Source organism: Polyangium jinanense, from assembly GCF_028435365.1.
Window position 1 is genome coordinate 1 of record NZ_JAGTJJ010000062.1, and the last position, 57,671, is coordinate 57,671.

The 57,671-nt window shown below is 68.8% G+C and carries 43 protein-coding genes (1 of these 43 running past the window's edge); 22 read left to right on the forward strand and 21 right to left on the reverse strand.

All coding sequences use genetic code 11. The annotated features are described in order from the left end of the window. Nucleotides 1-319 precede the first annotated feature (319 nt). Complete coding sequence (locus KEG57_RS46315; RefSeq protein WP_272459698.1) at nt 320-769, forward strand: VOC family protein; 450 nt, start codon at nt 320-322, stop codon at nt 767-769. Nucleotides 770-811: 42 nt separating this feature from the next. On the opposite strand, the gene KEG57_RS46320 is transcribed toward KEG57_RS46315, so the two are convergent. Beyond that, nucleotides 812-2,035 (reverse strand): WD40/YVTN/BNR-like repeat-containing protein, encoded by a 1,224-nt coding sequence (locus tag KEG57_RS46320; RefSeq protein ID WP_272459699.1) that lies wholly within the window; start codon nt 2,033-2,035, stop codon nt 812-814. A 365-nt stretch (nt 2,036-2,400) separates the two neighbouring features. Between KEG57_RS46320 and KEG57_RS46325 the strand changes: the two genes are divergently transcribed. Further along, entirely contained in the window at nt 2,401-3,882 is a 1,482-nt protein-coding gene (locus KEG57_RS46325; RefSeq protein ID WP_272423631.1) for a C39 family peptidase, read from the forward strand. 45 nt (nt 3,883-3,927) lie between these two features. Here the strand turns inward: KEG57_RS46325 and KEG57_RS46330 are convergent, their stop codons facing one another. From KEG57_RS46330 to KEG57_RS46360, 7 genes are all read right to left on the reverse strand, one after another. After that, nucleotides 3,928-7,029 (reverse strand): efflux RND transporter permease subunit, encoded by a 3,102-nt coding sequence (locus KEG57_RS46330; protein WP_272423632.1) that lies wholly within the window; start codon nt 7,027-7,029, stop codon nt 3,928-3,930. Further along, nucleotides 7,026-8,183 carry an efflux RND transporter periplasmic adaptor subunit gene (locus tag KEG57_RS46335; RefSeq protein ID WP_272423633.1) on the reverse strand — a complete coding sequence of 386 codons (1,158 nt, stop codon included), beginning with the start codon at nt 8,181-8,183 and terminating at the stop codon, nt 7,026-7,028. Before KEG57_RS46335 ends, KEG57_RS46330 begins: the two co-directional genes overlap by 4 nt. Before the next feature lie 117 nt (nt 8,184-8,300). Then, the gene (locus tag KEG57_RS46340) at nt 8,301-9,155 is read right to left on the reverse strand and encodes a hypothetical protein (protein ID WP_272423634.1); all 855 of its coding nucleotides are present in this window, start codon (nt 9,153-9,155) and stop codon (nt 8,301-8,303) included. A gap of 57 nt (nt 9,156-9,212) precedes the next feature. Then, on the reverse strand, nt 9,213-9,845 hold the full coding sequence (locus KEG57_RS46345; protein WP_272423635.1) for a hypothetical protein: 633 nt from the start codon (nt 9,843-9,845) through the stop codon (nt 9,213-9,215). Next, complete coding sequence (locus KEG57_RS46350; protein WP_272423636.1) at nt 9,846-12,929, reverse strand: tetratricopeptide repeat protein; 3,084 nt, start codon at nt 12,927-12,929, stop codon at nt 9,846-9,848. It lies immediately after the preceding gene. Between the two features lie 15 nt (nt 12,930-12,944). Beyond that, nucleotides 12,945-14,114, reverse strand: coding sequence for a hypothetical protein (locus KEG57_RS46355; RefSeq protein WP_272423637.1), 1,170 nt, complete (start codon nt 14,112-14,114; stop codon nt 12,945-12,947). 91 nt (nt 14,115-14,205) lie between these two features. Next, entirely contained in the window at nt 14,206-14,772 is a 567-nt protein-coding gene (locus tag KEG57_RS46360; protein WP_272423638.1) for a hypothetical protein, read from the reverse strand. Between the two features lie 235 nt (nt 14,773-15,007). On the opposite strand from KEG57_RS46360, the gene KEG57_RS46365 reads away from it, so the two are divergent. Beyond that, entirely contained in the window at nt 15,008-16,297 is a 1,290-nt protein-coding gene (locus KEG57_RS46365; protein ID WP_272423639.1) for an S-layer homology domain-containing protein, read from the forward strand. Here KEG57_RS46365 and KEG57_RS46370 read toward each other — a convergent pair. Further along, nucleotides 16,200-17,396 carry a DNA alkylation repair protein gene (locus KEG57_RS46370; RefSeq protein WP_272459700.1) on the reverse strand — a complete coding sequence of 399 codons (1,197 nt, stop codon included), beginning with the start codon at nt 17,394-17,396 and terminating at the stop codon, nt 16,200-16,202. The two genes, KEG57_RS46365 and KEG57_RS46370, sit on opposite strands and share 98 nt — an antisense overlap. A 149-nt stretch (nt 17,397-17,545) precedes the next feature. Between KEG57_RS46370 and KEG57_RS46375 the strand changes: the two genes are divergently transcribed. Continuing rightward, nucleotides 17,546-21,454, forward strand: a complete 3,909-nt coding sequence (locus KEG57_RS46375; RefSeq protein WP_272423641.1) for a serine/threonine-protein kinase — start codon at nt 17,546-17,548, stop codon at nt 21,452-21,454. A gap of 126 nt (nt 21,455-21,580) precedes the next feature. Beyond that, nucleotides 21,581-22,246 carry an OmpH/Skp family outer membrane protein gene (locus KEG57_RS46380; RefSeq protein ID WP_272423642.1) on the forward strand — a complete coding sequence of 222 codons (666 nt, stop codon included), beginning with the start codon at nt 21,581-21,583 and terminating at the stop codon, nt 22,244-22,246. Nucleotides 22,247-22,337: 91 nt separating this feature from the next. Here KEG57_RS46380 and KEG57_RS46385 read toward each other — a convergent pair whose 3' ends face one another. From KEG57_RS46385 to KEG57_RS46395, 3 genes are all read right to left on the reverse strand, one after another. Further along, nucleotides 22,338-23,546, reverse strand: a complete 1,209-nt coding sequence (locus tag KEG57_RS46385) for a hypothetical protein (protein ID WP_272423643.1) — start codon at nt 23,544-23,546, stop codon at nt 22,338-22,340. Beyond that, nucleotides 23,546-24,598 carry a hypothetical protein gene (locus KEG57_RS46390; protein ID WP_272423644.1) on the reverse strand — a complete coding sequence of 351 codons (1,053 nt, stop codon included), beginning with the start codon at nt 24,596-24,598 and terminating at the stop codon, nt 23,546-23,548. Before KEG57_RS46390 ends, KEG57_RS46385 begins: the two co-directional genes overlap by 1 nt. A 121-nt stretch (nt 24,599-24,719) precedes the next feature. Continuing rightward, nucleotides 24,720-25,442: a hypothetical protein gene (locus KEG57_RS46395; protein ID WP_272423645.1), complete on the reverse strand. Its 723-nt coding sequence runs from the start codon at nt 25,440-25,442 to the stop codon at nt 24,720-24,722. Between the two features lie 115 nt (nt 25,443-25,557). Here KEG57_RS46395 and KEG57_RS46400 point away from each other — a divergent pair, with 115 nt between their 5' ends. From KEG57_RS46400 to clpA, 3 genes are all read left to right on the forward strand, one after another. Then, complete coding sequence (locus KEG57_RS46400) at nt 25,558-28,113, forward strand: glycogen/starch/alpha-glucan phosphorylase (RefSeq protein WP_272423646.1); 2,556 nt, start codon at nt 25,558-25,560, stop codon at nt 28,111-28,113. A gap of 102 nt (nt 28,114-28,215) precedes the next feature. Next, nucleotides 28,216-28,539 carry an ATP-dependent Clp protease adapter ClpS gene (gene clpS / locus KEG57_RS46405; protein WP_272423647.1) on the forward strand — a complete coding sequence of 108 codons (324 nt, stop codon included), beginning with the start codon at nt 28,216-28,218 and terminating at the stop codon, nt 28,537-28,539. Nucleotides 28,540-28,544: 5 nt separating this feature from the next. Continuing rightward, nucleotides 28,545-30,869, forward strand: coding sequence for an ATP-dependent Clp protease ATP-binding subunit ClpA (gene clpA, locus KEG57_RS46410; protein ID WP_272423648.1), 2,325 nt, complete (start codon nt 28,545-28,547; stop codon nt 30,867-30,869). A 65-nt stretch (nt 30,870-30,934) separates the two neighbouring features. Here clpA and apaG read toward each other — a convergent pair whose 3' ends face one another. Then, a complete protein-coding gene (gene apaG / locus KEG57_RS46415; protein ID WP_272423649.1) occupies nt 30,935-31,321 on the reverse strand; it encodes a Co2+/Mg2+ efflux facilitator ApaG/CorD in 387 nt (128 codons plus the stop codon). A gap of 108 nt (nt 31,322-31,429) precedes the next feature. On the opposite strand from apaG, the gene KEG57_RS46420 reads away from it, so the two are divergent. Beyond that, nucleotides 31,430-32,491: a rhomboid family intramembrane serine protease gene (locus KEG57_RS46420; RefSeq protein WP_272423650.1), complete on the forward strand. Its 1,062-nt coding sequence runs from the start codon at nt 31,430-31,432 to the stop codon at nt 32,489-32,491. A 6-nt stretch (nt 32,492-32,497) separates the two neighbouring features. Here the strand turns inward: KEG57_RS46420 and KEG57_RS46425 are convergent, their stop codons facing one another. Next, nucleotides 32,498-33,709, reverse strand: a complete 1,212-nt coding sequence (locus KEG57_RS46425) for a hypothetical protein (RefSeq protein ID WP_272423651.1) — start codon at nt 33,707-33,709, stop codon at nt 32,498-32,500. A gap of 426 nt (nt 33,710-34,135) precedes the next feature. Between KEG57_RS46425 and KEG57_RS46430 the strand changes: the two genes are divergently transcribed. The 3 genes from KEG57_RS46430 (at nt 34,136) to KEG57_RS46440 (ending at nt 37,617) form a co-directional block, all read left to right on the forward strand. Then, on the forward strand, nt 34,136-35,287 hold the full coding sequence (locus tag KEG57_RS46430; RefSeq protein ID WP_272423653.1) for an acyl-CoA dehydrogenase family protein: 1,152 nt from the start codon (nt 34,136-34,138) through the stop codon (nt 35,285-35,287). 5 nt (nt 35,288-35,292) lie between these two features. Beyond that, nucleotides 35,293-35,922 carry a hypothetical protein gene (locus KEG57_RS46435; protein WP_272423654.1) on the forward strand — a complete coding sequence of 210 codons (630 nt, stop codon included), beginning with the start codon at nt 35,293-35,295 and terminating at the stop codon, nt 35,920-35,922. Nucleotides 35,923-36,048: 126 nt separating this feature from the next. Further along, nucleotides 36,049-37,617, forward strand: a complete 1,569-nt coding sequence (locus tag KEG57_RS46440) for a hypothetical protein (protein ID WP_272423655.1) — start codon at nt 36,049-36,051, stop codon at nt 37,615-37,617. Between the two features lie 22 nt (nt 37,618-37,639). On the opposite strand, the gene KEG57_RS46445 is transcribed toward KEG57_RS46440, so the two are convergent. After that, nucleotides 37,640-38,755 (reverse strand): 1-aminocyclopropane-1-carboxylate deaminase/D-cysteine desulfhydrase, encoded by a 1,116-nt coding sequence (locus KEG57_RS46445; protein ID WP_272423656.1) that lies wholly within the window; start codon nt 38,753-38,755, stop codon nt 37,640-37,642. 117 nt (nt 38,756-38,872) lie between these two features. Between KEG57_RS46445 and serC the strand changes: the two genes are divergently transcribed. The 5 genes from serC (at nt 38,873) to KEG57_RS46470 (ending at nt 45,367) form a co-directional block, all read left to right on the forward strand. Beyond that, nucleotides 38,873-39,961 carry a 3-phosphoserine/phosphohydroxythreonine transaminase gene (gene serC / locus KEG57_RS46450; RefSeq protein WP_272423657.1) on the forward strand — a complete coding sequence of 363 codons (1,089 nt, stop codon included), beginning with the start codon at nt 38,873-38,875 and terminating at the stop codon, nt 39,959-39,961. Nucleotides 39,962-40,133: 172 nt separating this feature from the next. Beyond that, a complete protein-coding gene (locus tag KEG57_RS46455) occupies nt 40,134-41,570 on the forward strand; it encodes a serine/threonine-protein kinase (protein ID WP_272423658.1) in 1,437 nt (478 codons plus the stop codon). Between the two features lie 52 nt (nt 41,571-41,622). Next, complete coding sequence (locus KEG57_RS46460; RefSeq protein ID WP_272423659.1) at nt 41,623-42,675, forward strand: tetratricopeptide repeat protein; 1,053 nt, start codon at nt 41,623-41,625, stop codon at nt 42,673-42,675. Nucleotides 42,676-43,977: 1,302 nt separating this feature from the next. Beyond that, the gene (locus tag KEG57_RS56480; RefSeq protein ID WP_272423660.1) at nt 43,978-44,463 is read left to right on the forward strand and encodes a KGG domain-containing protein; all 486 of its coding nucleotides are present in this window, start codon (nt 43,978-43,980) and stop codon (nt 44,461-44,463) included. A 160-nt stretch (nt 44,464-44,623) separates the two neighbouring features. Further along, nucleotides 44,624-45,367 (forward strand): MBL fold metallo-hydrolase, encoded by a 744-nt coding sequence (locus KEG57_RS46470; RefSeq protein ID WP_272423661.1) that lies wholly within the window; start codon nt 44,624-44,626, stop codon nt 45,365-45,367. Here the strand turns inward: KEG57_RS46470 and KEG57_RS46475 are convergent, their stop codons facing one another. The 5 genes from KEG57_RS46475 to KEG57_RS46495 all read right to left on the reverse strand — a co-directional run bounded on the left by KEG57_RS46475 (nt 45,368) and on the right by KEG57_RS46495 (nt 50,881). Next, nucleotides 45,368-47,833, reverse strand: a complete 2,466-nt coding sequence (locus KEG57_RS46475; protein ID WP_272423662.1) for a M1 family metallopeptidase — start codon at nt 47,831-47,833, stop codon at nt 45,368-45,370. A gap of 31 nt (nt 47,834-47,864) precedes the next feature. After that, nucleotides 47,865-48,800 (reverse strand): fatty acid desaturase family protein, encoded by a 936-nt coding sequence (locus KEG57_RS46480; protein WP_272423663.1) that lies wholly within the window; start codon nt 48,798-48,800, stop codon nt 47,865-47,867. 158 nt (nt 48,801-48,958) lie between these two features. Beyond that, nucleotides 48,959-49,249, reverse strand: a complete 291-nt coding sequence (locus tag KEG57_RS46485; protein WP_272423664.1) for a type II toxin-antitoxin system RelE/ParE family toxin — start codon at nt 49,247-49,249, stop codon at nt 48,959-48,961. After that, entirely contained in the window at nt 49,246-49,476 is a 231-nt protein-coding gene (locus tag KEG57_RS46490) for an addiction module protein (protein WP_272423665.1), read from the reverse strand. The genes KEG57_RS46485 and KEG57_RS46490 overlap by 4 nt, the downstream gene beginning before the upstream one ends. 70 nt (nt 49,477-49,546) lie before the next feature. After that, a complete protein-coding gene (locus KEG57_RS46495) occupies nt 49,547-50,881 on the reverse strand; it encodes a M18 family aminopeptidase (protein ID WP_272423666.1) in 1,335 nt (444 codons plus the stop codon). 241 nt (nt 50,882-51,122) lie between these two features. Between KEG57_RS46495 and KEG57_RS46500 the strand changes: the two genes are divergently transcribed. Beyond that, complete coding sequence (locus KEG57_RS46500; RefSeq protein WP_272459701.1) at nt 51,123-53,060, forward strand: neutral/alkaline non-lysosomal ceramidase N-terminal domain-containing protein; 1,938 nt, start codon at nt 51,123-51,125, stop codon at nt 53,058-53,060. A 176-nt stretch (nt 53,061-53,236) separates the two neighbouring features. Here KEG57_RS46500 and KEG57_RS46505 read toward each other — a convergent pair whose 3' ends face one another. Beyond that, complete coding sequence (locus KEG57_RS46505; RefSeq protein WP_272459702.1) at nt 53,237-54,784, reverse strand: flavin monoamine oxidase family protein; 1,548 nt, start codon at nt 54,782-54,784, stop codon at nt 53,237-53,239. Nucleotides 54,785-54,952: 168 nt separating this feature from the next. Between KEG57_RS46505 and KEG57_RS46510 the strand changes: the two genes are divergently transcribed. The 4 genes from KEG57_RS46510 to KEG57_RS46525 all read left to right on the forward strand — a co-directional run. Further along, nucleotides 54,953-56,392, forward strand: coding sequence for a ferritin-like domain-containing protein (locus tag KEG57_RS46510; RefSeq protein ID WP_272459703.1), 1,440 nt, complete (start codon nt 54,953-54,955; stop codon nt 56,390-56,392). A gap of 103 nt (nt 56,393-56,495) precedes the next feature. Next, nucleotides 56,496-56,999: a ClpX C4-type zinc finger protein gene (locus tag KEG57_RS46515; RefSeq protein ID WP_272459704.1), complete on the forward strand. Its 504-nt coding sequence runs from the start codon at nt 56,496-56,498 to the stop codon at nt 56,997-56,999. A gap of 49 nt (nt 57,000-57,048) precedes the next feature. After that, on the forward strand, nt 57,049-57,366 hold the full coding sequence (locus KEG57_RS46520) for a hypothetical protein (RefSeq protein ID WP_272459705.1): 318 nt from the start codon (nt 57,049-57,051) through the stop codon (nt 57,364-57,366). Continuing rightward, nucleotides 57,363-57,671, forward strand: the 5' end (the start) of a protein-coding gene (locus tag KEG57_RS46525; protein WP_272459706.1) for a hypothetical protein. The gene runs 333 nt beyond the window's last position; 309 of the gene's 642 nt are visible here — the first part of the coding sequence; the start codon lies at nt 57,363-57,365; its stop codon lies beyond the right edge, outside the window. The genes KEG57_RS46520 and KEG57_RS46525 overlap by 4 nt, the downstream gene beginning before the upstream one ends.

Here is a 57,671-nt window from a genome sequence, read left to right on the forward strand (position 1 = left end):
GCGCAAGCGCTGGACCCGGGGTCGATGAACTGCGCGATGCGCAGTTCATCGAACAGGTCGAGGCAAGACCACGAACGGCGCTGCCAACCAAGACCGCCATGACTGGCAACGCTGTCCCTGGTCTTGCCACCGGCCCGTTGGAAGAACTGCGCATCGCGCAGTTCTTCCACCCTCGGTCCAGGCCGTGCCTGGTCCGGGTGCAGGGGCGGATAGCCCCTGCCGGGGTCCGGGGCGGCGCCCCGGCGCGGCGCCCCCATGGTGCGATTTGTCAACGTGCCCCTCATGAGGCACGATGCATCGGAACTGGGGGACAAAAACCGTGGCCATCCAATTCAACCACACCATCGTTCTCTCGCGCGACCGGGAGAAATCCGCTCATTTCCTGGCCGAGATCCTCGGCCTTTCGGTGAGCCCGCCGTTCGGGCCCTTCCTGCCCGTCGCCACCGCCAATGGCGTCACGCTGGATTTCCTGACCGTCGACATCGACATCGCGATACAGCACTACGCCTTCCTCGTCTCCGAGGAGGAGTTCGACCAGATCCTCGCCCGCCTCGTGCAGCGCCAGATTCCCATCTGGGCAGATCCGCACGGCCGGGAGCCGGGGCGGATCAACCGCAACGACGGCGGGCGGGGCGTGTACTTCTTCGATCCCTCGGGTCACGGCATGGAGGCCTTCACCCGCCCGTACGGCAGCGACCCGTCCTCCAAGCTGAACGGCGTCACGGAAGGGGTCCCAGGAGCCGCGGTTTCGAGCACATTCCCTCGCTGAACGCGCCCTGCCCGCGCTCGCCCTCGAACCCGGCGACTCGACTCACCGCCCCACGTTCTCGTAGAGCGTCGCCGCGAGCCCATCCACGGCGAGGTGCACGATGGTCCCGTCATCGCCCACCAGGAAGCCGTCAGCCCCTTCGAACACGACGCCGTGAAAATCGACGCGGAATGGCACCACGAGCCGCTCGACGGTCCGTTTGCCCTTCTCCATCGAGCTGCGCCATACCGCGCCGCCGCGACCGACCAAGAGGTTGTCGCCGGATTCGTTGTTTTCCCAGGCGGCTTCCATGGCATCGGCAGGCGGCGCGGAGCTGCCGTCGCGGAGCCACGTCTTCCAGACGGACAGCGGGTTCGCCCCATCCGTCGATATATCGCGGCTGATCACCACGTTGGGGTCCCTGTGAATGACATCGATGAAGTCCGCAGGCAGATCCCCGCCGGCGTAGGACGGCCTCGGGGTGCAGGAAACCTCCCCTTGGGGCTGGTCGCATTCGACGATCGCGCCTCCGGAGCCGAGCACGCACAACCGATGAGGATGGCAGGGATTGAACGCGTGGAGATCTGCCGTGCTGTTCGAAGGCACCGGCCGCCATGTGCCATTCCCGACGCGCTGCAGGATCACCCCGCCAGCGCCGAACGCCAGCGTGAGCGCCCGGTCGTGATACAGGCCCAGGAGATCCTTGTCCGTGCCCGTCTCCTCGATGCGCCAGGTTCCATCGGCCATGCGTGCGATCGCGGTGCCGTGCGCGCCGACCGCGACATGCAAGTCAATCTCGCCCATCGGCTGCGTCGGTGCGCCCACGATTGCGTAGAGGTCCTTGGTGGTGCCCGTCGCCTCGCGCAACCAGCCCTTCCCGGAATCACGCCGAAGTGCCACACCGCGGTCGCCAACGGCGAAGACCTGTTTCTGTCCCATGCTCACCGCGCGCAGCGGGACCGTCGTGTCCGACGATTCCCGCTCGAAGCGGTACACGATCGGCTTCGGCGCATCACACGCGTGCATGTCGCGTGGCGTTCGCGCCTCCAGCCGGAAGGGCGCCGGATCCTGGCTGAGCGAGGGCATCGGCGTGATCCGGACAAGACCGCCCTTCGTGCACGGCTCCGTCGACCGGTCCGCCGGCGTCATGGGCTGGGCGCAGGATGTGACTGCGAAAAGGAAAACGCCAAGCCATGGAGAGAGGCGAGCCGGATGTGTCATCGTTTGCACCATCTCCGGGGACCCAGTACACCGACTTCCTGTCAATAAAAAACGCCGGGGTTTCACCCCGGACCCGAGCAGGGGCTATCCGCCCCTGCACCCGGGGCCTGCGCAAGCGCTGGACCCAGGGTCGATGAACTGCGCGATGCGCAGTTCATCGAACAGGCCGAGGCAAGACTGGCGACACCCCTGCCAGCCAAGCCAGCAGCGCTGACCTTTCAATCGGCAACACGGCCCCTGGTCTTGCCACCGGCCCGTGGAAGAACTGCGCAGCGCGCAGTTCTTCCATCCCGAGTCCAGGGCTTGCCCTGGTTCGGGTCGAGGGGCGAACAGCCCCCGCGGGGCCCGGGGCAGCGCCCCGGCGAAGCGGCCCCAGGAAGGATCCAACTCTTGGGGAACTTTGCGCGTCCAAGCATGCTCGGAGTCCCTCGATGCCGCCTGCTCGCCTGCTCACCGTCCTCGCCTCGCTCCTCGTCGTCTCCTGCAGCCGCAGCTCCGCGCCCCCGCCGCCCGAACAAGTCGCCGCCCCTGCCCCGCTCGGGCTCGCTCGCCAGAACCTCGAGACCGTCCTGCTTGAAGGCATACCGCACGTCCGGCAAAAGCCTGATTTCTGCGGCGAGGCTTGCGTCTCCATGGCGCTCGCGCGGCTCGGCCGCCCGCTCGACCAGGATGAAATCTTCGCGCGGACTGGCCTCGATCCGGCGCTCGGCCGCGGCGCCTATACCGCCGAGCTCAAACAGGCCGTCGAGGCCGTCGGCTTTGATCCTGGACCTGTGTGGATCCGCATCGACGCCGCGAAGGCCGACGAAGCGCTCGGGGCCGAGCTCGCCGCGCTCCATGCCGATCTCCAGAAGGGCATCCCCTCGATTGTCTGCATGCATTACGACGAGACCCCCACGACCACGGAGCATTTCCGACTCGTCGTCGGTTATGACTCTTCGCGGGACGAAATCATCTACCACGAGCCCGCCGAGGACGCGGGCGCGTATCGTCGCATGTCGCGGTCGCGTTTCCTCTCGCTCTGGCCGCTCAAATACAACAAGGACGCGTGGACCGCGATCCGGCTGCGCCTCGCCCCGCGTGATCTCGAGCTCGCCAAGGCGACGCCGCGCAAACCTGGTTTTTCCCCGGCCGATTACGCGCAAAAGGTGATGGAGGTCAAGCAAAAGACCTCGCGCTTGCGCGGCACGTTCACCGTCTTCGTCGAGCCCCCGTTCGTCGTCGTCGGCGACGGCGCCGCGCCCCAGGTGCGCAGGGGCGCCGAGGGCACCGTCCGCTGGGCGACCGAGAAGCTCAAGAAAGACTATTTCGCCAAGGACCCGTCGCGCATCCTCGTCGTGTGGCTCTTCAAGGACGCGCCGAGCTACGAGCGCAATGCCATCACGCTCTTTGGCGAGAAGCCGACCACGCCGTACGGGTATTACACCTCGAAGCACGGCGCGCTCGTCATGAACATCGCGACGGGCGGCGGCACGCTCGTACACGAGATCGTGCACCCGTTCATCGAGGCGAACTTCCCCGACTGCCCGCCCTGGTTCAATGAGGGCCTCGGCTCGCTCTACGAGCAGAGCGGCGAGGTGGACGGCCGGATCTACGGCTACACGAACTGGCGCCTGCGCGGCCTGCAATCTGCGATCGCCGAGAACCGCGTCCCCTCGATCCGCGCGCTCACCGCGATGAACGACAGCGCGTTTTACGAGGGCGATTACGGCGTCCATTACGCCGCCTCGCGTTACCTGCTTCATTACCTCCAGGAAAAGGGACTGCTCGTCCGTTATTACCACGCGTTTCACGCGAACCGCGAAAAGGACCCCACGGGCTACGACACGCTCCGCCGCGTGCTCGGCGAGGAGGACATGGCGGCCTTCAAGAAGCGCTGGGAGACCTACGTGCTCGGGCTGTCGTTTCCGTGAGGATCAGACGAGCGGGGCGAATCTGCGCCCGTTACCATGGATCCATCACGCGAACCGCCGCGCCCGTCGCCGCGCGAGCGCCTCGCGCGCCCGCTTCTCGGCCGCGTCGAGATACGTGTAGATCACCGGCGTGATGTAGAGCGTGAGGAGCTGCGACACCACGAGACCGCCGACGACCGCAATGCCGAGCGGCCGCCGCGACTCGGCGCCCGCGCCGAACCCGAGCGCGATCGGCAAGCTGCCCGCGAGCGCCGCCATCGTGGTCATCATGATCGGCCGGAAACGAATCCGCGCCCCGAGCACGATCGCCTCCGCCGCCGGCTTTCCCTCCCGCCGCTCCGCCTCCAGCGCGAAATCGATCATCATGATGGCGTTTTTCTTGACGATCCCCACGAGCAGGAGGATCCCGACGAACGAATACACGTTGAGCTCCTGCCCGAGGACGAGCAGCGCGAGCAGCGCGCCGAACCCCGCCGAGGGCAAACCCGAGAGAATCGTGATCGGGTGGACGAAGCTCTCGTAGAGGATGCCGAGCACCACATAAATCACCAGGATCGCGAGCACGAGCAGAAACCCGAGGTTTTTGACCGATTCCCGGAACACCTCGGCGCTGCCGAGAAACTGCGTCCCGATGGTGTCGGGCAATCGCTCCCGCGCGAGCGCCGACACGTGAGCGACCGCCTCCCCGAGCGGCGCGCCCGAGGCCAGGTTGAAGGAGATCGTCACGGAGGGCAATTGCCTGAGGTGATTGACGCTGAGCGGCCCCGCGCCCTCCTCCGTCCGCGAGACCGCCGAGAGCGGCACGAGCTCGCCGCTCGCCGCCCGCACGTACAAGAGCCCGAGCGCGCTCGGATCCTGCGTGAAGCGCCGATCGAGCTCCAGGATCACCCGATACTGGTTCGTTGGCGCGTAAATCGTCGAGACCTGCCTCCCCGCGTACGCCGAGAACAGCGCCTCCTCGATGCTCTGCGCCGACACGCCGAGCGTCGCCGCGCGGTCCCGATCGATGACGAGCGTGGCCTCAGGTGTCCTCCGTTCGAGATCACTCGTCACGTCGATGAGCCCCGGGATCCCGCGAATTGCCTGCTCGAGCTCCGTCGCCGCGTCGTAGAGCTCGTCCACGTCCGCGCCCGTGAGCGTGAATTGATAAAGGGCGCGGGAGAGCTGACCGCCGAGGCGAATGGGAGGCGGGTTCTGCAGGTACACTTCGAGCCCCGGGATCCTCGCGAGCTCGGGCCGGAGCTCGGCGATGATCTGCTCGGGCTTCTTGCCGTCGCGCTCGTCTCGATCCTTCAATCGAATGAAGAACCGGCCCGTGTTGCCCGCTCCGCTCGGCCCGCCGGCGCCGTGGCTCGACATCACCGACGCCACGCCCGGGTGCGCGCGCACGATGTCCGCCGCGGCCGCTTGATACCGGCTCATCGCCTCGAACGATGTGCCCTGCGCGGCGCGCGTCAGGGCGAAGATCTGCCCCGTGTCCTCGCTCGGAAAGAGGCCCTTTGGCACGATGACGGCGAGCACGATCGTCCCCCCGAAAAGCACGAACGAGGCCATCAGCGTGGCGAAGCGGTGCCGGAGCACCCAGCCGAGGCTACGCGAATATGCGCGATCCATCCGCCCGGACGGCGCGTCGTGCGCCGCGTCTTTTTTCTCGTTTTCGTCCACCTTTTTCGGCCGCAAGAACCGGCTCGCCAGCATGGGCGTGAGGAAGAGCGAGACCACGCCCGAGACGAGGATCGCGATACTCATGGTCACGGCGAACTCGCGGAGCAGCCGCCCCACGATCCCGCCGAGGAAGAGCACCGGGACGAATACCGCGACGAGCGAGGTCGTCATCGATACGACCGTGAAGCCGATCTCCCCCGCGCCGTCGAGCGCGGCTTTCAGCGGAGGTTTTCCCATTTCGAGGTGTCGAAAAATGTTCTCCAGGACGACGATCGCGTCGTCCACGACGAACCCCACGCAGAGCGTGAGCGCGAGCAGCGAGAGGTTGTCGAGGCTATAGTCGAGCGCCCACATCCCCGCGAACGTGCCGATGAGCGAGACGGGCAACGCCACGCTCGCGACGATCGTGGAGCGTAGATCCCGCAGGAAGACGCCGATCACCAGCACGACGAGGCCGATCGTGACGAGGAGCGTGTGCTCCACGTCGGCCACCGATTCGCGGATCGAGATCGACCGATCGTAGAGCGTCGCGACCTCGACCGAAGCGGGAATCTCGGCGCGGAGCTGGGGCATGAGCGCCCGCACGGCGTCGACCACGGCGACCGTGTTCGTCCCCGGCTGCCGCTGGATCGCGAGGACGATCGCCCGCTTGCCATCGTAATGGCTCTCGACGCGATCGTTCTCCACGCTGTCGAGCACCGTGCCGAGCTCCTCCAGCCGGATGGGCGCACCGTCGCGATACGCCACGATGATCGGCCGGAACGCGCTCGCCCGATAAAGCTCGCCGCTCGCCTGCACGACGTACGTGCGCGCGGGTCCTTCGAGCACGCCCGTCGGCAAATTCACGTTCTCGCGGGCGACGGCCGTGGCGACCTCGTCGATGCCGATCTCGCGCGAGGCGAGCGCCTGCGGATCGAGGCGAATGCGCACGGCATATTTCTGCGAGCCGAAGACGAGGACCTGCGCGACGCCGCGGATCATCGAGACGCGCTGCGCGATCGTGGTCTCGGCATATTCGGAGACCTCCGACATGGGCAGCGTATCGGCGTGCAGCGCGAGGTACATGATGGGCTGCTCGGCCGGGTTCACCTTCTGAAAGCTCGGCGGCGCGGGCATGTTCGGCGGCAGATCCCGCGCCGCCCGGGAGATCATCGATTGCACGTCGAGCGCCGCCGCGTCGATGTCGCGCGAGAGATCGAACTGGAGCACGATCTGCGTGTTGCCGAGGCCCGACGTCGAGGTCATCGAGTCGATGCCCGCGATGGTCGAGAACTGCCGCTCGAGCGGGGTCGCCACCGCTGCGGCCATCGTTTCCGGGCTCGCGCCCGGGAGCGACGCGCTCACTTGAATGGTCGGAAAATCGACATTCGGCAGATCACTCACGGGGAGCGCGCGAAAGCCCGCGATGCCGAAGATCACGATGGCCAGCATGGAGAGCGTGGTCATCACGGGCCGCGTGACGAAAGGCCGGGAGACGTTCATCGCGCCTCCTGCCCCGGCGTCGCCGCGCCCGCGCGGATTCCTGGGCCTTCGCCCACGATGGTGACCTTCGCGCCCGGCCGAATGCGCAATTGCCCATCCGTGACCACGCGCTCGCCGCCGGAGAGCCCCGATTGCACGATGATCCGCCCGCCGGCGACACGTTCGCGCGCCTGCACGGGACGCATCTCTGCGGTCTCGTCCGCGCCGACCACGAAGACGAACGTGCCCGAAGGCCCGGTTTGCAATGCCTCCGACGGGATGACCACCGCGCCCTCCTGCACACCGAGGCGCACGGTCGCCTGCACGAATTGCCCCGGCCAGAGGGTTCGCGACGTGTTCTCGAACGTCGCCCGCAGGCGCAAGGTCCCGGTCGCGCGATCGATGGTGCTGTCGATGAACGAGAGCGTCCCGTGCTCGCCATTGCTCGGGGCCCCCGCGTCACCCGACGGCGCCGCCGCCGCGGAGACGGGGAGCGGCCCGGACGAACTCGCCATCGCTTGCTGCAAGGTCGGCACGCTCGCCTCGGGAATAGCGAACGAGACGAACGCAGGCGCGAGCCGGACGATCTCCACGAGCACCGTCTCGTTGGCCCGGACGAGATTGCCCTCCCGCATGAGGATAGAGCCCGTTCGCCCGGTGATCGGCGCGCGAATCGTCGTGTATTCGAGGTCGAGCCGCCGCGTGACCGTGGCCGCGCGAAATGCATCGACCTCCGCGGCCGCGGCTCGCGCCTCGGCGCGCCTCTGCTCGGCGTCCTGCCGGGTCGCCACGCCCGCCCTCGCGAGCTCCTCGTATCGCTCGGCCTCCGCAGCCGCGTTCGCCGCCTGCGTGCGGCTGCGCTCCAGGTTCGACTCGGCCTCGCGCAAGGCGACCTCGAAGGGCCGCTTATCGAGGAGGAAGAGCACGTCCCCCTCGGCCACATCCGCGCCCTCCTGGAATTTCACGGCCGTGACGAGCCCGGTCACCCGCGGCCGCAGCGCGACGCTCGCCGAAGGCTCGACCGTGCCAATGGCGGAGAGCTCGATGGGCACGGTCGCCACCTCCGAAAAGGCCACGCGAACAGGCGCTCTCGGCGGTTCGGAAGGGCCCTTTCGCTCGCGCGAGCAGGCAGGCCCGAGGAGGACGATGACGAGGACGAGCAGGAACGCTCGCATTCGCGCGGCGTATGGGTGGAGGTGAAGGGAGATCACGGGCTCGCACGGAGTCCGATGCCGCGCGGGACGGTATGGATGCGCGGCCGGGCGAGCGGAGCGATTCCCCCGCGCGCCGGATCAGCGAACCATCGCGAGATACCTCGCCGCACGCCTGTCCCCTGCGTCGGCGCAGGAAAGGAACAGGCGGCGCGCATCGATCTTGCGGCCTGCGAAATGGGAGACGAGCGCGCGCGCGAAGAGGGCGTTCGGATCGGATGTTTCGGCCGCGTCCCCGAGCCAATCGTGCCAGGCGAGCGCCAGATCCCAGAACCCTTCGGCGTACACCTCGGGCTCGTCCTCGCACACGAGCAGGCCCTCGAGATCGTGCTCCACCGCGTGGCAAAGGACCGAGAGGCCCATGAACGGGAGATACTCGATCTTGCCGCGCAGCGACGACCATTGCGGCCCGAGCGCCCCCGGCCCCTTGCCCGTCGCCTCCCGCAACATGCCGAGGTCGAGCCGCTTCGTGCGCGGCAGCGACTCGTTGACGAACACCAGCATCTTGGGCCAGTCGGCCCGCGGCAGACGGTAGCCGGACTTTCCCGCGAGCGTGAGCTCGACGAGCGGGCGCTCGGCCTCGGCGTCGATGCGCTCCACGATCGCGACCACGTTCTCCGCCATCGCATCCTGCACGAATTCGAGCGGGACGTGGTGCGGATCGTCGACGCGGAGGAAGTCGCCGTCGAGCTTGCGCAGGAGCGCGCCGAGCTCGCCTTGCCGGCTCGCCTTCCCGCGCTCGACGAGCGCGCGCCCGAGCGCGAGACAGCTCCACGCGACGGGAGTCTCGTCCCCGGAGACGAGCCCCACCATCTCGGGCACGACGAGCGACATCCCCGCGCCGGAGACGGCCGCGAGGTAGAGCAGGTTCACGGGCTGCTCGTCCTTGACGTACGTGTAGGAAAAACCCTTTTGTCCTCGAATGGTTCGTCCCATCGCTCGCTCGCTCGGGAAGCAGCGTCGGGCGAAGAGGGCCCCCTCGTCAAGCCAAAGTCACGATCGCTCGGCGCGCTTCGCCCATTTCTTGCGGAAATGGACCCACGCCGCGATGGCCACGGTGACGATCGTCAAGGGCAAGGCGTGCTCGACGACCTGCTCCCGGAGCGCCGCGATCCAGTGGAGGAGCGCCTCGCCGAAGAAGCGGCAGAAGCCGACCCAGAGGGTCTGCGACACGACGATCGCGGGCACGAGCAGGCGCGCCGGGGCGGCGAACGCGCCCGCGAGGGTGCTCGCGATGGGGCCCGGAATGGCGAGCACGAGCAGGGGCGCGCTCATCCGCACCGGCTTCATGAGACGCTCGACGCGCCCTTCGGAGGCGACGCCCCGCGCGACGAGCCAGCGCAGGGCGCGCGTTCCCTCGGAGCGGCCGAACAGGTACGCGAGCAAGCATTGCCCGGCGCAAATGGGCCATGCGACGGCCCAGTACGCGATCGGCGAGGAAACCCCCGCGACGAGCACGAGGTGGGCGGGCACCGGGGAGAGCGCGAGGAGCGCGAGCGGCGCATGCGCGAACAGGACCGGCGACAGGGCAGCCCCGACGATGCGGCTGCCCATGATCAACACGAAAGCCGTGGCCAGGTACGGCCGGCGTGTTGCAAGTACGTCGTTCCCCGGGCCCTCGCTCATTCAATCGTCCTCGTCGTCCCCCTCGTCCTCGTCGTCGTACCCGTCTTCGTCGCCGTACCCGTCCTCGTCGCTCTCGTCCTCTTCGCCCTCGCCGGAATCGTCGTCCTCGGAATCGTCGTCCTCGTCGCCGTAACCGAGACGCCGATTCATCTCGCTGTCAAGGTACGGATTGCCGAACGGATCGCGCTCCCAGGGCGGTGGCTCGTCGCTCTTCGCCTTCGAGGGCTTACCCTGCTCGTTCTGCGGCCCTTTGTTCTCGACGGAAGCGGCGACGGAGGCGAGAGCGAGCTCTTGCAGGTCGTGCAGCGTCTCGTCGAGCGTGCGCCCGCCGGCCTCGGCCGTTTGCAGCGCCATGAGCGTGACCACGATGTTGGTGCCCTGGGTCGTGGCGATTTCCTGGACGAACCCCGAGAGCGCTTCGGTCGCACCCGCGACGCGCGCAACCGCGGGCGGAGGCGGCTCGCCCCGCAACGCGTCCTTGAGGCGCGCCAGGATGAAGTCGTCGCCGAAGCCGGCCTCACGCAGCGCTTGCAGCCCGGCACGAATGCGCGACCAGCGGGCCCGCGATTCGAGGACCTCCGTCGGCTCCTTGGGCAGGACCGCGTCGGCCAGGGCTGCGAGGGTATCGAGCGCCCCTGCCACCCCTTGTTCCGCGAGCGATTGCAGGGTTTGCGCGATGGAGTTGCGGAGATTCGGGTTGATACGCGTGCCCAGATGAACGGCCTCGGCGACCGCGCCCCGTGCCGCTTCGATCGCGGGCTCGTGCTCGCCACCCCGCGCGTGCGTGAGGAGCAGGTTCCCGTACACCGTGAGCAGATCCGCGCGGGCCTCGACCAGCGTATCGTCGTCCGCCGCGCGTCCCTCGGCCAGGAAACCCGCGATCACCTTTTCGAGGATGGATCGCGCCCTCTCGAGCCGCTCGATTCCCTCGTCCCTCCGGCCCGCGCCGAGCGAGAGGCCGGCCATGTCGCCCCAGCTCTTCGCCGCCATCGCGCTCTCGACGCCGTCGTGTTTCTCGCGGAGCGCGAGCGCCTTTCCATAATAAAGCTCGGCCCCCGCGCCGTCCCCCGTCATCCCGAGGGCGCTTCCGAGGTGGTGATAGGCCTCCCCGGCCTCACGCGATTCGGCGTCGATTCGCTCGCGCATGGCGACCGCGCGGCGGAGCGCCGTCGCGCCCTCCTTTGCATCGCCGCCCCAGGTCGCGGCAAACCCGAGGTTTTCGAGGCATGTCGCAATGCCCGGATCCTCGGGCGGGAGCGCCTTCTCGGCCTTGCGCAAGGCCTCACGCCCGGCCGCGATCGCCTCCTCGTACCGCCCCACGAACGAGAGCCCCTTGGCGCGGTCGGCGAGCGTCTTCCAATCGAACGGCGAGCTCTCCGGCGGCAGCTCGTACGTCCCCGTGAGGATCCCCTCGAAGCGCGCATCGTCACGGACCGAATCGAAATAATCGTCGGCCCGCGCCTTCTCGATCCATTCCTTGTCTTTTGCGACGGCGGTGGCGAGATCTCTGAGCGCGTTCTCGTGATCGCCGGTGATCGCGCGCTCGCAGGCCCGGTTGAACCAGAGGACGTCGTAGCTGCCGCCGAGAAGCACCTTGCCGTCCTTGTCGACGCGCGCGATCGCCTCGGTGTACGCCGCGATCGCGTCCGCGTGGCGCTTCATCGACGTGAGGATGAAGCCCTTGTCCATCCACGCGAGGGCCGAATCCTCCGCGGCGATTGCGCGCTCGGCGGCGTGAAGCGCGCCCTCGTTGTCGCCGCGCTTCTGCAGGATCCGGATGTGCCCGCGGATGAGATCCTTCGGCTTTCGCGCCTGGTACGCGAGAATCCCCTCGGCCCACGCGTCGAACGAGGCGTTCTCCGGCGAAGGCGGATCGGCCTTTCCTTTGGCCGCGAGCTCGCGCTGGGCCATGGCCGCCGCGAGCGCCTCGGCGTCCGCGAGCGCCTCGTCGTCGACGTCGTCGAATCCATGGAGATACGAGAGGAGCGCGAGCGGCGTGATCGCGCCGGGCAAGAGGTCCCGGAGCTTCTTCGCGAGGGGCCGTCCTTCGGGCCCGTTGCGCAGCGAGATCGCTCGGAAAAGGAGCCGCTCGACCTCGAGGTTTTTCACGTGCGCATCCATCGCGTCGAGCGCGCGATCGCAGGCCGCCGTGTAATCGTCGTTCAATCGGTCCCGCACGATCCAGAGGATCGGGTGCAGGTCCTCCCGGGTCGGCAGATCCTCGCGCGTGGCCAGCGTCGGCTCGATCTCGGCGCGTACGACGGCCGCGAGTCCCTCCTCCCCTCGCGAGCGCTCGATCTCCGAGACGAGCAGCGCCGCGAAATACGCCTTCCAGACGCGCCCCGTCGCCGCCATCGCCTTCGCCCACGCGGCCGCGGCTTCGAGCTCGTAAAGCGGCAGCTCCTTCCACAGGAGCCGCGCCGCAGCGACCTCCACGCGGCGCCACTTTTTCTCCGTCAGATCCCGCCGGAGCGCGTCGCGCAGGTAATCTTCATTGTCCGTCTCGAGATCGTCGGTGTAATCGCCGCGCACGGCCCTCACCGCGAGCTCGTGGAGCTCCCGCGCCCATGCCTCCATGTCCTCGGGCACGGGCCCGCCCGCGAGCATCTCGCCGAGCGTCTGCTCCAGCGACGCGTCCGACAGCGTCACGACCGACTTGTGCGCCATCCAGCGGACGGCCTCCTCGGAATCACGTAGCCTCGCCGCGAGGGCGGCGCGAATGCCGTCGGGCAGATTCGGCGCGAACGCCGCGACGGCCTCGCAAAGCGTGGCGATCTTTTCCTCGGGCGTCTTTGCCTCCCGGGCCCGCGCCGCGAGCTCGTCGGCGGTGCGACGTACGACCGAGGATTCGAGCCACGCGGGCATCGGCTTTCCGCTCTTCCAATCGATGAACCGGACGCCGAGGAGCCCGGAGTCGACGAGCAGCATGTACCGCCCCTCGCCCATGTCGATGGTCCAGAACGGCGACGCGTCAGCCCGGCGCGGCGCGCGCCTTACGACCTGAAAACCCTCACGGGCCACGCCCTCGAAAATCGAGGGAAGCGAGACGTCCTCGCGCAGAAAATACACGACCTGTTCGCTCATGGTTTCCTCGAAGGGTCAAGGGCGGAGGGCGTTCTTCAAGGCCTCGCGTTTGTCCGCGTCCGTCTCGCGAAGCAGCGCCTCGTGGAGGAATCGCTTGTACCGCGCAATGGAAGCGAGCTGGTAGCCGAGGTCCCGCTGCCGCGGATCGCCGCGGCCGCCGAGCTCGGCGAGCAGCGTCCGCACGGCAGCGCCGTCGTCGCCCATCGTCGCGAGGCACGCCATTCCGTAATAGCCGAGCGACGGCTCCTCCTCCGGGTTTCGGACAAATCCGAGGAGCTCGTCCGCCTGATACCCACGAAAACGTGCCACGACCGCGAGCGCGTCGGCGGGCATATCCGAGGGCAAACCCTTGGGCAAACCCGGCAGGATCTGCGTGAGCAGCGGCAGGATGCTGTCATGCGCGATGGGGGCATAACGGACCTCGAGCACGCAAAACTTTTGCTGCGTGGAGATCGAGATCGCCGCGCCGAGGCGGCGCGACCGCATCGTGATGCTCGTCACGGCGCCGTCGGCTTGCTCCATGTTCTCGGGCATTCGATATCCGGCTCCGACGAGCGCGATCCCCGTGGGGTGATCGGGCCACGGATCCGCGACAAACCGTGTCCCCCAGGGCAGGCTGTCGGTCATGGGCAGGCCCTGGAAGAAGCGCACGATGGTGTCGAAATCAGCGCCCATTTCGGTCTCGGTGCCGAGGAAGATCCGGACGCTCCGGGGCAAACCGACCACGGAGGGCAATGGATCCTGCGTCTCGGGCCACACGTACGGCGCGAACGCCGCGGCAAGCGAGTCGGCCGTCGTGCCCGCGGGAATCCAGAGCGGCGGCGGCGCGGTCTCGTGCAGCGCGATCCAGAGCTGCTCGGGCCGCGCGGGATCGCCGAACAACGTGGGATTGTGGATCTTTCGCATCCAGCGATCCCCGCGCAGCTCGCCGCGCGTCGCCAGCGGGACGACGCCTTTGAGCATCTCGAAGCACGCCTCGTGCGCTTCTGCAGGAATCCACGCGCCGAGCGGCGCCTCCTCGCTCTCCTCCGTGCTCTGGATCCGCGCGGACGCCTCGCGGCTCTGCTGCTCGCTCAGCCACACCCAGCCGGTTTTGCCAGGCTGCCCCGAATCCCCTGCGGTCTCTGCGAAGAGCGCGTCGAGGAAAGGTTTTTGATCCTTCCACCAGTGCGAGGGCAGACCCATGCCCGGGACGCTCGCATGACCTCGGCGCGAGGACAACGGGAAAGCAGCCCTGCCGTATGTCCGCCTTCGTTTTGCGAGGGCCCCGGGTTCGTCAGCCGAGGCTGCCCAGCGCCCAGCGCTCGGCGGACTCGACGTCGGGGAACATGCGGTAGGGATAGGGCGGCGTCGTCATCCAGAAGATCGCCGTGAGCGCGCCTTTGGGGAAGGCCGCGTCGACGACGAAGGCGCAGCAGGCACAGCGCCGATAGACGTCGAGGTTCTGGGCGAGGTGGTCCGCCATCGTCTTGCGTTGCTTGGGCGAGAGCTCCTTCGTCCCGCGATAATCGTGCAAGAGCGCGAACTTCCCGGCCCGGCTGCGGAGGACGAGGCCGAGGTTCTTCACGAACTGCTCGGTTTGTGCCTCGTTCGCGCGTGGGTGATTGACCAGGACGACGAGCGGCCAGCGCGACACGTCGAGCACCCCCCCCTCGAGTACGCCCTGACCTCCCGAAAGCGAGGCGAGGCGGCCCGTGTCACGCGGCGCCGACAGGCCTCCCGAAAGCGAGGCGAGACGGCCCGTGTCGCGCGGCGCCGCCAGGCCTCCCGGAGGAGGAGCCACCGAAGCACGGCCGCTGCTCGGCGGAGCCGGAGGTGGCGTGGACTTGAGGATGAACGACATCCAGGCGAAGATACCACCCTCGCTGCGAAACTGCTACAGGGACGTCCGTCACAATCTCGTCTGATGCGGGCTTGCAAACATGGACGTGTCCGTGCTGCGCGCAACCTCGCCGCGCGGGTGGATCGTCGCCCCATCTGGATCCATTTTGATCCACCGCTTCGCTCCTTGGACGTATCGAATTTCGAGCCGCATCGCGACACGACACGCTGGCCCAGCCATTGCTATCGCGGCGGGCATGCCTGGTAAGTTTCTTGGTTTTGCCTCCGTCGTGACTCCCATCATGCTCTTGTTCGGCGCTGGATGCGTCGCCGAGACGGAAGAGGAGACCGCCCTCGAAGAGAACCCGATGATGGAGGATTTCGCGATTGGTGATTTCGATCGCCACGGGATCATCCCCGACGCGGAGATGCTCGACGCGGAGGCGTTCACGGCCGCGGAGGTGGACGCGTTCCTGAAGAAACCCTACCCGCACCTGCACAGCGCGGGATCGTGCCTGTCGCGCATGACGTTCGGCGGGAAAACCGCAGGGACCGTGATCGCCGAAACGAGCAAAAAATACGGACTGAACCCACTGTTCGTCCTGACGCACCTGCAAAAGGAGTCGTCCCTCATCGGCAATACCTCGGCGACGTGTCCGAAGAGCCGACTCGACAAGGCGTTCGGCTGCGGCTGCCCCGACAACGCGCCGTGCAGCGCGACGTACGCGGGGTTCGACAAGCAGCTCGATTGCGCGGGGAAGCTCACGCGGAGCTACCTGGATGATCTCGCGGCCGGAGGCACGACGATCGCCGGGTGGAAGGTGGGCGTGGGGAAGAAGACGCTCGACGGATACACGATCACGCCGAAAGGAAAGGCCGCCGCGGTGCTGTACACGTACACGCCGTGGGTCGGCGACAAGGCCTCGGGTGGCAATGCGCCGCCATTCGGGAATTATCTGTTCTGGAAGGTGTGGGGCGGGTACGCGAAGACGCTCGGGTACGACGGGCCAGGGCCGGCCTGCGACGCGGTGTTCGTGGACGTGTGCGGATCGGTGCATCGGCCGGACATCGAATGGCTCGCCGAAACGGGTCTCACGAGCGGGTGTGATGCGACGAAAAAGCTCTTTTGCCCGGAGGCGAACGTGACCCGCGGGCAGATGGCCGATTTCCTGGCGCGGGCGCTGCAATTGCCCGCCGGGCCCGACGCGTTCACGGACGACGACGGGTCGCCCTTCGAGGCCTCGATCAACGCCGTCGCCGCCGCCGGCATCACGTCGGGTTGCAGCGACGACGGGCCGCGGTTCTGCCCGAACGACGCGATCACACGCGGGCAGATGGCCGCGTTCCTGACGATGGCGTTCAAGCTCCCCGCCTCGTCGGTGGACGCCTTCACGGACGACGAGACCTCTCCGTTCGAAAGCTCAATCAACGCGCTCGCCGCCGCCGGGGTCACGTCCGGCTGCGACGCGGCGAAGCAGCTTTATTGCCCCGATCTTCCGGTTTCGCGCGCGCAGATGGCGACGTTTCTCCACCGCGCGATGCAATAGCCAAAAACTGCCCGAGCGAAAAATCCACGCCGTTGATCCGGAGCTCGATCCGGTGCTCGCCCGGGTAATGGCGGCGCGTCGTCAAATCGACGAGTTTCACCCGGCCCTCGATCCGTTCCCGCCCCGACGGCAAGAGCTCGATCTTGCGCAGCTTGAAGACCTTGGGGCGGGATTTTCCGGTCGCGCCGGGATAATGAATCACCGCGTCGACGACGAGCTTTTGCGCGCTCCGCGCGCGCGAGACGAGCTCGCAGGAGAATCGCGCCTCCTCGCCGAGCGAGACCTTCGGCGGCGTGACGCTCGCGCATTCGAGCACGATCTCGGGCGCGGCCGAGGCGCCGAAGAGCGCGAGCGCGCCAGGATGACCGCGCTTGACGAGCCAGCGGAGCGCGTGCTGGACGATCCACGTGCGGCCCGGCCCCGCGCCCTCCATCCAGCGGCGGCACAAGGCGACAACCCGATCCGGATGATCCTTGGCGATGTCGTTGAGGTTGTTCGCCACGCTGTTGCGAACGTACGCCTCGGGATCGTCCTTCAGGAGCTCGAGCAGCTCGAGGACGGGCGTGGGATCCTCGATGAACGCAGGCAAGCGCTCGGCCCAGGGCAAACGCGGGCGCGTGCCCTCGGAGACGAGGCGGCGCACGTGGGTGCTCGGGTCGGTCGCCCAGGTCCGGAGCCGCGCGAGCGTGCGCACAGGGTCGCGGAGGAGGAAGGGCCGGATGGAGAACTCGGCCGTGAACACCTGGGTGAGCGCGTGCTGGGCCCGCATCGAGGCCTCGAAGTGATCGAGCCCTCGCTCCGCCACGAAGGTCAGGTGCGGGAGGTAGAAGAAGCTCGACATCGCGCCCTCGTCGCGGGACGCGGGCGTGGCGAGCGAGCGCAGGAGGATGTCCACGGCGCGTTCGAAGTCGTCCGGCAAGGCGCGCCCGAGCGCCGCGGCGATGTGGTGGCCGCGCGCCTTGAGCTCCTTGTCGTCGAGCCCAGCCCTTGCCTCCGCGATGAACGAACGCGCTGGAAAATCAGGCCAGGCGGCCTGAATCGAGGCGGCGATGCGGCGCACGAGGCGTTCGTCGAAGAAGTTCTTGAGAGGCTCGGCCATGGAGGCGCCGCGATGACACGTGGAAGTCCTGGTGGAAAGTCCGAAGGGCAGCCCGGGACGAAAAATTCTGCCCGACGAGGCGTCGCACACCCCTTTTGGGTGCGGAAATCTACCCAGGCGGACTGGACCTCGCGTAGCCTGTACGCCCAGTGGTCCCGGAGTTCAGTCAGGCGTCGGACCGGTTCCTCATCGAAGGTCGCGCGGGCAGCGGCGGCATGGGGGACATTTACAAGGCGACCGACCAGCTCACGGGACAAGAGGTCGCGCTGAAGATCCTGCGCGACAGCGCGACGCCGCAGGAGCGCGTGCGGTTCATGCGCGAGATCGCGATTCTCGCGGACCTGCGTCACCCGAACATCGTCCAGTACGTCACGCACGGGACCTGGAACGACGGGCGGCTGTTCTTCGCGATGGAATGGCTCGACGGCGAGGACCTCGGCCAGCGGCAGCGCCGCGCCCCGCTCGGCATGCGCGACGCGGTGGAGGTCGTGAGGCGATCGGCGGCCGCGATGGCCGCGATCCACGCGCGAAACGTGGTTCATCGCGATCTGAAGCTCTCGAACATCTTCCTCGTCCGCGGCAAGGGCACGGCGATCAAGCTGATCGATTTCGGCGTGGTGAAACCGCCCGTGCCGGACGAGTACCAGACCGAGCGCGGGACGATCATCGGCACGCCGCATTTCATGGCCCCCGAGCAAGCCCGCGGCGAGCCGATCGACGAGCGCGCCGACGTGTACTCGCTCGGCGCGGTGCTGTTCCGCCTCGTGACGGGACGTAACGTTTTCGAGACGGAGCACGTGATCGCGCTGCTCGGACGGCTCGTGCTGGAAGATCCGCCGAACCCGCAGAGCATCCGCTTCGACATCCCCGAGGCGCTCGCCGAGGTGATCCTGCGCTCGGTCGCGCGAAATCGCGAGGATCGCTTCGAGAACAGCGGCGAGCTCGCCCGCGCCCTCGCCCGCGTGGGCCAGCTGAACAACGATCCGCCCGCGGCCGATCGCAGCAGCGCCTCGGCGGTCCGCGCGGTCCCCGGCCAGAAGCCGATCACCATCACCGACGCCAGCGCGCCGCCCGTGCCCGCCTCGCGCCCGGGATCGGCCGAGCGCCGCGTGGTCGCCTCCGTACTCTTCGAGCTCGCGGGCGGGCGCCTCGGTGCCGACGTGCATCAAAAGCTGCGCGACGTGCTCGGGGACGACACGCGGCTCGAACCGCTGCTCGATCAGCAGATGGTGGCCGTGCTCGGCGTGGAGCACTCGCGCGGGGACGAGGTGATGCGTGCCGCGCGCGCCGCGCTCGTGGTGACGCAGGCGCTGCCGACGGCGCGCGCCGCCGTGGCGATTGGCCTGGCGATCCGCGGCCGCGCGAACCTCGCCGGCCAGGCACTCGAGCGCGCCGTGGGGCAGATCGAGCTCGCGAGCCCCGGCACGGTCCGCGTCGATTCGCACGCCGCGAGCGGGCTCGAAGGTCGGTTCATCCTGCAGCCCGACGCGCGCGGGGGCGTACTTCTGCGCGAGGACACGAGCGGGTTCGTCGCGCGCCAGCTCCTCGGCCGTCCCACGCCGACCGTGGGCCGCGAGAAGGAGATCGCGCTCCTGCAGGGCATTTACGGCGAGCTTCTGGAGGACGCGACGCCGCGTGGCGCGCTCGTCCTCGGCGCCGTGGGCATCGGCAAGAGCCGCGTGCGGAGCGAGCTCGTGCAGCGGCTCGCAGTGGCGCCGGTGCGCCCCGAGCTCTTGATCTGCCGCGGCGACTCGCTCAGCCAGACGTCGAGCCTGTCCGCGCTCGGCCGCGCGCTCCGCGCCGTGATGGGCCTGCAGGACGGCGAGGCGCCGGCCGAGCAGGTGCTGAAGGTGCGCAGGCACGTGGCCACGCGCCTGCCGCCGGGACAACGCTTCGTCGCGGGCTTTCTGGGTGAGCTCGTCGGCGTGACGTTCCCGGATCAGGACGACGAGCCGCTCCGGGCCGCACGCGCGAGCGCCGAGCTCATGCAGGCGCGCCTGCGCATGGCGCTCGAAGCGTACTTCCGCGCCGAAGCGGATCGCGCGCCGCAGGTACTCGTGCTCGAAGACGTGCACTGGGCCGACGACACGACGCTCGAAATGGTCGACTGGCTGCTCGGCTGCGCGGACATCCGTTTCGCGGTCTTCGCGTTCGGCCGCACGGAGCTCGCCACGCGGCTCCGCACGCTCTGGGAGCGCCGCAACATCACGCGCGTCTGGCTCGCGCCGCTTTCGCCGCTCGCCGCCGATCGCCTGGTCTCCGCGGCGCTGCCGGGCATGGACGCGGCCACGCGGGCGAACCTCGTCAAACGCGCCGACGGAAACGCGCTGTTCCTGGAGGAGCTCGTCCGCTGTGCCGCCGAGGGCCGCAACGAGCTGCCGCTCACGGTGCAGGCCGTGGTGCAGCTCCGGCTCGATCGTATGTCCTCCAAGGTTCGCGAGGTGCTGCGCGCGGCCTCGGTGTTCGGCCAGTCGTTCTGGACCGGCGGCGTGACCGCGCTCGTCGGCAGGAGCGTGGGCCTCGAGCTGTCCGAGCTCTACGCGGCGGAGATCGTGGCCCGCCAGCCGGAGTCGCGTATCGCCGGCGAGGACGAGTGGATCTTCCGTCAGGCGCTCGTGCGGGACGCGGCCTACGAGGCCATCCTCGACGAGGACCGCGCGGCGCTGCACCTCGCCGCGGGCAACTGGCTCGAATCCGTGGGCGACGTGGACGCGGGTCTCATCGCCCGGCACGCCGACGCGGGCGGCGCGCACGATCGCGCGGCGAGGCTCTACGCGCGGGCCACGAAGCAGGCCTACACGAACGGCGCGCAGCTCGAAACGGCGCTCGATCTCGCGAACCGCGGCCTTGCCTGCGGCGCGGCCGGCGACGTGCGCGTCCAGCTCCTCGTGGCGCGGGCGCAGTTCTCGATCTTCATGGGCCGGCTGCTCGACGGCATCGCCGCAGCAGAAGAAGCAGCGCAGCTCGCCCGCGCTGGCTCGGACATGTGGGGCGAGGCGCAACGACTCGCCGCGGCCGCGCTCATCGAGTCGGGCCGCGCCGCCGAGGGCGACGATCGCGCCGCCAAGGCCCTCACGCCGCCCTACGCGAACACGCTCTCGCCGCCGATCCGCGCGAGCCTGCTCGCGGTCCGCGTCCGCGGCCTCGTCGATCGCCTGCAGCCCGGCGAGGCGATGCGCGTGGCGAACGACGCGGTCGAGGCGGCCCGTGCGTCCGGAGCGAGCGACGCGCTCGTGCGTGCCCTCGACGCCCGGCTCTTCGCGATCGCGCACATGAACGCCCCCTCCGAGGTCGTCACCACGGGCGCGTCGCTGATCGAGGTCGCCGAGAGCATCAGCGACATCGCCTTCGCCACGCGCGGCCGCCTGAACGTCGGCTCTGCGCTGAACCACCTCGGCATGTTCGAGGAGGCGCAGTCGATGCTGGAGCGCGCCCTCTTCGACGCCCGCGCCCGCCGCATGCGGATCCTCGAGGCCTTCGCGCTGCACAACCTCGGCATGAGCTACGCGCGCCTCGGAAACCTCGATCTCGGCATCGACCACCAGCGCCAGGCCGCGCGCATCGCCGACGAGACGAACGCCGCGCGCCTGCGGGTGAACACGCGCATCTACGAGACGATCTTCCTCGTCTGGCGCGGCGCTCCGGGCGATCTCGCGACCGCGCTGAGCCTGGCCCGCTGGGCGATCGAGGAGACGCGCGCGCAGCCGGCGCTCCAGGTTCTCGCGCTCTTCGCGCTCTCCCGCGTCCAGCTCGCCCGGCGCGCCGTCGACGCCGCGGTCGAGACCGCTCGCGACGCGAACGCGCGCCTCGCCTCGGCGCCCGTCGAGGAGTGGGAAGAGGGCATCCGCGTGACGCTCATCGAAGCCCTGCTCTCGGTCGGCGAAGACGACGAGGCGAACGCCGTCCTCGACGCTGCGTTCACCGCGCTCGAGGAGCGCGTCCGCACGATCCACATGCCTCATCATCGCGAGGCGTTCGTGCGCCGCAACGAAGAGGTCTATCGAATCGTCCAGTATGCCTACCACCGCCTGGGCCGGTATTTTCAGGCAGGCACCTGATCCGGACGCGACACGCTTCTCCGCTCGAACGCGGAAGGTTCGTTCGGTAGCACGCAAGAAAACGTTGCATCGACCCGGCTTCGGGATTAGTCCCCCGGGGTGATGCGTGCAGATCGTACTGGTTTCGTGAGTCCTCGGCGTTCGTCTTGGCTCTCGGGGTTGCGGGCCCCCGTACTCGCGGCCGCCCTCGTCGCGGGCGTGGGCGGGTTCTTCGCGGCGGAGGAAACGGCCGCGGCGCAATCGAAGATCGCCGTGATCGACGTGCGTCGAGCGATGCTCGAGACCGAGGAGGGCTTGCGTGTCCAGGCGACGCTGAAGAAGCTCTTCGACAGCCGGCAGGTCGAGCTCGACGCCAAGCAGCAGAAGCTCCAGGCCGAGAAGGAATCGCTGGAGAAGGACGCGCAGAACAAGAAGGTGCCGCAGGAGCAGCTCCAGCGGCGCTTCGAGGCGCTGCAGAAGCAGGCGGCCGAGCTCCAATCGATCGCGATGGAGTATCAGCGCGAGATGCAGCGCAAAGAGACGGAGATGACGACGCCGATCTACCAGCGCATCATCGGCATCGTGCGCCGGATCGCGGCCCAGGACGGCTACGAGATCATCCTGGAGAAGGCCAGCGTCCCCTACATGCGCGCCGACCTCGAGATCACGGATCGCGCGATCCAGATGTACAACAGCGGCCAGGGCGGCGACGCGGCCCCGGCCAAACCGGGCGCCACGACGCAGCCGGGCAAGCCCGCGGCCCCCGCGGCGCCTCCGCCGGCGGCCCCCGCGCCCGCGCCGAAAAAGAAGTAAGCGGCTCGCCGAAAGGCGACCCCTCCAGACACGAAAGCCGGATCCGAGCGCGAGGAGCGCGGGATCCGGCTTCGTTCGTTCGAGCCGACGATCAGGGGGGGATGCAGCAAAACGTGGTGGCGTTCGAGGGCGTGAGCGCGCCCGTCGGCTGGCCACCACCCGAGATGGCACAGGCGCCGCCGGTGGGCGGCATGGTCGTGGCCATGCGACCGAAGAGCGCAGGGTTGCCCACCACGTTGGCGCAACTCCCCGCGGAGAAGCTCGCGACCTGCGTGGTGCACGTGTTCACCAACTGTTCGCTGTAGAGCGTGATGGTCGCATCACACGAGGCGCCGCTCGGCGCGCCGCACGCGCACGGGCTGCATGCGCGCGAGTCCACCGCCTCCTCGAAGAAGAGGTGCTTCTCCGTGAACTCGCCGGCGGGGCACGTGTTGTCGCCGCCCTTGTAGACGCACAGGCCCGGCAGGAAGGGCGGCTGCGTCTTCGGCTGGCATACCATGCCCATGCCGCACCCACCGCCAGGAGGCGCGTCGCCGCAGGCCTTTCCGTGAATCGCCCACGCGATCGGCGTGAGCGCCGGCTCTCCGCCGCTCGGCATGCAGCTCCCCCCCGTCACCGTGGGCTTCGCGCTCGTGACGGAAACGTTGCACGGGCCATTGTCGCAGGTTTGTCCCCCCTGATACCCCTCGGGCCCATAACACGCGCCGTTCCAGGCAGCGGGGACCGTGAGCTTGCCCGTAGCCGTCGGCGTCGTGCCGCAAGCCTTGTTCTGGATGACGATCTCATCCGGCAAATCACACGCCTGGCCCGTCGGCGCGCCGCACGTGCACGCGGAACAGGTGTGGCTCGGCGTGGTGAGCGTGTTCTCGCCCTCGTAGGGCGTGACCGTGGGGAACGCGCCGGGACAATCAGGCGTCTGCGCGGGCAACCCCTCGAAAAGCGCGGCGAAGCCGCTCCAGCCGAAAGGCACGGACGGGACGCATACGTGCCCCTGCGTGCACTCGTCATCCGCACAATCGACGAGCGAATCGTCGTCGTCGTCCATGCCGTTGAGGCAATCCTCGGTGCCCGACGATCCTCCCTGCCCGCCTTGTGCTCCCCCGCCGCCCTGCCCGCCCATGCCGCTGCCGCCCTGCCCGCCTTGGCCGCCCTGCCCGCCCGCGCCGCCGCTGCCCGAAGGCTCGGGCTCGTCGAACGTGTACGCCGGATAAAGGCACGCGGCCGGCATCGTGACGACGCCGAGCCCCGCGACGACGAACCACGAGGCCAGCCGCACGGACGAACGTGTTCGATGCGCCATCAGAACCTCCCCACGAGGCTCACGCCGCCGAGGTTCGCGCCGGGCGCAGCGCCGATGAACCGCGCGCCACGTTCCGTCTCCGCCGAGGCCGATGGCGCTGTCGTGGAAGACTTTTTCGAACCACTCGTCGCGAGCAGAATGACGCCCGTGATCAAGCTCGCGGCGCCGACGCCCACGGCCGCCTCGGCGATCCCCGTGAACAGCCGCCCTCGATCCGCGGTCTCTTTCGCCGACGGCGGGCACGACGTGTCGCCGCCGCAGAGCTCCTCGAGGTCGTTGATCGTCGATTGCCGTGGTCCGAAGAAGAGCGCGACCCCGGCGCCGATCCCCGCGATGCCGACGCCCGTGAGCACGATCCCCGGGATGCTCGGCCCGCTCGGCGGAGGCGGCGGAGGCGGCGGCGGCGGAGGCGGCTGGTCATTGTCCTTCGGGCCATCCGACTTCGCTGGCTCGTCCTTGACCACGACCTCCACGGTCTTCTTGTCGCGCTCGGGGACGTTGATCGAGTCCTTCCAGATCTCGCGGTTGCCGAGCTTCGCCACGATGTAGTGCGGGCCGGGATCGACGGGCATCTCCGTGCCGACCTGCGTCGCGCCGAGCTCGGTGCCGTCGAGCTCGATGACGGCCGCCTCCGCGCCCTTGCCGCGCGCAATCGTGAGCTTCGGCAAGCGCTCCTCGATGGCCGTGATCCTCGGCGTAGCCGCCGCCGCGACGTCCGCGGCCTTCTTGTCGCCCGCGGCCGCGCTCGCCGCGAGCCTGTAATTGCCGAGCGCCGAGAGCAGCTTGCCGAGCTTCTCCTCGCACTCGGCGATGTTGAAGGCGACCTGCGGCGTCATCTTCACGGCGGCGACGGCCTTGAACTTGACGAGCGCGCCGGAGCAGTTGTTCGCGGCGCTGAGCGCGAGGCCCTCGCGGAACAGCGCGCGGGCCTTGTCGAGCTCCTCCTTCGTCTGCGCGGAGGCATCCCCCTGCGAGAAGAGCGCGATTGCCGCGGCACCGGCCATCATCGCCACACGCGCCGCGCGACGCGCCCTTCGCTGAGACATGTTCATCGAGCACTGCTCCCGACGCCCGCGATCCCTTCGAGGCTGCGAGCGCTCCCCATTCTACCCGACCCCCGCGCGCGCCGGAACTCCCGCGCTGCGAGGGCGCGTGGGATCCACCGGGCAAACGTCACTTCTTGGTCTTGCCGAGATCGAGCTTGATGCGCGGCCGCCCCGTGGACGCCGTCGCCGTCGGGGTCGCGCTCGCCGTCGACGTCGCCGTCGGGGTCGCGCTCGCCGTCGACGTCGCCGTGGGCGTCGCGCTCGCCGTCGACGTGGCGGTCGCCGTGGCCGTCGCCGTCGGCGTCGTCTTCACGGTCGTCGTCGTGGGCGCCGTGAACTTCGGCCGCTCGCCGATCGGGATCCGGTCGTCGCCGAGGATGCACATCTTCGTCGTGTCGCTGGCCGTGAGCGTGTCGCAGATCTTGTAGCCATCGGGGCACTCGGCGGGGCCCTGGCACGTGGCCGAGCAGAAGCCGGGCTCGTTCGGCGCGTCGGCCTTCTTCAGGCAGAAGCCGTGATCACACTCCCCCGCGGTCGCACAGCTCGCGCCGATTTTTGCGCCCACGGACTTGCTGCACTCCAACCCCGAGCCTGTGTCCTTCGCGCGGCAAACGAGCCCGTCGCCGCAGTCCCTGTCGTACGTGCAGCTCTTCGTGCAGATGCTCCCGGTGGCCGCGCACTGGAGCGACGCGCAGTCCGTGTCCTTCGTGCAGGCCACGCCGAACGCCTTCTTCTCGGGTTCTTCCTGCTTCAAGAGCCCGCAGCCAGCTGCCCCGAGACCGAGGAGCAACGCGATCATCGCCCCACCTCGCAGCGCCCCACCCACCTTCGCCCCACGGGTTTTGCTCATGGTTCCTCTCTCGCCGCGCGAGAGCGCGGGCCGTGGTCTCGTCTATCACAGCCCGGCCGCCAAGGGACAAGCTCCTGCGGCGCACCTTGGGAGGTTCGCTTATGATGCGCGGGCGATGACCTCCTTCTTCCAGGGCCCCCCCGCGCCGCCCGATGGCGCCACTCCCCCCTCGACCCGAGATCCCGTGCCCTCGCGCGTCCGCGTCGAGGACGACCGGACGGGCATGCACCCCGCCGCCCTCCGCCGCGCGTTCACCGATCACGTGCAGTTCTCGCGCGCCCGCGACTTCGAGACGGCGACGAGCTTCGACCGCTTCGTCGCGCTCTCGCTCGCCGTCCGCGACCGCCTCGTCGAGCGCTGGTCGCAGACGCAGCGCACCTACTACGAGAAGGACGTCAAGCGCGCCTACTACCTCTCCGCCGAGTTCCTCCTCGGCCGCGCGCTCCAGTCGAACCTGCAGGCCCTCGGCGTCGAGGACACCTACCGCGCGGTCCTGCGTGATCTCGGGATCGACCTCGACGAGATGATGGAGCTCGAGCACGACGCGGGCCTCGGCAACGGCGGCCTTGGACGCCTCGCCGCGTGCATCCTCGAGTCGATGGCCACGCTGGAGCTACCCGGCCAGGGCTACGGCATCCGGTACGAGTTCGGCATCTTCGAGCAGGTGATCCGCGACGGCGCCCAGGTCGAGCGCGCCGACGAGTGGCTGAAATTCGGCAATCCCTGGGAAATCGAGCGGCCCGAATACGCGGTCACCGTCGGGTTCGGCGGTCGCACCGAGATGGTGCAGGACGGCCGCGGCGGCTTCCGCGTCCTCTGGCACCCGGCCGATCACGTGCTCGGCGTCCCCTACGACACGCCCATCGCGGGCCACGGCTCGGGCACCGTGAACACGCTGCGCCTCTGGGCGGCCCGCGCGCACGAGGACTTCGATTTCGGCCTCTTCAACGAGGGCGACTACGTCAAGGCCGTGGAGCAGAAGAACGCCTCCGAGGTCATCTCCAAGGTCCTCTACCCGAACGACAACTTCGACAAGGGCAAGGAGCTCCGGCTCCGGCAGGAGTACTTCTTCGTCGCCTGCTCGATCCACGACATCGTCTGGCGGTACACGAAGACGCACGACGACTTCTCGAAGTTCGGCGACAAGGTCGCGATCCAGCTCAACGACACGCACCCGGCGATCGCCATCGCCGAGCTCATGCGCGTGCTCGTCGACGAGCACGCCCTCACCTGGGACGAGGCCTGGACGCTGACGGTGCGGGCCTTCGGCTACACGAACCACACGCTCCTGCCCGAGGCGCTCGAGCGCTGGCCCGTCGCGCTCTTCGAGCGCCTCTTGCCGCGGCACCTGGAGATCATCCAGGAGATCAACCGCCGCCTGCTCCGCGCTGTGACCGTCGCTTTCCCCTACGATCAAGGCCGCGCCCGGCGCATGAGCATCTTCGAGGAGGGCTCCGAACGCATGGTCCGCATGGCGCACCTCGCGGTCGTCGGCTCGCACTCGATCAACGGCGTGGCCAAGCTCCACAGCGAGCTCGTCCGCACCTCGCTCTTCCGCGACTTCCACGATCTCTGGCCCGATCGCTTCAGCAACAAGACGAACGGCGTCACGCCGCGCCGCTGGCTCTTCGCCTGCAACCCCAGGCTCTCCCGGCTCATCACCTCCCGCATCGGCCCGCGCTTCGTCACCGAGCTCGAGCGCCTCGCCGAGCTCGAACCGTGCGTCGCCGATCCGTCGTTCCTCGCCGAGCTCCGGTCGATCAAGCGCGCGAACAAGGAAGCGCTCGCCCGCATCGTCAAGCGCGAGCTCGGCTTCGAGGTCGACGTCCGCGCGATCTTCGACGTCCAGATCAAGCGCCTGCACGAGTACAAGCGCCAGCTCTTGAACGCCCTTCACATCGTCACGCTCTACCTGCGCGCCAAGCGCGGCGAGCGCGTGCACCCGCGGCTCTTCATCTTCGGCGCGAAGGCCGCGCCCGGCTATCGACAGGCCAAGCTCATCATCAAGCTCATCCACGCCATCGCCTCCGTCGTGAACGGCGACAGCCGCGTCCCCGAGCTCAAGGTCGCGTTCCTGCCGAACTACCGCGTCTCGCTCGCCGAGAAGATCATCCCTGCGGCCGACCTCTCCGAGCAGATCTCGACGGCCGGCATGGAGGCCTCGGGCACCGGCAACATGAAGCTCGCGATGAACGGCGCGCTCACGATTGGCACCTACGACGGCGCCAACATCGAGATCCGCGAGGCCGTCGGGGCCGAAAACTTCTTCCTCTTCGGCCTCACGGCCGAGGAGGTCGAGGCGCGCCTCGCGTCGGGCGTGCCTGGCCGCGCCGCGTACGAGGCCGATCCCGAGCTCCGCGAGGCGATCGACTTCATCCGCACCGGCTTCTTCTCGCCGGACGAGCCCGACGCCTTCCACCCGCTCGTCGACGAGCTGCTCGGCCGCGACCGTTACCTCGTGATGAGCGATTTCCGCGCGTATGCCGACGCCCAGAAGGACGTCGAGCGGGCGTTCCTCGACGAGGAGACCTGGTCGCGCAAAGCCGCCCTCAACATCGCGCGGGTCGGCGGCTTCTCGTCGGACCGCACGGTGCGCGAATACGCGAATGAAATCTGGGGGATCGAGCCCTGCCCCATCCGGCTCGTCCCCGATGAGCCCGCCGCCGAGTAGGGCTTCTCCGCCCGCTCCCCGCCCCGAGCATAACGATTCTCCGCGCGCGACCACCGGCGCGCCGGGCCCTGGCTTGCTATTCTGTTCGGCCCCCCCAGACGTATGGCGAACGATCCGCGTGAACGAGAGGACCACGAAGGCGATCTCGCGACCCAGAAGAAGCGCAAGGTCGAGAAGGTCCGCCGCTACAAGGTCGTCCTCCACAACGACAACTACACGACGATGGAATTCGTCGTTCTCGTGCTCGTGAAGTTCTTTCACAAGACCGACACGGAAGCGACGCACATCATGCTCAGCGTGCACCACAAGGGCTCAGGCGTCGCGGGCGTCTACACCAAGGACGTCGCCGAGACGAAGGTCACCCAGGTGCAGAGCTTCGCGAGGCAACACGGCATGCCCCTCCGGCTTTCGGCCGAACCCGAGTAGGAACCATGAAGATCAGCCCCGAGGTCGAGATCGCCTTCAAGCTGGCCACGCACGAGGCCATCCGCCGACGGCACGAGTACGTGACCGTCGAGCACCTTCTCTACGCGCTCACGTTCGATGAGGAGACGGCGAACGTGATCCGCAAGGCGGGCGGAGATCTACCGAAGCTGAAGAAGCGTTTGGAGCGCTTCCTCGAAGAAGAGATCGAGGCGCTGCCCGATCACGTCGACAACGAGCCCGTCGTCTCCATCGGCTTCCAGAACGTCGTGGGCCGCGCGGCCGTGCACGTCCAGAACACGAACCAGAAAGAGCTCAAGGGCGCGAACGTCCTCGTCGCGGTCTTCTCCGAGCGCGACTCGCCCGCCGTGCAGATGCTCCGCGAGGCCGACGTGCAGCGCCTCGACGTGGTGAACTTCCTGTCGCACGGCATCGCCAAGGACGGGCAGGACGACGAGGTCGGCCCGGAGGACGCGACCGAGGGCGCGGACGCCGCCGAGGCCGAGGGCGAAGGCCGCGAGAGCCGCCGCGATCCGCTCGCGTCGTTCACCGTGAACCTGAACAAGGAAGCGGAGAGCGGGCGCATCGATCCGCTGGTCGGCCGAACGATCGAGCTCGAGCGCACGATCCAGGTCCTCGCGCGCCGCCGCAAGAACAACCCCTTGCTCATCGGCGACGCCGGCGTCGGCAAGACCGCGATCGCCGAGGGCCTGGCCATGAAGATCGTCAAGGGCGACGTCCCGCACGCGATCAAGGGCGCGACGATCTACGCGCTCGACATGGGCGCGCTCATCGCCGGCACGCGCTACCGCGGCGACTTCGAGAACCGGCTGAAGGGCGTGCTCAAGGCCCTCGAAAAGCAGCCGGGCGCGATCCTCTTCATCGACGAGATCCACACGATCATCGGCGCCGGCGCCGCGAGCGGCGGCACGATGGACGCCTCGAACCTCTTGAAGCCCGCGCTCGCATCCGGCCGCCTGCGTTGCATCGGCGCGACGACCTTCCAGGAGTACCGCGGGCACCTCGAGCGCGACAGCGCCCTCGCCCGCCGCTTCCAGCGCATCGAGATCAACGAGCCCTCGGTCGACGAGACGCGCCAGATCCTCGAAGGCCTGCGCAAGCACTACGAGGAGTTCCACAAGGTCAAGTTCACGGACGCCGCGCTCGAGGCGGCCGCGAAGCTCAGCGACCGCTACCTCCGCGACCGGCGCCTGCCCGACAAGGCGATCGATCTGCTCGACGAGGCCGGCGCCGCCGCGCGCCTCGCCCACGGCGAGGACTACACGGTCGACGTGCCCGACATCGAGATCGTCGTCGCGAAGATGGCCCAGATCCCGCCGCGCCAGGTTTCGACCTCGGATCGCGCGCAGCTCAAGGATCTGCAGAAGGAGCTCGAGGGCGTGGTGTTCGGCCAGGCCGAGGCGGTCTCGCAGCTCGCGAGCGCCATCAAGCTCTCCCGCGCAGGCCTGCGCTCGCCGGAGAAGCCGATTGGCTCGTTCCTCTTCACGGGCCCGACGGGCGTCGGCAAGACCGAGCTCGCCAAGCAGCTCGCGAAGGTCATGGGGATCGAGTTCCTCCGCTTCGACATGAGCGAGTACCAGGAGCGGCACACGGTCTCGCGCCTCATCGGCGCGCCGCCCGGCTACGTCGGCTTCGATCGCGGCGGCCTGCTCACCGAGGCGATCGCGAAGACGCCGCACGCCGTGCTCCTGCTCGACGAGATCGAGAAGGCGCACCCGGACATCTTCCAGGTGCTCCTGCAGGTCATGGACCACGGCACGCTCACGGACAACAACGGCAAGAAGAGCTCCTTCCGGCACGTCGTGCTCATCATGACGAGCAACGTCGGCGCCCGGGAGCTCACGCAGACGCGCCTCGGCTTCGGCGAGCGCGGCAACGTGGGCGACGACGATCGCGCCTTCAAGAACGTGTTCAGCCCGGAGTTCCGGAACCGACTCGACGCGCGCATCATGTTCAAGCCGCTCGATCCGAGCGTCATGGGCAGCATCGTCGACAAGTTCATCCGCGAGATCGAGTCGCTCGTGGGCGACAAGGGCGTGAGCATCCAGGTCACCGACGCGGCGCGCGAGTACCTCGCGAAGAAGGGCTACGATCCGGCCTTCGGCGCGCGCCCGCTCGGACGCGTCATCGAGCGCGAGCTCAAGCCTCGCCTCGGCGACGAGATCCTCTTCGGCGAACTCGAGCACGGCGGCAAGACCGTGGTCGATCTGAAGGACGGCGCGCTCTCGTTCTCGTTCCTCCCGAACGAGCCGCCTGCTGAGGAGAAAAAGGCCGAAACGCCGAAGGAGACCGAGGCGCCGGCCCAGGCCTGACGCGTTTCTACGCGCAGGCTAAGGAAACGGGGGCTCTTCCCAAAGGAGGAGCCCCCGTTTTCATTTCAGTTGAGCGAATACGGCATCGCGAGCGTGAACGGCGCGATCTCGGCGTCGAACGCCGGCCCGCCGCTCGCGGGGTACATCTGGTAGGTGCCGTGCATCGTGCCGCGCGGTGTCTCCAGCACGCAGCCGCTCGTGTACTCGAAGTGCTCTCCGGGCCGGAGGGTCGGCTGCTTGCCGACAACGCCGGGGCCTCGCACCTCTTCGATCTTCCCGTTGCCGTCGGTGATGATCCAGTGCCGGGTGCGAAGCTGCGCGGGCTCGCTGCCCTCGTTCGAGATACGCACCGTGTAGGCGAACACGTAACGCCTCGCGCTCGGCATGGATTGCGACGGAACGTACTGGGTCGTGACGTTGACGCGGATTCCGTTCGTGATGGCGGTGGACACGCCCCTGCCGTGCCACGCACCCGAGCCGTCCACAAGGGGACTTTCGGAGGTCTCGGAAACCCAGGCCGTGTTGACAGCTCTCATGCTCGTCCGCACGTTCCCCGAACCGTGAACGACAACGACGACCATTCAGGCACGAGCGCCGCCCAGGCACCGTCCCTCCCCTCCCTCGCCTCGCCCGCGGCGTTCGCGGGGGTCACGGGGGCTGCGTCCCCGCCCACGCCGGGCGTGCTCGTACCGGTCGACCCCCTGCCGGGCCTCACGGCCATCGGCCCGGTGAACGAGCGCAAAGCGCGGGATTGGTCGCTCGTCCTGCAGTCGATGTCGGTCTGGCACATGATGCGCTGGACGTTCCGGGGCTGGGTCCTCGTCGTGAGGGACGAGGATTACGATCAGGCGTCGAGCTCGATCGATCGGTACGAGACCGAAAATCGGGACTGGCCGCCGCAGAAGGTCCGCGAGCGGCCGCGGCACGCGCCCTCGATCATCGCGCCGCTCCTCTTCGCTGCGCTCGCCCTGTTTTTCCTGGTCACGGGGCCCGTCGCGCACAACTCGTTCTGGTTCCAGCGCGGTCGCGCCGAGAGCGACCTCGTCCTCGGCGCCGAGCCCTGGCGCGCGCTGACGGCGCTCACGCTGCACGCGGACTCGTCGCACGTGATCGGCAACGTCATCTCGGGCGCGATCTTCGCGTCGGCGGTGCAACGCAGGCTCGGCCCGGGCGGCTCTGCGCTCGCGATCCTCACGGCGGGCACGCTCGGCAACGTCGCGAACGCCGTCGCGTACCACACGATGGGAAACGACGTGCATCGCTCGATCGGCGCGTCGACAGCGGTGTTCGGGGCGATCGGGATCCTCGCGGCCACGCAGCTCGCGCTCGATCGGGATCACGCGGCGGGGCGGAAGCGGACGATGCAGGAGATCGCGGCGCCGATCGTCGGCGGACTCGCGCTGCTCGGCGCGCTCGGCGCGAGCCCGCAATCCGATCTCGGCGCGCATTTCTTCGGGTTTGTCGGGGGCGTCGTGGTGGGCCTCGGCGCGGCGCTCGGCCTGCGCAAGACGCGGCCTTCGCCGCGGCCGTGGCTCCAGGTGGGGCTGCTCGGAGCCACGATCGCGATCCTTCTCGGCGCGTGGCGCCTGGCCTTGCCGTACCGACTCGTCTGGCCGTTCTGATCCGGCTCAGTCCACGGGCCAGAGCCCGACCGTGCCGCCGACCCAGGTGAGATCCTTGTTCTGATCGACGCCGAGCATCTTGCCGCGCGAGAGCCGCACGAGGTTCAGCACGAGCTCGGGCGCGGGCTCGTCGGGCGCGCGCAGGAACATCATCCGCACCTCGCCCTTCACGCCCGAGCCGTCGGGCATCGGCAGCGCGGGCTCGTAGGAGATCTTCTCCTGCAAAAGCCAGCCGTGCCGATCCGACGCGGGGATCGCCGCGATGTCTTCCTTCGTCGGATCCACCTTCACGCCCGAGCCCGCGAACGAGAAGAGGGGCTTCAGCACGTAGCGCTCGAGATCGTTCGGGATCTCCGAAAGCTCCGAGAGGTAGCGGGCGCGCGGCACGGCCGGGTGATCGATGTACGGCAGCGTGTACTTCGACCACGTCCAGTACCAGTTCGGATGCGAGCACCACGTGATGTCGAGGTCGTCCGTGTAGCGGAACGGGAGCTCGATCTTGCGCGCCTCGAGCTCGTCGAAGACCACGCGGTTGTAGATGCGGCGCACCTCGACGAGCTTGCCGGCCACCTTGCGGAAAAGCTTGCGCCCCTCGCGTACGAGCGTCGTCGGGCAGACCGCGTCGACGCCGATGAGCTCCTTCGTTGCGAGGAAGTCCGGGTACGTCTTCTGGTTCGGCGGATCGATGTCGAGCAGCACGACGTTCGCCGGATCTTCGTCCGCGAGCACGGCCTTGCGCAGGCGCGCGACGAACCCCTCGCGATCGAGGCCGCCGAAGAAGATCGACCACTTCCGATCGAGCCCCGGCATCGTGCGCATCATGTCGGCCATGACCTCGCTCTGCAGCACCATGAGCGCGTAGAGCGAGGGGAACGCTTGCAGCTCGACCACACGGCCTTCGAGCTCTCCGCTCGGCCCGCGCACGATCGCAAAGTCGACCTGCACGCAGTTCGGCAAGGGGTCCATTCCGGGCGCGTCGAGGTGCGCGGGGATCGCGCGCTTCATCGTCTCGATCACGTTCGGCCGCGAGATCTGCTGCACGATCTCCTTCGCGGACTTCGCGAGGTAGCTCCGCAGCCCCTCGGGCAGGAAGAGCGGCGTCTCAGCCACACGGAAGGGGATTTTCGAGCCCACCCGGCGCTCGAGGCGCTCGAGATAATCCGCATAGGTGTTGGGTCCGAAGGCGGCGTTGTAGGCGCGGCGAAAGACGGGATCCATGCGCTTTCCTTGGTAGCACGAGCGGGGTGCGTCGCGGCAGGGGACCGAAGGAGGATGGATCCGAAGGCCCGTCGGGTGGTAACGTCCCGTCGTGCTCTCCCGACGATCCATCACGCCCCTCGCGGTCGTGATCCTTTCGCTCTCGGCGACAGCCTGTTCGTCCCTGACGCGGCCCGACGAGATCACCATCAAGGCTGAACCCGCGGCGGCTCCTGCGCCCCCGCCTGCTCCGGCAGCTCCTGCCGGGCAGCCCGGCGCTGCTGCGGCCCCCGCACCCGGTGGAGGTGGTTGAGGCGGTTGACGAGGCTCCGGTCCGGAGCCTGAACATCCCCACCTCGAACCTCACCCTCCGCCCCTGCGGCATCCGCATGCGAAAGGCACGCGCTCGCTCGTCGTGAGCTCTTCGCCTGGAACGGACGGTATCCCGTGACATCCCTGCCCTCTCTGCACGAGACCCCCGAGCACGCCCGGCTGCGGGACGAGATCCGCCGCTTCGCGCGCCGCGAAATTGCGCCTTTCGCCCACGCCTGGGAGGAGGCGAACGAGTTCCCCCGCGAGCTCTACGAGAAGGCCGCTCGCGCCGGCATGCTCGGCGTCGGTTATCCCGAGACGTACGGCGGATCCGGCGGGGATCTCTCGCACATGATCGCCGCGACCGAGGAGATGATCGTCGGTGGAACGTCCGTGGGCACGGCCGTGGGCCTCGGCAGCCACGCGATTGCACTGCCGCCGATCCTGAACTTCGGCACCGAGGAGCAAAAGAAGCGGTTTCTCCCGCCCGTGCTCGCGGGTGAGAAGATCGCGGCGCTCGCGATCACCGAGCCGGGCGGCGGCAGCGACGTCGCCTCGCTCGCGACGCGCGCGGTCAAGGATGGCGACCACTACGTCGTCACGGGCGCGAAGACCTTCATCACTTCGGGATGCCGCGCCGACCTCGTGACCACCGCCGTGCGCACGGGCGGCGAAGGGCACGGCGGGATCTCGTTGCTCGTGATCGAGCGCGGGACGCGCGGTTTTTCCGTAGGCAAGAAACTCGCGAAAATGGGCTGGTGGGCCTCCGACACCGCCGAGCTCGTCTTCGACGGGTGTCGTGTTCCGCGGGAAAACCTCATCGGCGAAGAGAACGCCGGGTTCATCCCGATCATGACGAACTTCGCCGTCGAGCGACTGCTGCTCGCCGGCAACTGCGTGGCGATCGCCTCACTCGCGTACGACGAGGCCGTGCGTTACGCGCGCGAGCGACGCGCCTTCGGCAAGCCGATCATGGGCTTCCAGGTGCTGCGCCACAAGCTCGCGGACATGGCGACGCGCATCGCGGCGGCGCGCGCCCTCATGAACGACGTCATCGCGCGTTACCTGCGCGGCGACATGGTCACGGGCCTCGCCGCGATGGCGAAGAACACCGCGACGGACGCTTGTTCGTTCGTCTGCGACGAGGCCGTACAGATCTTCGGCGGACACGGCTACATGCGCGAGACGCTCGTCGAGCGACTCTACCGCGACGCGCGGCTCTACCCGATCGGCGGCGGGACGCGCGAGATCATGAACGAGATCATCTGCAAGACGGAGGGCTACTAGCCACCATGGGAACGCGAAATCGACGCTTCGCTGCACTGATCGCGCCCGTCGCGATCCTCGCCCTCGCAGCCTGCGAGAAGACGCCCGAGCCTCCCCCGAGCGGCGCGCCGGACAAGGCGCGTCCCGCCCCCGCGGCGCCCGCAGGCAGCACGAGCCCGGGCGCGGCCGCGCCGCAGCGGAAAGGCCCGACCGACGTCGCCTACGACGTCCCCGAGGGCTGGCAGAAGGCCGAGAACCCGAGCCCGATGCGCAAGGCGACCTTCAAGATCCCGCGCGCCGAGGGCGACGCCGAGGACGCCGAGATGAGCGTCTCGCAGGCCGGCGGCACGGTCGATCAGAACGTCCAGCGCTGGTCGGGCCAGTTCGAACGCGGAAAGGAGGACACGACGTCGCGGCAGGATCGCAAGATCGGCGAGCTCTCCGTGACCGTCGTCGAGATCCACGGCACGTTCTCGGGCGGCATGGGCATGCCGGGCGCTGCGCCGGCCGGGCCGAAGCCGAAATGGGCCCTGCTCGGCGCGATCGTGGAGACCGATGGCGCGTTGACCTTCTTCAAGCTCACGGGCCCCGAGAAGACCGTCACCGCCGCGAAGCCCGCGTTCGAGAAGTTCGTCGAAAGCCTGCGCGCCAAATAGCCCTCGACGTCGACGTCGGCGCGTTACACTACATTGCGCCGCGCACCGGATCCCGGCCGCGGCGCCCCTTCCCTCGCACGTTTCTTTGTTCAGCCATCGCGCCCCGGCCGGGGCGGGAGGAGTCTCATGCGTCGCCGTCGCCGCTCCTTGAAACCGCTTCTTTTTGTGCTTGCGGGCCTCGCCACCGGTGCAGCCATCGCCGCCGGCTGCTCGGCCACGTCCACCGGCAACAAGTTCGATCCCGGCGAAGGGGGCTCCGGCGGGGTTGGCGCGAGCGGCGGCGGGGGCGGCTCGCCCACGTCGAGCTCGAGCGGGATGGGCGGTGAAGGCGGGTTCATCTTCCCCACCGACGATGGCGGCACCGACGCGCCGAACGACGTCCCGGTAAACCCGTGCGGCACGAAATGCGGGCCCACGGAGCTCTGCGACCCCGATCACCTCGGCTCGGACGACGACTGCGACGGCGAGGCGGACGAGGACTGCCCCTGTTCCGCGGGCCAAGCGCATCCGTGCTTCAAGGGCGATCCGTCGTACCGCGGCACGCCGGGCTGCTTCGACGGCACCATGAAGTGCAGCGAGAACGGGTACTGGTCGTCGTGTATCGGTGGCGTCCACGCCACCGACCTGTGCTTCCTGAACGACACGAACGCCTGTCACGCGATGACGACGTCGCCGTTCGTCAACGTGAACCTCAAGGATGGCACGGGCAACTTCAGCGCCGACGCGGTGCCTGGCTCCGAGACGTGGGCCGTCGCCTGCCCCGACGGCGTGAGCCCCTGCCCTGGCGTGAGCGGCTCGAGCCCCGCGGACGACTTCAAGCCGCTCCAGTCGGGCGAGTACACCGTGACGTACACGAAGGGCCTCGCCGGCGGCGGGACCGCGACGTGCACGTATCCGCTCTTCGTCGGCGCGCCGGGCCTGCGCGTCGAGCTCGAGTGGGAGCACAACCTCGGCGGCGACGGCGTCGACCTCGATCTGCACCTGCACCAGCCGAACAACACGCTGCCCTGGGCCGTCTCGGGCTCGCCGCAAGACTGCGCCTGGTCGAACTGCGTCTTCAGCGACTTCACGCCGCCGCCCTCGATCGACGCGCCGTCGTGGTTCCCGGCGAACGTGCAGCCGCCGGAGCCCGTGTCCTGGTACCTCGACCCGACCTTCGAGAAGAACACCTGTTACTTCGCGCCGCGCGGCGTGGGCCAGGACTGGCAGATCCTCGGCCAGGGTTGTCACAACCCGCGCCTCGACCTCGACAACATCAGCTGCGATCCGACGGTCTCGAACCCGGACGACTCCGACTTCTGCGCGCCGGAGAACGTGAACGTCGACTTCCCGCCGAAGAACCAGTGGTTCCGTATCGGCGTCCACTACTTCAGCAACGACGACAAGACCTACGACGTCCACCCGACGATCAAGATCTTCTGCGACGGCGCGCTGAGCGCGGAGCTCGGGCCGAAGGGCTACTACGATCCCGAGACGCCCATCACGTTCACCCCGACCGATGGCGAGGGCCTCTCCGGCGGCAACCGCTTCTGGCTCGTCGCGGACGTGGCGTTCCGCGAATCGAACCAGTGCGGCGCGCGCGGCTGCGTGGTCAAACCGCTCTACTCGGACGAGGCCGCGAAGACGCCGCTCCTCACCTACGACGACATCGCCGAGCAGAACTTCGGCCCCGCCTACCCGCCCCCGCTCCAGTGACGGGCGAAAGACCGTTCGTCGCCTAGATCGGCACGTCCCCTTCGAAAAACCGATGAAAGGCCGGAGGCAACGCCTCCGGCCCGATCGAAGGCTCGGGCCACGTGGCCGAGAGCGTGTTCCACAGCAAAATCGTCTTGCCCGGATGGGCCACGCACGCGCGGCGCAGGCCCACGAGCGCCTTGCCGCTGTACGTGATCTCGCCCGGCACGCCGAGCAGGCGCGTCACCTCGGGCGCGGCCTCGAGCGCCTCGGGCGTCGGGTGCCCGTACCCGCGCCCCGCGACGCCGTGATCGACCTCGAAACGCGGCGCCGGCAGGTTCCGCCGGAGCACACGGGATCCCGCGTGACGCGCGAGCTTCTGCGCCGTGGCCTCGACGAGCAGCCGCAGCGTCACGCGGTTGCAAGCGAAGCGCTCGGTGATCCGCGCGGCGATCACTGTCGTCGACCACCCGAGCAGCATCATCCCCAGCGAGAGCGCGGCCACCGTGCCGCCGCTCCCCGCGGGCAGGACGATCAGATCCGGCCGCGGCATCTCGCCCCGCTCGACCTGATCGGCGAGCTCGAACGCGGCCCCGATGTAACCGAGGTTCGCCATCGGCCCCGACGCTCCCGGCGGCACGAAGTACGCCTTGCGCGCCCGCGCGAGCTCCTTCGCGGTGAGGATCGTCGTGCGGGCGTAGCCGCCGCCGTGGATCAAGCGCCCGCCGGCGGAAGCTTGGAGCAGCAACGATCGGCGCGCGAACGAGGTGATGGGCTGATCGAAGAGCACGCTCGTCACCTCGAAGCCGAGCGCGCGGCCGAACAGGATCGTCGCGGTCACCTGCGTCGAGGCGAGGCCGCCGACGGTGAGGATTTCACGCGCGCCGCGCGCCTTCGCGTCGGCCAGGATGTGCTCGAAGCGCCGGACCTTGTTGCCGCCGTAGAGCGGCGACGCGAGGTCGTCGCGCTTCATCCAGACGTCATCGCGCCCGAGGTAGCCGGCGATCGCCGTGCAGCGCTCGACCGGCGTGGGACCGGGCAGGAGCGGAAGCCACGGCACCTCGCGGGCGAGGACGGGGAACTCGGCGAAGAGGCGTGGCTCGCGCGGACCTTCCGTGCGCGCGCCCGGGGCCGTCCCGACTGCCGCATCGTCTTTCATCGCCGGCTCGAGTAGAGCACCACGCGCGCGGCTCCGCCAGGAGGCGCCCTCGTGCTATAGGGTCGCGCCACGAGACGCGCCGCCTTCCGCGCGGCTCGAGCAGAGGAGACCCGACCGATGGCTCGCGTGCACAACTTCAACGCCGGACCTGCCGCGCTCCCCCTCGCCGCGCTCGAGCGCGCCCAGCGCGAGCTTCTCGATTTCGAGGGCACGGGCATGTCGATCATCGAGCACAGCCACCGCGGCAAGGCGTTCGAGGGCGTGCACGACGAGGCCCTCTCGCTCTTCCGCGAGCTGCTCTCGATCCCCGACGACTACCACGTGCTCTTCCTCCAGGGCGGCGCGAGCCACCAGTTCGCCATGGTGCCGCTGAACCTCCTGCCCCCGGAAAAAAGCGCGGATTACGTCCTCACGGGCGGCTGGTCGGAGAAGGCGTACGAGGAGGCGGGGCGGATCGGCACGGTTCGCGTGGCCGCGACGACGGCCGAGGGCAAGCGGTTCGCCCGGATCCCGCGGCAGAGCGAGCTCTCGCTCGATCCGAACGCGGCGTACGTGCACATCACCACGAACAACACGCTCTTCGGCACGCAGTGGCACGACGTCCCGGACACCGGCGACGTCCCGCTCGTCGCGGACATGTCGAGCGATTTCCTTTGGCGTCCCATCGATGTCCGTCGGTACGCGCTCATTTACGCCGGCGCGCAGAAAAACATCGGGCCCTCGGGCGTCACGGTCGTCGTCGCACGCAAGGACCTCGTCGAGCGCAGCCGCAAGGACATCCCCAAGATCTTCCAGTACCGGACGCACGCCGAGAACAACTCGCTCTACAACACGCCGCCGACCTTCGCGATCTACCTCGTGCGCAACGTCCTCGCGATCGCCAAGGAGCAGGGCGGTTTGCCCGAGATCGAGCGGAAAAACCGGGCGAAGGCGGCCCTGCTCTACGGCACGCTCGACGAGCTCTCGGGGTTTTACAAGGCCCCGGTCGAGCGCGAGAGCCGCAGCGTGATGAACGTCGTCTTCCGGCTCCCCACCGAGGACCTCGAGAAGCGGTTCGTCGCCGAGGCGGCGAAACAAGGCATGGTGGGCCTCGCCGGCCATCGCGTCACCGGCGGCATCCGGGTCTCGCTCTACAACGCCGTAGAGCTCGCCTCCGTCGAAGTGCTCGTTCGCTTCATGAAGGACTTCGCGAAGCAATCGGGCTGACGGTGAAGTGGATTGCAGATGGCCCCGATTCCAAGATCAGCCCATCGAAACGCGCGTTTGGGCATGCGCGATCGTGACGGTCGCCTGACGGTCACATACGCGGGGTCATCGTACTTTTCCGCACGCACGATCCTTCCAAGCTCGGTGCGACTTGGAGTAAGCTGAGACGAGCATGAGTAGCTTGGGCCCCGGAACCGTGATTGCCGGGAAATATCGCCTGATCGATCTCCTCGGAAAAGGAGCGATGGGCGAAGTGTGGCGCGCGGAGCACGTGACGCTCGGCGCGCCCGTCGCCATCAAGCTCATCGACGTCGATCTCCTCGGATCGAGCGGCGCGAACGAGAACAGCGAGATCGTGCAGCGCTTCTTCCGCGAGGCGAAGGCCGCCGCGGCGCTGCGCACGCCGCACGTCGTGCAGATCCAGGACCACGGCTACGACGGGCCCCTGCCGTACATCGCGATGGAGATGCTCGAGGGCGAGACGCTCGAGCAGCGCATCGAGCGTCTGCGGGTGCTGCCGCCGCTGATGACCACCACGATCATCACGCACATCGGGCGCGCCGTGGGCAAGGCGCACGAGGCCGGCATCGTCCACCGCGATCTCAAGCCGAGCAACGTCTTCCTCGTGCGCAACGACGAGGACGAGATCGCGAAGGTCCTCGACTTCGGCATCGCCAAGGCCATCGGCGGCGGCGTGCTCGGCAGCCAGGGCGGCGTCGCCACACGCACCGGCTCGGTTGTTGGAACGCCCTGCTACATGAGCCCCGAACAGGCGCTCGGGAACAAGACGATCGATCAGCGCGCCGATCTCTGGGCGCTCGGCGTGATCGCCTACGAGTGCGTGACGGGCGTGCGTCCCTTCGACAGCGAGGCGCTCGGCGATCTCATCGTGCAGATCTGCGCGCGCCCCTTGCCCGTGCCCTCCGCGGTCGCGCCCGTCCCCGATGGCTTCGACGCGTGGTTCGCCAAGGCCTGCGCACGCGAGCCGAACGAGCGTTTCCAGACCGCGAAGGAGCTCGCCGAGTCGCTGCGCTGGATCCTCTGCCCGGACCAGTCGGGCATCTGGAAGCTCGGCCAGACGCACCCCTCGCTGCCGAACATCGTGATGCCGCAGCAAGCGCGCATCTCGAGCCCCGGCCCCGAGCCCTCGGCGTTCGCCAAGACGCGCGCGCCCGACCCGACGACGATGACCCATCGCGGCCTCGTCTCGGCCGTCGCAGAGGCGCAGCCCACGCAAAAGAAGATGCGCCCCGCCGTGATCGTGGCCGCGCTCGCGGCCATGGTGATCGGCGCCGCGACGGCGGTCGTGCTGCTCTCGACGAGCGGCCCGCGCGCGACGACGGAGGCGACGACCCCTTCGGCGTCGCCGCCCTCCGCGTCTCCTGCTGCCGAGCCGCCGAAGGAGACGGTCGCCGCGCCGACGACGGCTTCGGTCGCGCCCACGCCCGAGACGCCTCCCACGAGCGAGCCTGCCGCGGGGACCACGGACACCCCACCCACGGCGAGCGCTGCGCCGACGTCGACCACGCGCGTCCCGATCAACAAGGGCGGGACGACGACCAAGAAAACGGGTACGACGAACAAGAAGAAGCCCGACTGGGGGATCTGACGGACGCGGGCGCACCCGCTCGCGTACGGCTCCAAGGAGCGTGAGGAATACGATGCGGTTGTCGAAGGGGATCGGCCTGCTGCTCGTGAGCGCAGTTCTTTGCGCCTCGCCCGCGTGGGCGCAGCCGATCAACGATCAAGTGCGTATCGCCGCCCGCGCGCTCGCGGACGAGGGCTTCGCGCTTTACGATCAAGGCAAGTACGCCGACGCGCTCGACAAGTTCGAACGGGCCGATGCGCTCGTCAACGCGCCCACCGTAAAACTCCTCGCGGCGCGCACGCTGGAGAAGCTCGGGCGCCTCGTCGAGGCCGCGGAGAAATACCGCTCCATCACGATCCTGCAGCTCGACGACAAGGCCCCCGAAGCATTCCGCGACGCGCAGGAGACGGCCGCCAAGGAGCTCGCCGCGCTCACGCCGCGCATCCCCACGATCGAGCTCACCGTGCAAGGCGCCGGCGCGGAGCTCGCGACCGTCATGCTCGACGGCAAGGTTTTTCCGCGCGCGCTCATCGGCGTGAAGACGCCGCTGAACCCCGGCGTGCATCGCGTCGAGGCCGATACGCCGGCGTCCGCGGCCGTGCTCGACCTCAAGGTCGACGAGAAACAAGCCGCCCGCGCCGTGCTCGAGCTCAAGCCGAAGAGCGGCGCCGAGCCCAGCGGCGGCGACGTCGTCCCGCCCCCCGGCGGCGGCGAAGGCACGACCAAGAAGCCGCCCGGCGCCACGCAGCGGATCATCGGCTACGTCAGCCTCGGCGTCGGCGGCGCGGCCACGATCGCCGGCATCGGGGCCTTGATCAGCGCCTACTCCACGCGCAGCGACATGGAGGACTTCTGCGAGCGGCGGGTCAACGGCAGCGACCCCTGCACGAACAAGAGCGAGACGAACGACACCCCCGTCTCCCCTCGCTCCTACGTCAACTACCGCGACAGCATCGACACGAAGGCCACGCTCTCGACCGCCATGTTCGTCGTGGGCGGCGTCGGCCTCACGGCCGGGGTCGTCCTCCTCTTGACGGCCCCCAAGGCCAAGCCCGCTTCGCCCACCAAGGCGAGCGTCGAGCCCTGGGTCGGCATCGGCAGCGTCGGCCTGCGCGGCACCTTCTGACCTCGCCCGAAAGCTCGCGGTGAGGCCCGCTCGGCCGGCTGACGAAAACGTCAGAACGAGCGGGGGCTGGGCACATGTTCACCATCGATGGGACGAACGATCCCGCCGATGGAGATAAGCCCCGACGAACGCTTGATGCTCGAAGCGCTCGCCCGGGCCCCGACCGGGAAGGACACGCACGAACACAGGCGGGCGCCGCGTGCGAAGATCGTGCTCGCTTGCGCCGAGGGCCATGACGTCGCGTACGTCGCGACGCACGTCGGCGTCGGTCCCGACGCACCCTGGCCAGGGCCAGCGGGCTCAGCCGCTCCACCGTGGACCGCGTCCTCGGCCGCTTCTGCGTCGCCCTGGGCCCCGAGGCCTCCCACGGCCCACGCTGGCCGCCTGCGCGCTCTTCCGGCCCCGGGGGGCGCTGCGCGGCCGGCGCCTGCTCCCGGGACCGACATCGGCGCAGCGGGGTCCACATCGAACCACGGGCCGACGAGCAGGAAAGCGCCGTCCTGGGGGGCCTCTGCGCGCCGCCGACGGAGGGATCGCATCCGCGAGGAACAGCCCTCGACGTCCGGCGGTGCCCCGCGGATATCCACACCCTCGCTCTGGCCCACAGAGCTTCGTCGACACCCGCTCGGGTGGGTAAGGCCCTCGCCTTACTCCACATCGCCGAAAAACCCGGCACCCACGGCGCAATGCGGGGCGGGTTTGGCGTATCGGGCTTGATCTGCCGCGAAAAACCTCATGGCCGAGCGCGGCCGCTGAAGGCCTGCTTTCGCAAGCCGATGAGCGGGCTCGTGCATCGAAGATGGCCGTCGCGTTCGCTCGATTGAAGGAGCCGTCCATCGCGGCGAAGCCGCGTGGTCCCTTCTTTGATTGGCGAGCGTATGCGCCGGAGGGGTGTGCACCTCCTTGCCCGCACGCCATCGTGCGCTCGCTCGGGTAAGGACGGGACAGACCTTTCCATGAGGCGCCGAGATCGCCCGCTCGCCCGGCGGAAGCAACCGGGCGAGCGAGCGGTTGAGCGTGTAGCAGCATCGAGAATGAGGCTCTGCCAAACCCGATGAAGTCGTCTGTCCGGCCCGATTGCATCATGCTCGAGCTCCGCCGTTCGTCGGAGCAAACCACGAGCGTGCGCTCGATCCGGGCCGGCGTGCACGAGATCGCTCGCTCCGCGACCATTTCTCATTGCAGCAGGCACACGCGCTACCGAGCGCAGCTTGACGTCATTTCGCGCGGCCCAACAGCAATCCGCGAAGCAACACGGCGCCCGGCTGGAGCATCGAGCGGGGCGTCACCAAGGAGGGGCAAATGATCGAGAAGGACCAGCACGAGACCGCGAGGAACAGCGGCGAGGCCGAGGACACGAAGCAGGCGGAGACGTCGCAGGATCGCGCTGAGCAATTGGCTTCGGCCGAGCACGAGGGGCCGCCTTCTTCGAGCGACCTCGGTCCGACGACCGAGCGCAAGCCTCCCTCGCAGCGCGGCTTCGCAGCCATGGAGCGCGACAAGCAGCGCGCCATCGCGAGCAAGGGCGGCAAGGCGGCGCACGAGAAGGGCACGGCGCACGAATTCACGCCCGACGAGGCGCGCCAGGCCGGCAAGAAAGGCGGCGAGGTCGTCAGCCAGAACCGCAAACACATGGCCGAGATCGGCCGCAAGGGCGGCGAGCGCGTGAGCCAGGACCGCGAGCACATGGCGCAGATCGGCCGCAAAGGCGGCGAGGCCGTGTCGAGCGATCGGGCCCACATGGCTCAGATTGGGCGCAAGGGTGGTGAGGCGCGCGGCACCCATTGATCGCAATCGCTCGCTGGGGGAGCGGCGTCCGTCGCTCCCCTCGCGCGGGGCCGTGGCAGACTGCTGGCTCGGCTCGCCGTGATGGGGCACCATCGGGGCGCGCCATGGCCATGTCTCCGCGGAACACCCAGGGAACGACGCCGCACGGCGGGAGGCCTTCGTGAGCTCGCTCGTCGTGCGCGTCGTCGGCGTGGGGGATGCGTTCACCACGCGTTATTTCAATGCCTGTTTCCTCGTCGAGGCAGGATCCACCCGGATCCTCGTCGACGCGCCTCCCGCGCTCGGACGGGCGCTCGGGGATCTCGGCGCGCGCGGCGGACCGCCGATCGGGCTCGACGACGTCGATCGCGTGATCATCACGCACCTGCACGGCGATCACGTGGGGGGGCTCGAGCAGCTCCTCTTTTATCGGCGGTTCGTGACGGGGAAACGCGCCCAGCTGCACGCGGCCCCCGAGGTGCTCGCGGGGCTCTGGGAAACGCGCCTCAAGGGCGGGATGGATACGCTCATGGCGCCTGACGGGACGCGCTCGTCGCTCACACTGGACGATTACGCGGACGTGGTGCCGCTCGGCGCCGGGACGAACCACATCGGCGATCTCGACCTCGAATGGAGGCCGACGATTCACCACATCCCCACATCGGCGCTGCGGTTTTCCGCGGGCGGGGCACGGTTCGGCTACAGCGCCGACACGGCGTTTGATCCCACGCTGATCGACTGGCTCGCCGAGGCCGATCTTTTCTTCCACGAGACGAACCTCGGCGTCCATACGCCGCTCGCTTCGCTCGTGGGGCTGCCCGAGGACGTGAAGCGCCGCATGCGGCTCATTCATTACCCCGATTTTCACGACCCGGAGCACTCGCCCATCGCCTGCACGCGCGAGGGCGAGCGCTTCGAGATCTGATCAGAGGCACGTTTCCGGCTTGCTCAGGATCGCCCGCGCCGGCTCCGAAAGGGGCGCGTTCGCGAGGCCTCCGAGGAAGGCCTTCGTCGCCGCGGGATCGTCCGCGAGCAGCCGCACCCCGATGCAGATCGCCCGCGCGTGCGCCGGTCGCGTCACTTCGTCGTGGAGAATGTCGCCGAGTTCGTCCACGAACGCGCCGAGGCCCGCGCCCGTGTTGAAGACCGCCCACGAGGCGCCATTCATCGCCGAGGGCAAGGTCTCCGAGGTCCGCGTCGCGCGGAGCAGGTCGAGGTAAAACGTGACCCACGCCTCCGAGGTCACGTCGCGCGCGCGCCGCGCCAGGTGATCCAGGGCGATGCGCCGCGCCCGGAGCGAGGGCGCTTTCGAGGCGACCACGCCGAACGTGGCGAGCTCGCGATCGTCGGGGAGCTGAAAGGCGCCGAGGTACTGAAGCCGCGAGAGGGGCACGTCCTCGGCCACGAGGCCGGCTTCGAGCTTGGGCCATTCCACGCTGAAGAGCGCGTCCGGCGGCACGACGTCACCACAAGCGCCGAGGCCCGCGCCGATCCACCCGAGCCCGAACGACGGCGGGCCGGGTTCGAGCAGCGGCGCGAGGGCCGCCGCCCAGGCCTCTTGCTCGGCCGCGTCCGCGGAGCTCGACGCGAGCCCACAAGCGAGCTGCAAGGCGAGCGCCTTCGCCCCGTCCGCGTCGAGCTCGCCGAGAAGCCCGGTGATCTCGGCCGGCGTGATCATCGCCGCGCTCGACGTGCCGGCCACCCGGAGCGCATTCATCTGCGCCGCCCCGCCGAGCCCTGCGAGCACGGTTTTTCCGTTCGCCGTGAGCGGCACGCGCGCCGCGAGCCATGCCGCCGTGTGCGCCTCGTCCCCCGCGACCTCGAACTCCGGGTGCACGTCGCCCGGATCCACGACGAGCAGGACCTCGGTCCCCGCGGCCGGAATCACGGCCCGCGCGCCGCCGAGCAGCGACACCTCCTCGGCCGACCCATCCGCGCCGTACCAGCGCACCACGAGCGGCGCGACGACCGCCCCGTCGGGATCGTCGAGCACGAGGGCAAACGCGGCGTTTGGCTCGGCGTGCAACTCGATCCGCGGCATGGCCGTCGCGTCGAGCGCGCGCCGCACCCGCGCCGTCGCCTCCGGCCCGAGGGCCTCTGCGAACGCGTTGATGAATGCATCGGTCCCGATCGTGCCGAACCTGTGCGCGTCGAGGATCTTCCGCAGCGTCTCGAAATACGCGGCCTCCCCCACCACGCTCCGGATCTGCGTGTGCAGCCAGGCCGCGCGATCGTACGGGCCGGACGTGTATTTGTCGGCCGGCGCGAGGGCCTTGTTGCGGATGGGCACCCCGTCCTCCGCGAAGAATTGATCCCCGTGCAGCGTCCCCTCCCCGCTCGCGTCCGTGAAGGCGCGCCCGGCCTCGTATTCGAGCTGGTTTGCCATGCCTTCCTTGATCCAGATGTCGTCCCAGGTCTCGAGGGTGACGAGGTCGCCGAACCATTGATGGGCGAGCTCGTGCGCGGCGAGGTAAAAATCGCCGTAGAGCGCAGGCTCCGTGCTGCTCGTCTCGCGCTGGAACGAGATACCCGCGTTTTCCATGCCGCCCCCGGGGAACGAAGGCAAAAGAACGAGGGCATATCGCTCGAAGGGATAAGGCCCGATCAGCGGCTCGAAACGATCGATCATGCCGGCGAGGGCCTTCGCCATTTGAGCGTGGCTGCCCGGGAGCTCGCGGCGATGCCAGACCTCGACGGGCAATCCGGTCTCCGTATGCGATTTGGCCACCTCGAACTGGCTCACGGCGAACGCCATTTGATAGGTCGGCAGCGTCCAGCCGGACTCGTATTGCACGCGGTGCGAGCCCGGCCCCTCCTCGGCGTCGAGCACGAGCCGCCCATTGGCGATGAGTTGCTCCTGGGCCGGGATCTTCAGGGAGACGGAGAACGTCGCGCGATCGCTCGGATCGTCGGTGCAAGGCATCCACCACGACGTGCCGAGTGGCTCGGAGTCCGTGAAGAGGGCGCGGGAGATGACGGGATCGCCGCGCCGCGTGGCAATGGCATAGAGGTTGTCGCTCGTGCCGGCCTCGTAATCGATCTCGATCTCGATGGTTTGTCCCTTCGTCGCCTTGGGCGCGTCTTCCAGCGAGATCGCGAGCACGCCGCGCGGGACGTCGACCTCGTAGTCGGGATCCTCCACGCCGGTGATGCGCACGGCTTTCACGGTGACGTGGCTGTCGAGCGCGATCGCGGGCGTATCCTCGGTGAGCGTGAGCGTCACGGACACGGTCGCGGCGAGCTTGCGCGTGGTCCAATCGAACGCGCCTTCGAGCGCGTATCGTTCGACGTCGTAGCCGCGCGTGGCGTCCTCGAGCGGGGAGCTACCGCAGCCGGTGGTCAGGAATGGGAGGGAGAGGGCCGAAAGGAAAGCGAGGCGAAGAGGGCGCATGTCATCATGCTACCCAGGCGGGCTCGGAACGCTACATGGCGATCGCGCCCAGGTCGTGCCGGACCTCGCGGGGCGGCGGAATCCACTCCTCGTCGGGGCCCTCGGCGGGGATCTCGACGGGCTTTCCATCGTACATGCGGCGCTTGGCGGGCCAGACGAAGGTGCGGAAGAGATACACGAGCATCGAAGGCTGATCGAGCTCCGGATGGATGAACGGCGCGACGCGCTTCGCGTGCTCCGCGGGCAGGAGGCTCCAGTGCAGGCCCGGCTCCATGTGGTGGATCGTGTGGTAGCCGTTGTTGTAGGCCAGGAAATTGACGAACTTGCCGAGGAAGTTCCGCGAATGGTTGTATTCGCTGTTCTGATCGCAGCCGTCGTGCTGGAGGTAATTGATCGTGATGATGCCCCAGGCCGCATACTGGTGGGGCAGGAGCACGTACAGCAGGAATTTCTTCCAATCGAGCACGAGGAGGACCCCCATCGTGCCGAGGAAGACCGTCGCCTCGAGGATCATCTGCCGGAACCAGGGCGGGTTCTGGCGGTACATCGCCTTGAAGTACCGCATGTCGGCGAAGAAGACGTCCTTGCCCACGGTCGGCATGAAGAGCAGGCCGTTCAGGAGGTTCGAGCGATAACGCACCTTCGTCGTGCGCATCACGTCACGCCGCGTCTGCGTGTGCTTGTGATGGCTCAGGTTGTGGCCAGGAACGAAGGCGCTGACGGGGTGGCCGTAGGTCAAGGTGAGCACGACCTGAAAGGCCCGGTTCGCCCAGCGCTGCTTGAACACGGGGCAATGCACGGTGTTGTGCGTCGCCACGGCGCCAAGGAACGAGAACACGCACGTCACGGCGACGAGCGGAATCGCGATCCAGAGCGCGCTCGGCGCAGTCACCCACTGCACGGCCACGAGCGCGAAGTAGATCGCCACGAAGCACAACGTCCGAATGTCGGCTCGGTAACGAAGCATGGAAAGTCACCCGCCGGGAAGCTCAGCCCACGTGTGTCGAAAGTTCGACACTCTCTAGCGCATTTTCGACCGTCCAGGGCGTTGAAAATGCGGGCTGGCCCTCACCGGGCCACGAGGCTCCGGGAAGTCCGGGTCCTGCGGGGGGTGGGTGCGCCCCCTCAGCGGCTCTTCCAGGTGTCCGGGTGACGGTGCAGGTGCATCACCGCGATGATCTCGATCCGGTCCCGGACCTCGCGGTAAAGGATTCCGTAGGGGAACCGTCGCGTCTGAGAGCGTCGCACGCGCTCGGAGAGCTTGGGCCAGGCCGTAGGCATCTCGCAGATGCGCCGGAGGGCCGCCTCGACCTCGTCGAGGAACTCCTCGCCCAGGCCCTCGGCTCGACCCTCGTAGAACGCCACGGCCCCCCGCAGCTCCTTGCGGGCCGCGGGGTGGAAGAAAAACCGCTTCACCGAGGACGCGCGCGAAGCTCGCGAAGCACGTCGGCCCCGTCGAGGAGTTCCACCTCGCCGGCGTCAATCTGACGGCAACGCTCCTCCGCTACCTTCGCCCACATCTGCTCGAGCGCTTCGCTCTCCGACTGGCTCAGGCTCTCCAGGATGCAACGAACCAGCACGGTCCGGGAAGGGACCGGCAAGGAGAGGATCTCGTCGGCGAGCCGTTGCAGTTCGGGCGGCATGCGGGTGCTCCTTGGGAGGAACTCTAGCAGGAAGGTCCGAGCAGCGCGAGATGGGTTCGTCGCGGGAGGGTCACCCCCGCAAAAACCGCCGGTACGTCTCGACGGCCCAGTGCACGTCGAGGGTCCCGCACATCTCGCGGCACGAATGCATGCTGAGCATCGGGGCGCCGACGTCGACCGTGGGGATGCCGAGCGCCGCGGCCGTGATGGGACCGATCGTGCTGCCGCAGGGCAAGTCCGTGCGGATCACGAACTTCTGCGCCGGATAGCCGACGTCGCGGCAGATCTCCTCGAACACCGCCGCGGTGCCGCCGTCCGTCGCGTAGGACTGATTGACGTTCGATTTGATGACGAGGCCCTTGTTCAGCATGGGCTGGTGCTGCGGCTCGTGCTGGTCGGCGTAATTCGGGTGGAGCGCGTGCGACATGTCCGCGCTGACCAGGAACGAGCGCGCGAGCGCCCGCTGCAAGCCTTGCGGCTCGCGGTGCGGATAGGCCTCGAGGATCCGCGCGATCGTGTCCTTGAGGACCGTGCCTGCGGCGCCCGCGGCGCTGCGGCTGCCGCATTCCTCGTGGTCGTAGAGCACGATCATGCGGGTCGAGGGGGCGCGACCGGACTCGGCGGCGAGCGCGGCCGTCGACGCGTGACAGCTCGCCAGGTTGTCGAGGCGCGCGGCCAGGACGAACTCCTGCGCGAGGCCGGCGATCGTGGCCTTGGCCGTGTCGTAGAGGCAGAGATCGTAGCCCAGGATGGCGTCGGGCCGCTCGTCGAGCTCGCGGGCCACGAGGGTGCGCACGTCGGGCGCGGCGCCGAGGCCGACGACCGGGACCAGGTGCTTCTGCTCGTTCAGGACGAGCCCTTCCTTGTTGACCGAGCGATTGAGGTGGATCGCGAGGTTCGGCACGCGGGCCACGGCGCGGCCGAGGTCGATGAGGCGCGCTGCGGGCCGCTCGCCTTTGCGCTGGCAGAAGACGCGGCCCGCGATGGAGAGGTCGCGATCGAGCCAGGTCGAGAGGAGCACGCCGCCGTAGACCTCGACGCCGAGCTCCTGGTAGCCGGAGCGCGCGAGGTCGGCGTTTGGTTTGACGCGGAGGTTCGGCGAGTCGGTGTGGGCGCCGAGGAGGCGGAAGCCCGCGAGCGCGGGGTGCTCGTCGCCGACAACGAAGGCGACGATCGTACCGGCGCGAAGGAAATAGCGGCGATCGCCGGGCTGGAGCTGCCAGGCATCGTGCTCGGAGAGCGCGGAGAACCCATGCGCGGAGAGCCGGCGCGCGGCCTCTTCGGCGGCGTGGTAGGGGCTCGGGGAATGATCGAGGAAGGCGCAGAGATCACGGGCGGCGGCGAGGCCCTGGGCGCGGAGGTCGCCCTCGCTGGCTTGCTGAAGGAGGGTGTCGGTCGTGGTCATGGGCGGGGGCGATGGTAGCAGGCGAAAGCGGAGGTGAAAGCGAAAGCAGGCGCAGGCGCGGGCCTGCAGGACGGTGCGGGCGCGGGCCTGCACCCGGGGCGCGGGCGCGCGGCGCGGCCAGGGAATCCCGCGGGAAAACGTCCTTGCCGCGCACTGGTACGGCCCGTGTAATGGGCGGTGCGCGAAGCGCGAGGCCCCGGCGTGGGGGCTGCGCGTCGAAAACGTGAGGAGAGTCGAGATCATGCTCGAGGTGGGTTTCGCGCGCGCGGACATCACGACCTGGGAGCCCGGGACTTGTGCGCTCGGCTGGGGCCAGGAGACGAATTTCATCGAGGGAATCGGCACGCGCCTTTACGTGCGCGCCATGGTGGTGCGTGGCCCCGCGGGCACGCTGGCCTACGCTTGCGCCGATCTCTGCTTCGTCAGCACGGCCGTATGGAATGCGGTGATCGAGCGGCTCGCCGCGATGCCTTCGCGGGGGCTCGGTCCGCACGACGTCGTGCTCACGGCGACGCATACCCACAGCGGGCCGGGCGGTTTTTCCCATCACGTCACGTACAATGGGTCGAGCCTCGGGTTTTGCCCGACCGTGTTCGAGACGATCGTCCGAGGGTTCGTCGAAGCCATTCTCGGCGCCGACGACGCGCGCCGGCCCGCGACGTTGCGCGTCGGCGAGGCGCATGTGCCGTACGACGAGCCCGTCGCGTTCAATCGGTCGATCGAGGCGTACAACCGGAACCGCGACGTGGGGCGGGTCGACGGCGCGCGAACGGAGCTCGGGACGCGTCGATTGTCGGTGACGCTGCGGGCCGACGATACCGAGGGGCGAACGCTCGGCATCTTGAACTGGTTCGGCGTGCACGGGACGAGCGTGCACGCGGACGCGCGCATCCTGCACGGCGACAACAAGGGGCTCGCGGCGCTCCGGTTCGAGGCGCAGGCGCGGCGGGATCGGGCGTTCGCGCCGGGATTCGTGGCGATCTTCGCGCAGGAAGCGGCCGGCGACGTGAGCCCGAACGGCCACGTCGACGAGGAGCGCGGCGTGCTTCGCGGGACGAGCGAGGATGACCTCGAGAGCGCGGCGCAGAATGCGGTCATTCAAGTGCGATATGCGCGACAGGCCTTCGAGGCGGCGCGGGGCGAGGCGGCGCTCGAAGGGCCGATCGGCGGGCATGTGCGGCGGATCGATTTCGCGGACGCGGCGGTCTCGCCGGAGCATGCGGACGGATTCGTCGGGCAGAGGACACGAAAAGCGGTGCTCGGGCTCGGGGCGACGGCCGGGACCGCGGAGGGTCCGGGCCCGGCGCGACCGGTCGAAAGCATTCTCCGAGCGTTCACGCGGGCGCGGGCGGAGTTCGGACGCATGCTCGGGCGGGAGGTCGATCCCAAGCTCCCATTCCTGGAAGTCGGCCGAGGCGTGGAGGGCCAGTTCCTCGGGCTCGTGCCCACGCGGGCAGGTTTCCCGCTGGTCGCGCCGCGCGTGCCGACGGTGGCCTTCGTGGAGGCCGCGGATCGCGCGGGCGAAATGGGATCACTTCCGTGGGTGCCCGAGGTCTTGCCCCTGCAGATCGCGCGGATCGGCTCGCTCGTGCTCGTGGCCCTGCCCTGCGAGCCGACGACGGTGGCCGGCGAGCGAATCCGCCGTACCGTGGCCGAAGCGCTTGCATTCGCAGGAGTCTCGCGCATCGTCATCGCGCCGTATGCGAATGGATACGCCGGCTACGTGACGACGCGGGAAGAGTACGAGGCGCAGCATTACGAGGGCGCAAGCACGCTCTTCGGCCCATGGACACTCGCAGCCTATCAAACCGCCCTCGCGGATCTCGCCACGGCGGGTCTCCGCGAGGGGCTCGCAAAGGTGGAGGGGCCAGAGCTCGCCCTCGCAAGCCAGGAGACACTCGTCCGGCAGAGAATCGCGGGCCGCGAAGGCGTGAGCGCGCGGTCCCGCGGCGTAGCGCCGGGGTTTCACCCCGGACCCGTCTGGTTAACGATGGGGCTACGCTCGGCAAGCCGAGCTACGCCCCAAACCCCGGGGCTGTCCGCCCCTGGACCTGGACCAGCGCAAGCGCTGGACCCGGGGTCGATGAACTGCGCATCGCGCAGTTCATCGAACAGGCCGAGTCAAGACCGGCGAGCGACCCTGCCAACCAAGAGAGCGGCGCTGGCGTCGACAGCGTGAACCCGACCTCCATGGTCTTGCCACCGGCCTGTGGGAAGAACTGCGCATCGCGCAGTTCTTCCCCCTGAGGTCCAGGGCTTGCCCTGGTTCGGGTCGAGGGGCGAACAGCCCCCGCGGGGCCCGGGGCAGCGCCCCGGCGCAACGGCCTCCAGATGAGACCAACTCCGAACGCTGGCTCAGAGCCCAAAACGGCGTAAAAATCGGTGACCGGACAGCAGCAGGTCGCCGCCTTCGTCGAGCACGGCGGCGCGTTTTTCGTGGGGCTCGGGGCCGGGCGGAAGCGCGGGGAGTTCGCCGGGCATGCCGGCCCTGCGCCAGGCGATCTGGGCTGCGACGTGCGCCGCGCTCGCGAGCGCGCCCTCGACGTAGCCGGGGAACGACGTGCTGTATTCGGCCGCGGCGAAAAAGAGGCGTCGATGCGGGAATTCGGGCTTGCCGAAGGCCTCGCCGACCTGCGAGAGGACGCCCGGTGCGAACGAGGTATTCGGGCCGCCGCCGACGTACGGATGGTCTCGCCAATCGTAGACCTCGAGACGAATCGGATCTTTTGCGCGGGGATCGCCGGTGAGCTCGACGAGGGCCTCGGCGACGGCGGCGCGGCGCGCTTCGAGGGAAGGGCCGGCGCGATCGAGCAGGCGATCCGACACGAAGACCGAGAGCGAAGGCGACCCGCCTGGCTGCGTCGTGTCGAGCCCCCATTCGATGCCGTCGGCGCCTGGGCCGGCGGTCATGCCCATCAGCGGCGCGGCGGGATCGTCGCGCCAGAAGGCGTGGCGGTAGACGGCAATGGCCTTCGACGCGTGCCCGGTCTTCTGCGCGTGGAGCCGTTTTCGTGTCGGCGAAAGCTCGGGCTCGTAGCGAATGCGGTCTGCGATGGCCGGCGTGACGGCCACGATCGCGCACTCGGCCGACACGGTGTTGCCATCGGCGAGGGCAAGCTCGACGTGATCGGGATGGCTGTGGTCGATGGCGACGACGGGCGTTTCGAGCCGGATCTCGGCCTGGATCTCCTTTGCATGAAGATCGAGCAGGCCTCCCAGGCCGCAGAGCACCGAGAACTCCTGCGGACCGCCCGTGAAATCGTTGGCCGTTAGCAGAAACCCGCCGTTCGCTCGGTTGTACCAGAGCCAATACAAGAGAGAAATGTCCTTCGCGTGCACGGAGAGGATGTCGAGGACGCCGAGCCCCCACATCTCGCGAATCCAGGCGGGCCCATCCTGGGCGTCGATGAAGCTCTGCGCCGATTGCGCGTCGAGCTCCGCGGCGCCCGGCGTATTCCACGGCGCGCGCACGTCGATGACGTCTTCCAGGGCGTGATACCGCGCGAGCGAGCCGAACATCGCCAGCATGTCGGAGGGTGGGATCTTGCGGGAGAGGCCCTGGATCTCGAGGAAGCTCGTGCTCTTCGTGGTGATGCGCCACGAACCCTCGACGAACGTGCGAAAGCCGGGGTCGGGGCCATAAAGCGGCGGATGCTCGTAGACGAGCCCGGGCGCTATGCGCCGCGCGAGGGCGTGGATGCGGCGCTGCTTTTTGCCGAAGTAATGCGCGCCGAAGTCGAGGGCGCACCCCGGGGCGATCTCGACGGACCGGGCGCGGCCGCCGAGGCGATCGGAGGCTTCGAGGAGGAGGATACGCGCGCCGGGATCGGTCAGCGCAATACGGTAGGCTGCGTGGACGCCGGTCCATCCGCCGCCGACGATGGCGATGTCGTAGTCGGGCATGGGGCGCGCGAAGGTCGCACGAAGGAAGCGGCTTCGTGAAGGGGGAAGCAGGAAGCAGACTGGAAATCACAGAAAGAAAACCACGAACGAGCATGCCCGCGGCATGCGTGTTGCCATGGAGTCGGTCGAGCCGTTCGCCGTGTGCACGCGCGGGCTCGGGAGATCCTCATGGCCCATCGATTCCTGCGTGAATGCAACCCGGATCCCGGTGAATCCGTGGAGTCATGGCTCGGGCGCATCTTCGAGCGCGCCCAGCGCGCCGCCCTCCTGACCGGGCTCCTCGCCCAGGGCTGCACGACCGAGCCGACGCAGGCGCTCGCGGAGCCTCGGGATACGGACGCCGTCGATGAGACGGAAAGCGCGCAGGTGGTTAGCGGGGTGCCTTGCGCGCCCGGCGCAGAGCTGCCCATCTCGGCACGCGGCCTCTCGCCCGCACGGCGCTTCGATTACCTCGCCATCCGCACGAGCCACGGCATCCAGGCCTCGGAGGAGGGCCCGGAGCGCTGGACGCTCTCCACCTTCGACGTCGTCAGCGAGGTGGGCACCGCCTGCGCGACGGCCACGACCCGCGAATGCCACCAGAAGATCCGCATGCACCCGGAGCCCTTCCGGCCGACGAGCTGCTTGCAGCTCTGCAACGAGACGTCGGTCGTGACCACGGCAGGCAACGAGGTGCGACGCTGGGTCGGTGTCCCGGAGATCCTTTCGCTCCTCGGCCCGATCGACACGCCCGACGAGGCGCTGCTGCTCGTGGAGTCGATGGGATACGACCTCACGTGCGACAATGCCGAGCGCACCACCGTGCGCGCGACGCAGGACGGCTTCCTCGTGACGGCCACGAAGATCACGAGGGACTGCGCGCCGATCATCACCACACGATTCACGTTCCGTATCTGGCGAAGCGGCGAGACCCAGACGGTCCGCACCGAGGAAATCAGTCGGGAATCGGCGTGCATCGGGCGGGTCCCGGCCGGGCTCACGAGCGCGCCCGCGGACGAGGGGCGGTCTCCGCTCGGGGATTTCCTCGCGCGCGCCGCGCACCTGGAGGCGGCGAGCGTGATCGCCTTCGAGCGGCTCGCGACGGAGCTCTCCGCCCTCGGCGCGCCGGTGTCGCTCGTGCAAGAGGCGCGGAGAGCGGCCAACGACGAGGTCCGGCACGCGGAGGTGGTCTCGGCCCTCGGGCGGGCGCGCGGCGGCACGCCGGTGCCGCCGTGCGTGGAGGAGCTGCCGCTCCGCGCGCTCTTTGCGCTCGCCCTGGAGAATGCGGTGGAGGGCTGCGTGCGCGAGACGTTCGGGGCGCTCGTGGGGGCCCATCAGGCGCGGCGCGCGGCGGACGCCGAGCTCGCGGCGGCAATGCGGGACATCGCGGCCGACGAGGCGCGGCACGCGGCCCTGTCGTGGAAGGTCCACGTCTGGGCAATGGAACAGCTCGGGCCGGAGGAGCGGGCGCACATCGAGCAGGCGCAGGCCGACGCGTTTTCGCGCCTCGCGGCGTCGACGACGCGCGCCCCGGCGCCCGAGGTGGCGCGCGCGGCGGGTTTGCCGGGGCCTGCCGAGGCGGCATGTCTGCTCGACGTGCTTCGGCAGGGCATCCTGGCGGAGGCGTAGGCGGGGGGTTTCGGGGCGAGCCTTTGCCTCGGGGCTCTGCCGAGGCAAAGGCTCGCGCTCATTGAATGCCCCCGCGCCGGCGCCGCTGACGAGGAGGCAGTGAATGTCGCTCCCTGAGGAAATTGCGATAACCGAGGAAGTGGTGCAGGCCGCACGAGATGCCGCCGTGGAGCATCTGCAGCGCGCCAAGGAGGACCTGCACCTCGAGAGCGCGGCCGGATCCCGCTACGAGGACTTTCTGAACGCGACCCTTCGGACCGCAGAATCGACGCTTGCCCATTGTCAAAAAATCATGACCATGCCCGGAATTCACGATCATGAACGCACGCCCATCGTGCAAGGCATCACGGGAGGCGTGCGAGAGTCCGTTCGAGCGATGTACGTCGTGATGGCCCTCGTCGAGCATCTGGCCGGACCCGAAGGCGCGTGCCATGCGCGGCAAGGCGAAATCGCGCGGACGGACGCACTCCGAACATGTTCGTTCTGCGGGAGAAGCGAGGCACAAGCGAAGCTCGCTGCCGGGCCCGCTGTGAACATCTGTGAAACCTGCGCGCGCCTGGTCTGCGGAGTGCTGGGGCTTCGGCTGCTCGACACCGAGCCGAGATGAAGGGTTCGTCTTGACCGGCCACAACGTGGAGGTGTACTCTTTCGCCCCTATGCACAGCCCTCCCGATTGGGGTTATGAGTTCAACCCCGCGATCCTTCTCGGCCTCGTCGAACGGACCATTCTCGCGCAAGTGAACGGCCGTGAGTTCCGGCTCGTGATGCTCATGGACGAGCGCGGCGCGCGGCCCCTCGTATTGATGCAGACCAAAGACGGCGCCTGCGTCTGGGCCCTCCCGGCGGTCGTGCCCGAGGGCGCCTTTGCGGTCCCGATCTCGGCCAGGGCGGTCGAGGCGCTTCGCGCGGGTGCCACGTCCGGGCTCGCGCTCCGCGTGGATGATCGGGGCCTCGCATTTGCCGACGTTCCGTGACGGGTCCGCACGTCGCCGTCTACGTCGTCTCGATCCTCGCACTACTCGCGGCCCTGTCGCGGGCGCAGGGTGATCGCGAGTTTTGGCCCCTGGTTTGGCTTGCGGTTCTCGGCAACGTAGGGAGCGCGATCGCCGACGTCGCGCCCCTCATCAAAAACAATGCGCCGGTTCCTTACGTTGGAGCGCCTCTCTGGGCCTGGCGAGTCGAGCACGCGGCTTGGCTCGCCTGGTTCGTCTCCGTTCCCGCCTGCGCAGATGCCCTTCGCGGCGTCTCTCGCCACCGCATCCATGTCGGCGTATGGCTC

Bases quoted from the DNA above. Each gene is read 5' to 3' on its own strand.
- KEG57_RS46325 (WP_272423631.1), top strand. From the start codon at position 2,401: ATGCCGCCTGCTCGCCTGCTCACCGTCCTCGCCTCGCTCCTCGTCGTC.
- KEG57_RS56480 (WP_272423660.1), top strand. From the start codon at position 43,978: ATGATCGAGAAGGACCAGCACGAGACCGCGAGGAACAGCGGCGAGGCC.
- KEG57_RS46365 (WP_272423639.1), top strand. From the start codon at position 15,008: ATGCCTGGTAAGTTTCTTGGTTTTGCCTCCGTCGTGACTCCCATCATG.
- KEG57_RS46520 (WP_272459705.1), top strand. From the start codon at position 57,049: ATGCACAGCCCTCCCGATTGGGGTTATGAGTTCAACCCCGCGATCCTT.
- KEG57_RS46445 (WP_272423656.1), bottom strand. From the start codon at position 38,755: ATGAAAGACGATGCGGCAGTCGGGACGGCCCCGGGCGCGCGCACGGAA.
- KEG57_RS46435 (WP_272423654.1), top strand. From the start codon at position 35,293: ATGGGAACGCGAAATCGACGCTTCGCTGCACTGATCGCGCCCGTCGCG.
- KEG57_RS46505 (WP_272459702.1), bottom strand. From the start codon at position 54,784: ATGCCCGACTACGACATCGCCATCGTCGGCGGCGGATGGACCGGCGTC.
- KEG57_RS46390 (WP_272423644.1), bottom strand. From the start codon at position 24,598: ATGAACATGTCTCAGCGAAGGGCGCGTCGCGCGGCGCGTGTGGCGATG.
- KEG57_RS46350 (WP_272423636.1), bottom strand. From the start codon at position 12,929: ATGAGCGAACAGGTCGTGTATTTTCTGCGCGAGGACGTCTCGCTTCCC.
- clpS (WP_272423647.1), top strand. From the start codon at position 28,216: ATGGCGAACGATCCGCGTGAACGAGAGGACCACGAAGGCGATCTCGCG.
- KEG57_RS46385 (WP_272423643.1), bottom strand. From the start codon at position 23,546: ATGGCGCATCGAACACGTTCGTCCGTGCGGCTGGCCTCGTGGTTCGTC.
- KEG57_RS46515 (WP_272459704.1), top strand. From the start codon at position 56,496: ATGTCGCTCCCTGAGGAAATTGCGATAACCGAGGAAGTGGTGCAGGCC.
- KEG57_RS46345 (WP_272423635.1), bottom strand. From the start codon at position 9,845: ATGAGCGAGGGCCCGGGGAACGACGTACTTGCAACACGCCGGCCGTAC.
- KEG57_RS46495 (WP_272423666.1), bottom strand. From the start codon at position 50,881: ATGACCACGACCGACACCCTCCTTCAGCAAGCCAGCGAGGGCGACCTC.
- KEG57_RS46360 (WP_272423638.1), bottom strand. From the start codon at position 14,772: ATGTCGTTCATCCTCAAGTCCACGCCACCTCCGGCTCCGCCGAGCAGC.
- KEG57_RS46330 (WP_272423632.1), bottom strand. From the start codon at position 7,029: ATGAACGTCTCCCGGCCTTTCGTCACGCGGCCCGTGATGACCACGCTC.
- KEG57_RS46440 (WP_272423655.1), top strand. From the start codon at position 36,049: ATGCGTCGCCGTCGCCGCTCCTTGAAACCGCTTCTTTTTGTGCTTGCG.
- KEG57_RS46355 (WP_272423637.1), bottom strand. From the start codon at position 14,114: ATGGGTCTGCCCTCGCACTGGTGGAAGGATCAAAAACCTTTCCTCGAC.
- KEG57_RS46455 (WP_272423658.1), top strand. From the start codon at position 40,134: ATGAGTAGCTTGGGCCCCGGAACCGTGATTGCCGGGAAATATCGCCTG.
- KEG57_RS46480 (WP_272423663.1), bottom strand. From the start codon at position 48,800: ATGCTTCGTTACCGAGCCGACATTCGGACGTTGTGCTTCGTGGCGATC.
- KEG57_RS46335 (WP_272423633.1), bottom strand. From the start codon at position 8,183: ATGCGAGCGTTCCTGCTCGTCCTCGTCATCGTCCTCCTCGGGCCTGCC.
- KEG57_RS46460 (WP_272423659.1), top strand. From the start codon at position 41,623: ATGCGGTTGTCGAAGGGGATCGGCCTGCTGCTCGTGAGCGCAGTTCTT.
- KEG57_RS46510 (WP_272459703.1), top strand. From the start codon at position 54,953: ATGGCCCATCGATTCCTGCGTGAATGCAACCCGGATCCCGGTGAATCC.
- KEG57_RS46425 (WP_272423651.1), bottom strand. From the start codon at position 33,709: ATGGATCCCGTCTTTCGCCGCGCCTACAACGCCGCCTTCGGACCCAAC.
- KEG57_RS46400 (WP_272423646.1), top strand. From the start codon at position 25,558: ATGACCTCCTTCTTCCAGGGCCCCCCCGCGCCGCCCGATGGCGCCACT.
- KEG57_RS46370 (WP_272459700.1), bottom strand. From the start codon at position 17,396: ATGGCCGAGCCTCTCAAGAACTTCTTCGACGAACGCCTCGTGCGCCGC.
- KEG57_RS46395 (WP_272423645.1), bottom strand. From the start codon at position 25,442: ATGAGCAAAACCCGTGGGGCGAAGGTGGGTGGGGCGCTGCGAGGTGGG.
- clpA (WP_272423648.1), top strand. From the start codon at position 28,545: ATGAAGATCAGCCCCGAGGTCGAGATCGCCTTCAAGCTGGCCACGCAC.
- KEG57_RS46340 (WP_272423634.1), bottom strand. From the start codon at position 9,155: ATGGGACGAACCATTCGAGGACAAAAGGGTTTTTCCTACACGTACGTC.
- serC (WP_272423657.1), top strand. From the start codon at position 38,873: ATGGCTCGCGTGCACAACTTCAACGCCGGACCTGCCGCGCTCCCCCTC.
- KEG57_RS46490 (WP_272423665.1), bottom strand. From the start codon at position 49,476: ATGCCGCCCGAACTGCAACGGCTCGCCGACGAGATCCTCTCCTTGCCG.
- KEG57_RS46475 (WP_272423662.1), bottom strand. From the start codon at position 47,833: ATGCGCCCTCTTCGCCTCGCTTTCCTTTCGGCCCTCTCCCTCCCATTC.
- KEG57_RS46500 (WP_272459701.1), top strand. From the start codon at position 51,123: ATGCTCGAGGTGGGTTTCGCGCGCGCGGACATCACGACCTGGGAGCCC.